At 43.4% G+C, this 57,671-nt stretch carries 53 protein-coding genes and 1 riboswitch (2 of these 54 only partly in view); of the genes, 13 read left to right on the top strand and 40 right to left on the bottom strand.

All coding sequences use genetic code 11. The features are described 5' to 3' along the window. A protein-coding gene (gene dbpA / locus AC13DA_RS06200; RefSeq protein WP_284451700.1) for an ATP-dependent RNA helicase DbpA crosses the window boundary here: on the top strand, window positions 1-1,144 show its 3' portion. Its footprint begins 239 nt before the window's first position; only the last 1,144 of its 1,383 coding nucleotides appear in the window; its start codon lies off the left edge, out of view; it ends in the stop codon at window positions 1,142-1,144. Window positions 1,145-1,155: 11 nt separating this feature from the next. Here the strand turns inward: dbpA and AC13DA_RS06195 are convergent, their stop codons facing one another. Next, window positions 1,156-1,830, bottom strand: a complete 675-nt coding sequence (locus AC13DA_RS06195; protein WP_284451701.1) for a class I SAM-dependent methyltransferase — start codon at window positions 1,828-1,830, stop codon at window positions 1,156-1,158. 105 nt (window positions 1,831-1,935) lie between these two features. Further along, the gene (locus AC13DA_RS06190; RefSeq protein ID WP_284451702.1) at window positions 1,936-3,687 is read right to left on the bottom strand and encodes a pyrroloquinoline quinone-dependent dehydrogenase; all 1,752 of its coding nucleotides are present in this window, start codon (window positions 3,685-3,687) and stop codon (window positions 1,936-1,938) included. Window positions 3,688-3,794: 107 nt separating this feature from the next. Here AC13DA_RS06190 and AC13DA_RS06185 point away from each other — a divergent pair, with 107 nt between their 5' ends. Beyond that, window positions 3,795-4,181 carry an acyl-CoA thioesterase gene (locus AC13DA_RS06185; RefSeq protein WP_007145660.1) on the top strand — a complete coding sequence of 129 codons (387 nt, stop codon included), beginning with the start codon at window positions 3,795-3,797 and terminating at the stop codon, window positions 4,179-4,181. 66 nt (window positions 4,182-4,247) lie between these two features. Here AC13DA_RS06185 and AC13DA_RS06180 read toward each other — a convergent pair whose 3' ends face one another. The 5 genes from AC13DA_RS06180 to AC13DA_RS06160 are packed head-to-tail and all read right to left on the bottom strand — an operon-like array spanning window position 4,248 to window position 10,265. Then, window positions 4,248-4,502 (bottom strand): formate dehydrogenase subunit delta, encoded by a 255-nt coding sequence (locus AC13DA_RS06180; protein ID WP_007145661.1) that lies wholly within the window; start codon window positions 4,500-4,502, stop codon window positions 4,248-4,250. 13 nt (window positions 4,503-4,515) lie between these two features. Next, a complete protein-coding gene (fdhD, locus tag AC13DA_RS06175) occupies window positions 4,516-5,346 on the bottom strand; it encodes a formate dehydrogenase accessory sulfurtransferase FdhD (protein WP_007145662.1) in 831 nt (276 codons plus the stop codon). Next, complete coding sequence (fdhF, locus tag AC13DA_RS06170) at window positions 5,346-8,222, bottom strand: formate dehydrogenase subunit alpha (RefSeq protein WP_284451703.1); 2,877 nt, start codon at window positions 8,220-8,222, stop codon at window positions 5,346-5,348. The genes fdhD and fdhF overlap by 1 nt, the downstream gene beginning before the upstream one ends. Window positions 8,223-8,232: 10 nt before the next feature. Then, window positions 8,233-9,774 (bottom strand): formate dehydrogenase beta subunit, encoded by a 1,542-nt coding sequence (locus AC13DA_RS06165; protein WP_284451704.1) that lies wholly within the window; start codon window positions 9,772-9,774, stop codon window positions 8,233-8,235. Further along, complete coding sequence (locus AC13DA_RS06160) at window positions 9,774-10,265, bottom strand: formate dehydrogenase subunit gamma (protein WP_284451705.1); 492 nt, start codon at window positions 10,263-10,265, stop codon at window positions 9,774-9,776. The genes AC13DA_RS06165 and AC13DA_RS06160 overlap by 1 nt, the downstream gene beginning before the upstream one ends. Window positions 10,266-10,761: 496 nt before the next feature. Between AC13DA_RS06160 and dmeF the strand changes: the two genes are divergently transcribed. The 5 genes from dmeF (at window position 10,762) to galU (ending at window position 17,488) form a co-directional block, all read left to right on the top strand. Then, complete coding sequence (dmeF, locus tag AC13DA_RS06155) at window positions 10,762-11,694, top strand: CDF family Co(II)/Ni(II) efflux transporter DmeF (protein WP_007145666.1); 933 nt, start codon at window positions 10,762-10,764, stop codon at window positions 11,692-11,694. Window positions 11,695-11,815: 121 nt separating this feature from the next. Beyond that, window positions 11,816-13,588, top strand: coding sequence for an HAD-IIB family hydrolase (locus AC13DA_RS06150; RefSeq protein ID WP_284451706.1), 1,773 nt, complete (start codon window positions 11,816-11,818; stop codon window positions 13,586-13,588). Continuing rightward, on the top strand, window positions 13,581-14,804 hold the full coding sequence (locus AC13DA_RS06145) for a glycosyltransferase family protein (RefSeq protein ID WP_284451707.1): 1,224 nt from the start codon (window positions 13,581-13,583) through the stop codon (window positions 14,802-14,804). The genes AC13DA_RS06150 and AC13DA_RS06145 overlap by 8 nt, the downstream gene beginning before the upstream one ends. Before the next feature lie 12 nt (window positions 14,805-14,816). Continuing rightward, complete coding sequence (locus AC13DA_RS06140; protein WP_284451708.1) at window positions 14,817-16,571, top strand: sugar phosphorylase; 1,755 nt, start codon at window positions 14,817-14,819, stop codon at window positions 16,569-16,571. A 62-nt stretch (window positions 16,572-16,633) separates the two neighbouring features. After that, a complete protein-coding gene (gene galU, locus AC13DA_RS06135) occupies window positions 16,634-17,488 on the top strand; it encodes a UTP--glucose-1-phosphate uridylyltransferase GalU (RefSeq protein WP_007145670.1) in 855 nt (284 codons plus the stop codon). A gap of 47 nt (window positions 17,489-17,535) precedes the next feature. On the opposite strand, the gene AC13DA_RS06130 is transcribed toward galU, so the two are convergent. Both AC13DA_RS06130 and lexA read right to left on the bottom strand, forming a co-directional pair. After that, window positions 17,536-18,768 carry a DNA polymerase Y family protein gene (locus AC13DA_RS06130; protein ID WP_007145671.1) on the bottom strand — a complete coding sequence of 411 codons (1,233 nt, stop codon included), beginning with the start codon at window positions 18,766-18,768 and terminating at the stop codon, window positions 17,536-17,538. 3 nt (window positions 18,769-18,771) lie between these two features. Beyond that, entirely contained in the window at window positions 18,772-19,380 is a 609-nt protein-coding gene (gene lexA / locus AC13DA_RS06125; protein ID WP_284451709.1) for a transcriptional repressor LexA, read from the bottom strand. A gap of 307 nt (window positions 19,381-19,687) precedes the next feature. Between lexA and AC13DA_RS06120 the strand changes: the two genes are divergently transcribed. After that, window positions 19,688-21,220: a SulP family inorganic anion transporter gene (locus AC13DA_RS06120; RefSeq protein ID WP_284451710.1), complete on the top strand. Its 1,533-nt coding sequence runs from the start codon at window positions 19,688-19,690 to the stop codon at window positions 21,218-21,220. 473 nt (window positions 21,221-21,693) lie between these two features. On the opposite strand, the gene AC13DA_RS06115 is transcribed toward AC13DA_RS06120, so the two are convergent. The 14 genes from AC13DA_RS06115 to lepA all read right to left on the bottom strand — a co-directional run bounded on the left by AC13DA_RS06115 (window position 21,694) and on the right by lepA (window position 35,186). Further along, window positions 21,694-22,803, bottom strand: a complete 1,110-nt coding sequence (locus AC13DA_RS06115) for a DNA alkylation repair protein (RefSeq protein ID WP_284451711.1) — start codon at window positions 22,801-22,803, stop codon at window positions 21,694-21,696. A gap of 53 nt (window positions 22,804-22,856) precedes the next feature. Then, complete coding sequence (locus tag AC13DA_RS06110) at window positions 22,857-23,462, bottom strand: VPLPA-CTERM sorting domain-containing protein (protein ID WP_284451712.1); 606 nt, start codon at window positions 23,460-23,462, stop codon at window positions 22,857-22,859. Window positions 23,463-23,479: 17 nt separating this feature from the next. Beyond that, window positions 23,480-23,557, bottom strand: a riboswitch (cyclic di-GMP riboswitch). 223 nt (window positions 23,558-23,780) lie between these two features. After that, the gene (rlmD, locus tag AC13DA_RS06105; protein ID WP_284451713.1) at window positions 23,781-25,115 is read right to left on the bottom strand and encodes a 23S rRNA (uracil(1939)-C(5))-methyltransferase RlmD; all 1,335 of its coding nucleotides are present in this window, start codon (window positions 25,113-25,115) and stop codon (window positions 23,781-23,783) included. Between the two features lie 85 nt (window positions 25,116-25,200). Next, window positions 25,201-25,809 (bottom strand): YdbL family probable chaperone protein, encoded by a 609-nt coding sequence (locus AC13DA_RS06100; protein WP_007145679.1) that lies wholly within the window; start codon window positions 25,807-25,809, stop codon window positions 25,201-25,203. A gap of 10 nt (window positions 25,810-25,819) precedes the next feature. Beyond that, on the bottom strand, window positions 25,820-27,886 hold the full coding sequence (locus AC13DA_RS06095) for a translocation/assembly module TamB domain-containing protein (RefSeq protein ID WP_284451714.1): 2,067 nt from the start codon (window positions 27,884-27,886) through the stop codon (window positions 25,820-25,822). Window positions 27,887-27,888: 2 nt separating this feature from the next. Further along, complete coding sequence (cysM, locus tag AC13DA_RS06090; RefSeq protein ID WP_273182160.1) at window positions 27,889-28,773, bottom strand: cysteine synthase CysM; 885 nt, start codon at window positions 28,771-28,773, stop codon at window positions 27,889-27,891. Beyond that, a complete protein-coding gene (gene acpS, locus AC13DA_RS06085) occupies window positions 28,773-29,156 on the bottom strand; it encodes a holo-ACP synthase (protein ID WP_007145683.1) in 384 nt (127 codons plus the stop codon). The genes cysM and acpS overlap by 1 nt, the downstream gene beginning before the upstream one ends. Continuing rightward, window positions 29,153-29,884 carry a pyridoxine 5'-phosphate synthase gene (gene pdxJ / locus AC13DA_RS06080; protein ID WP_284451715.1) on the bottom strand — a complete coding sequence of 244 codons (732 nt, stop codon included), beginning with the start codon at window positions 29,882-29,884 and terminating at the stop codon, window positions 29,153-29,155. Before pdxJ ends, acpS begins: the two co-directional genes overlap by 4 nt. A gap of 12 nt (window positions 29,885-29,896) precedes the next feature. Further along, window positions 29,897-30,610: a DNA repair protein RecO gene (gene recO, locus AC13DA_RS06075; RefSeq protein WP_284451716.1), complete on the bottom strand. Its 714-nt coding sequence runs from the start codon at window positions 30,608-30,610 to the stop codon at window positions 29,897-29,899. A 9-nt stretch (window positions 30,611-30,619) separates the two neighbouring features. Beyond that, a complete protein-coding gene (gene era, locus AC13DA_RS06070) occupies window positions 30,620-31,525 on the bottom strand; it encodes a GTPase Era (RefSeq protein WP_007145686.1) in 906 nt (301 codons plus the stop codon). Continuing rightward, on the bottom strand, window positions 31,522-32,205 hold the full coding sequence (gene rnc / locus AC13DA_RS06065) for a ribonuclease III (protein ID WP_007145687.1): 684 nt from the start codon (window positions 32,203-32,205) through the stop codon (window positions 31,522-31,524). The genes era and rnc overlap by 4 nt, the downstream gene beginning before the upstream one ends. After that, a complete protein-coding gene (locus tag AC13DA_RS06060) occupies window positions 32,205-32,582 on the bottom strand; it encodes a DUF4845 domain-containing protein (RefSeq protein WP_007145688.1) in 378 nt (125 codons plus the stop codon). The genes rnc and AC13DA_RS06060 overlap by 1 nt, the downstream gene beginning before the upstream one ends. 10 nt (window positions 32,583-32,592) lie before the next feature. Continuing rightward, entirely contained in the window at window positions 32,593-33,369 is a 777-nt protein-coding gene (gene lepB / locus AC13DA_RS06055) for a signal peptidase I (protein ID WP_007145689.1), read from the bottom strand. Window positions 33,370-33,389: 20 nt separating this feature from the next. Further along, a complete protein-coding gene (gene lepA / locus AC13DA_RS06050) occupies window positions 33,390-35,186 on the bottom strand; it encodes a translation elongation factor 4 (RefSeq protein WP_007145690.1) in 1,797 nt (598 codons plus the stop codon). 292 nt (window positions 35,187-35,478) lie between these two features. Here lepA and AC13DA_RS06045 point away from each other — a divergent pair, with 292 nt between their 5' ends. Then, window positions 35,479-36,807, top strand: coding sequence for an MATE family efflux transporter (locus AC13DA_RS06045; RefSeq protein ID WP_284451717.1), 1,329 nt, complete (start codon window positions 35,479-35,481; stop codon window positions 36,805-36,807). Between the two features lie 288 nt (window positions 36,808-37,095). Here the strand turns inward: AC13DA_RS06045 and AC13DA_RS06040 are convergent, their stop codons facing one another. From AC13DA_RS06040 to rpoE, 8 genes are all read right to left on the bottom strand, one after another. After that, window positions 37,096-39,099: a TonB-dependent receptor domain-containing protein gene (locus AC13DA_RS06040; protein WP_284451718.1), complete on the bottom strand. Its 2,004-nt coding sequence runs from the start codon at window positions 39,097-39,099 to the stop codon at window positions 37,096-37,098. Window positions 39,100-39,164: 65 nt separating this feature from the next. Then, a complete protein-coding gene (locus AC13DA_RS06035; protein ID WP_284451719.1) occupies window positions 39,165-40,403 on the bottom strand; it encodes a HAMP domain-containing sensor histidine kinase in 1,239 nt (412 codons plus the stop codon). A 98-nt stretch (window positions 40,404-40,501) separates the two neighbouring features. Next, window positions 40,502-41,188 carry a response regulator transcription factor gene (locus AC13DA_RS06030; protein WP_284451720.1) on the bottom strand — a complete coding sequence of 229 codons (687 nt, stop codon included), beginning with the start codon at window positions 41,186-41,188 and terminating at the stop codon, window positions 40,502-40,504. A gap of 154 nt (window positions 41,189-41,342) precedes the next feature. Continuing rightward, the gene (locus AC13DA_RS06025) at window positions 41,343-42,761 is read right to left on the bottom strand and encodes a DegQ family serine endoprotease (protein WP_007145696.1); all 1,419 of its coding nucleotides are present in this window, start codon (window positions 42,759-42,761) and stop codon (window positions 41,343-41,345) included. Continuing rightward, entirely contained in the window at window positions 42,758-43,183 is a 426-nt protein-coding gene (locus tag AC13DA_RS06020) for a SoxR reducing system RseC family protein (protein WP_284451721.1), read from the bottom strand. Before AC13DA_RS06020 ends, AC13DA_RS06025 begins: the two co-directional genes overlap by 4 nt. Then, window positions 43,180-44,166 carry a MucB/RseB C-terminal domain-containing protein gene (locus AC13DA_RS06015; RefSeq protein WP_007145698.1) on the bottom strand — a complete coding sequence of 329 codons (987 nt, stop codon included), beginning with the start codon at window positions 44,164-44,166 and terminating at the stop codon, window positions 43,180-43,182. Before AC13DA_RS06015 ends, AC13DA_RS06020 begins: the two co-directional genes overlap by 4 nt. A gap of 6 nt (window positions 44,167-44,172) precedes the next feature. After that, entirely contained in the window at window positions 44,173-44,733 is a 561-nt protein-coding gene (locus AC13DA_RS06010) for a sigma-E factor negative regulatory protein (RefSeq protein WP_284451722.1), read from the bottom strand. Next, entirely contained in the window at window positions 44,730-45,308 is a 579-nt protein-coding gene (rpoE, locus tag AC13DA_RS06005) for an RNA polymerase sigma factor RpoE (RefSeq protein ID WP_007145701.1), read from the bottom strand. The genes AC13DA_RS06010 and rpoE overlap by 4 nt, the downstream gene beginning before the upstream one ends. Before the next feature lie 127 nt (window positions 45,309-45,435). Here rpoE and nadB point away from each other — a divergent pair, with 127 nt between their 5' ends. Beyond that, window positions 45,436-47,055, top strand: a complete 1,620-nt coding sequence (gene nadB / locus AC13DA_RS06000; protein WP_482945856.1) for an L-aspartate oxidase — start codon at window positions 45,436-45,438, stop codon at window positions 47,053-47,055. Here nadB and AC13DA_RS05995 read toward each other — a convergent pair. Then, window positions 47,015-47,443 (bottom strand): protein YgfX, encoded by a 429-nt coding sequence (locus AC13DA_RS05995; protein ID WP_284451724.1) that lies wholly within the window; start codon window positions 47,441-47,443, stop codon window positions 47,015-47,017. The two genes, nadB and AC13DA_RS05995, sit on opposite strands and share 41 nt — an antisense overlap. Window positions 47,444-47,530: 87 nt before the next feature. On the opposite strand from AC13DA_RS05995, the gene ygfZ reads away from it, so the two are divergent. After that, a complete protein-coding gene (gene ygfZ / locus AC13DA_RS05990; RefSeq protein ID WP_284451725.1) occupies window positions 47,531-48,472 on the top strand; it encodes a CAF17-like 4Fe-4S cluster assembly/insertion protein YgfZ in 942 nt (313 codons plus the stop codon). Window positions 48,473-48,474: 2 nt separating this feature from the next. On the opposite strand, the gene AC13DA_RS05985 is transcribed toward ygfZ, so the two are convergent. From AC13DA_RS05985 to suhB, 5 genes are all read right to left on the bottom strand, one after another. Next, a complete protein-coding gene (locus AC13DA_RS05985; RefSeq protein ID WP_284451726.1) occupies window positions 48,475-49,827 on the bottom strand; it encodes a sigma-54-dependent transcriptional regulator in 1,353 nt (450 codons plus the stop codon). After that, a complete protein-coding gene (locus tag AC13DA_RS05980) occupies window positions 49,824-51,428 on the bottom strand; it encodes a sensor histidine kinase (protein ID WP_284451727.1) in 1,605 nt (534 codons plus the stop codon). Before AC13DA_RS05980 ends, AC13DA_RS05985 begins: the two co-directional genes overlap by 4 nt. Beyond that, the gene (locus tag AC13DA_RS05975) at window positions 51,425-51,643 is read right to left on the bottom strand and encodes a PP0621 family protein (RefSeq protein ID WP_007145707.1); all 219 of its coding nucleotides are present in this window, start codon (window positions 51,641-51,643) and stop codon (window positions 51,425-51,427) included. The genes AC13DA_RS05980 and AC13DA_RS05975 overlap by 4 nt, the downstream gene beginning before the upstream one ends. A 63-nt stretch (window positions 51,644-51,706) precedes the next feature. Continuing rightward, the gene (typA, locus tag AC13DA_RS05970; protein ID WP_007145708.1) at window positions 51,707-53,536 is read right to left on the bottom strand and encodes a translational GTPase TypA; all 1,830 of its coding nucleotides are present in this window, start codon (window positions 53,534-53,536) and stop codon (window positions 51,707-51,709) included. Window positions 53,537-53,584: 48 nt separating this feature from the next. Then, window positions 53,585-54,385 carry an inositol-1-monophosphatase gene (gene suhB, locus AC13DA_RS05965; RefSeq protein WP_007145709.1) on the bottom strand — a complete coding sequence of 267 codons (801 nt, stop codon included), beginning with the start codon at window positions 54,383-54,385 and terminating at the stop codon, window positions 53,585-53,587. 232 nt (window positions 54,386-54,617) lie between these two features. On the opposite strand from suhB, the gene AC13DA_RS05960 reads away from it, so the two are divergent. After that, the gene (locus AC13DA_RS05960; RefSeq protein WP_007145710.1) at window positions 54,618-54,917 is read left to right on the top strand and encodes an Lpp/OprI family alanine-zipper lipoprotein; all 300 of its coding nucleotides are present in this window, start codon (window positions 54,618-54,620) and stop codon (window positions 54,915-54,917) included. 74 nt (window positions 54,918-54,991) lie between these two features. On the opposite strand, the gene AC13DA_RS05955 is transcribed toward AC13DA_RS05960, so the two are convergent. Then, window positions 54,992-56,155, bottom strand: a complete 1,164-nt coding sequence (locus tag AC13DA_RS05955; protein ID WP_273182196.1) for a L,D-transpeptidase family protein — start codon at window positions 56,153-56,155, stop codon at window positions 54,992-54,994. Between the two features lie 145 nt (window positions 56,156-56,300). Between AC13DA_RS05955 and AC13DA_RS05950 the strand changes: the two genes are divergently transcribed. Beyond that, window positions 56,301-57,086 (top strand): outer membrane protein assembly factor BamD, encoded by a 786-nt coding sequence (locus tag AC13DA_RS05950; protein ID WP_007145712.1) that lies wholly within the window; start codon window positions 56,301-56,303, stop codon window positions 57,084-57,086. 65 nt (window positions 57,087-57,151) lie between these two features. On the opposite strand, the gene AC13DA_RS05945 is transcribed toward AC13DA_RS05950, so the two are convergent. Further along, window positions 57,152-57,490: a P-II family nitrogen regulator gene (locus tag AC13DA_RS05945; protein WP_284451728.1), complete on the bottom strand. Its 339-nt coding sequence runs from the start codon at window positions 57,488-57,490 to the stop codon at window positions 57,152-57,154. Between the two features lie 9 nt (window positions 57,491-57,499). Then, on the bottom strand, window positions 57,500-57,671 hold the 3' end of the coding sequence (locus tag AC13DA_RS05940) for an NAD+ synthase (RefSeq protein ID WP_284451729.1). 1,469 nt of this gene lie beyond the right edge of the window; 172 of the gene's 1,641 nt are visible here — the last part of the coding sequence; its start codon lies beyond the right edge, outside the window — the gene reads right to left on this strand; the stop codon is at window positions 57,500-57,502.

The following is a 57,671-nucleotide window of genomic DNA, read 5'->3' as shown; positions in this document are numbered from 1 at the left end:
GACCCGCGAGCTGGCAGAACAAATCACCAGTGAATTACGCAAGCTCGCGCGTTTAATGCCGAATATTAAAGTCACCACCTTATGCGGTGGCAAACCCATCGGCCCACAAATTGCGTCACTAGAACATGGCACACATATCGTCGTCGGCACGCCGGGCCGGGTAAATGACTTACATAGCAAAAACTGTTTAAAGTTAGATCAACTGAAAGTGCTGGTTCTCGATGAAGCGGATCGTATGTTGGATATGGGCTTTGCTGAAGTGATTCACCACATCATTGATCAAACACCAGAATCGCGTCAGACCGCCCTGTTCTCTGCCACCTATCCTGATACGATTCAGCAGATGAGTGAATCCATCCAAAAGTCACCCGTATCAGTTAAGGTTATCTCTGAACATAAGCAAGATGTTATCGAGCAACTGTTTTTTGATATCAATAAAAATGAACGTGATCAGGCGTTAATCAAGCTGATTCAGCACTATAAACCGGCTAATGCTGTCATCTTCTGTCATACCAAAAAGCAGTGTGATGAAGTGGCTCAGTGGTTGTCCAGTCAACAAATACAAGCGGCCGCTATTCATGGCGATCTTGAACAACGGGATCGTGATCAGGCACTGATTCGTTTTGCCAATAACAGTTGCCCAGTATTGGTAGCAACCGATGTTGCTGCCAGAGGGCTGGATATCGCCGCTCTGGAAATGGTCATTAACTATGAATTACCACGCGATCCGGAAGTGTATGTGCATCGTATCGGCCGTACCGGTCGTGCCGGTGAAAAAGGCATGGCGATCAGTATCGTCACACCAGCCGACGCGCCTCGGGTTGTTGCCATTGAAAACTATGTCTCCGAGCCAGTTCATTATGGCAATTTATCCAAGCTAAAGACCGATTCAGGTTTCACGCTGCAAGGCAAGATGACCACCATCCAGCTGGATAGTGGTCGTAAAAATAAAATACGCCCTGGTGATATTTTAGGTGCCTTAACTGGCGATGCGGGTTTAAACGGTCAGCAAATAGGCAAGATTGATATTCGTGATATGTCCAGCTACGTGGCCGTTGAACACAATGCCCTTAGGCAAGCAATGAATTACTTAGCCAAAGGCAAAGTGAAAGGCCGATCTGTTCGGGCCAGACAAATTCGTTAACTGATTGCTTCTTATCGCTTTTCGAGCACGTAAGTACGCCACATCGCATATTTGGGTAAAAAGTCGATGGCGGCTTTTACTTCAAAACCACTTTGGCGAAACTCATTTTCAATGGTGTGCTGATTAATCACAAAGCGGTTTTGGTACTCTCTTGCGTGGCGTTTTTTCTCCAGCTTTTTACGACGCCAGGCTTTAAAGTTACCATCCACCCATAACGAAATAATCACGGTTTTTTGCGTTACCCGGTGAAACTCTTTCAGCAGTGTTAAGCGATCTTGTGCATCACCAATATGGTGAATAAGACGGATACAGAAAATATTTTCTACAAAATTATCTGGCACATCCAGGCTGAACGCCGACGCCTGAAATGCTTCTACCCGTTGTGTTATTGCCTTGTCACGATACCGCATGCCAGTGTTTATCATGTCCTGGCTATAATCACTGGCAAAGATCTGGCGCTGTGCATCTTCACATAATAAAGACCAGAATCGGCCTGTACCACATGGCACATCTAATACCGTTTTTGGGTCACCTGCGAGCTTAAGTGCTTGTCTGGCCACTTGATGATCACGCCAGTTAGATAATTGACGCCATAATCCATCCTGATGTTTTTCAAAATAAGCTTTCGCATGTGTATCATCATATTTACCTGAAAACTCAAGCGTTGTTTTAATATCTGTGGTCATCTCATCACCTGCTTTTTTAAACTGAGGCTGAGTATGGTTAACAAATATTAAAAAAGACTTAACCGGTTTTTAATATTGCAACGTGGCGTTAACTTAAGTGAGACATTAATCCTTTAATGCCCATACTTTCATATAATCACCTGTTTTATAGCCGAATAATTTATTGCCACCACTGGCAACAGCAATATACTGCTTTCCTTCAATCTCATAACTGATTGGTGGCGCATTCACACCGGCTTCTGAGTGACCTTGCCATAACAGCTCACCTGAGGCCTCATCAAAGGCTAATAATCGACCATCCCCTTCACCTGTAAAGACAAGACCGCCAGCCGTGCTAAGCACGCCGCCTAATAATGGATTTGGGGTTTTATATTGCCAAACAATTTGGCCAGTATTGATATCGATCGCCGTTAATAGACCATAGTGCTCAACATCATTCATGGGTGACATAGAAGAATATTTCACCCCTGACTCGCCATCGCCGGTCCCCATTTGATGCAGGCGATAATTAATTGGCCAGTGAATACCCGCGATGAAAGCGAGTCCACGTTGTTGATCAACAGAAATAGGTGACCAGTTCGAGCCGCCAAGTACCCCCGGGTAGATAACGGTACCCTCTTCACTAGGCAGTTTGAACATATTCTGTTGCGGCACATAGGCTTCGCTTCTAAATAACAGTTTGCCCGTGTTACGGTTTAACACATAAAACCAGCCCGTTTTTCCCGCCTGACCCAGCGCATTGATCTTTTTGCCATCAATATCCACAGTGAATAATGCCGGAGGGCTGGCCACATCATATCCCCATAGATCATGGGGGACTTGCTGGAAATACCACTTTACTTTGCCACTCATGGCATCTAATGCGACGATAGAAGATGTGTAGAGATTATCACCAGGTCGTGACGAGTCTTCCATCTGTGGCGATGGATTCCCGGTGCCAAAAAATAGTGTATCGGTATCCTCATCTATTGCAGGCGTACTCCAGGCTGAGCCACCGCCATAACGCCAAGCATCAGGATATTCTGCTAACACCGCTTTTTCTTTTTCGATATCTCTGGGTAAGGCTTCACCACCCGGTGTAGTTGTGACGAACTGACCTTCCCAATTGTGTTCTGGAATGGTATCGAACTGCCATAAGGGTTTTCCGGTTTCAGCATCATAGGCAGCAAGAAAGCCTCTCCGTCCATACTCACCAGCGATACCCACCACAGCACCCAAAGGTGCATTAACGTCAGGAGAGTCGATATGTAAGCCATAACCAACACCTGTAATGCCAATAATGACCTGGCCTTTGTACACCATGGGTGCCATGTTGATACCGGCGCCTGATTTACCCGATACTTTTCCTTTAGCCTCATCCCCCAGCGTAGCGATATCCTCCTGAATACCACTCTCACCCAGAGTGACATCTCTATCCCAGGCTAGCTTGCCTGTTTGTCGATCCAAAGCAATCAACCGACCGTCTACTGTGCCCATATACACATGATAATCATCAACAGCGACACCCCGATTCGCCGGACCACAACACATCTCACGGGATGTGATTCGCTCATGATGATAACGCCATATTTGTTGCCCCGTTTTGGCATCTAATGCCACCACGTCATTAAAGGGTAAAGACAAGTACATCACCTTATCTTTGACAATGGGCGTTGCTTGAAAAGTGGCTTTAATACCGCTTTGATATTGCCACGCAGGCTGTAAATTCTGGATGGTATCTTGATTAATTTGTGTCAGCGGTGAATGTCTTTGATGCCATTGGTTACCACCAAATAAAGGCCATTGATTTTCATCAGCATTGGCCTGCACATTTAATATACTGAAAACAACGACGATACAAAGCTGTCTTAATTTCATCATCCGCACCATTTATTCTGCTTGATAAAATCACTATACATGAGAAGTCTCTGTATTTTTTGTTATAACAAAGACACGATAAATCTATTTTCAGTTAAGGATTCGTAATGGAGTTACCACAAGATAAACATGCCGTTTTACGGATTATGGCCAGACCGAGTGATGTGAATATCGCTGGTGATATTTTTGGTGGTTGGTTAATGTCGCAATGTGATATTGCCGGTGGTATTTATGCCAGTCGTCTTGCCGGCGGCCGGGTTGTCACTGTCGCCGTCAATAATTTTCAGTTTATTGCGCCCGTGTTGGTGGCTGATATTGTCAGTATTTATGTGGATACAATACGGATTGGCACAACCTCTATCACCGTGAAAGTAACGGTATTAATTGAACGCCGTGATGGAAAAAATGAAACGACAATGAAGGTAGCAGAAGCTGACATTGTCTATGTTCATATTGATGAAAACCGCCAACCAGCCGCTATTACACAAGAATAATATCGACACATAAAATATAAGGCCTTAACGGCCTTATATTTGTTGCTTATGTTGAGAAGAAGTGCGTTAAACAGCTTGCTTCGTCGCAGCGGCTTCTTCCATGCCACTTTTAACTTGCTCTGCTGCTTCTTTCGCAATCGGATCAAGCTCAGCACCACCAGCATCAAGATATTCCACTAAATCTTCTTTCATCTTTCTGGCCCAGAAGCGCTTGATATGACTGGCAACACGTTCAGCTGCCTCTTTATCTTCGTAAGCGCGATTATTGGCCGCGATTTGGTTAATCATTTTGATCAAAGTTTCAACCGGACTATGACTCATTTTGTTACTTTCCTTACATTGCCCTGTGGGCTTTTTCGTGATCATATTGAGTAAACGGATCGTGATAAATGACGTGACGACCAGAACGGGCAAAGCCAACCAGCTTCAGACCCACATGCTGTGCTTGTTCAATCGCTAAAGATGTGGGGGCAGATACTGCCACAAGACAGCCAAAACCAGCGCTGGCTGTTTTCTGTACCATTTCATAGCTGGCACGACTGGTGACTAAAACAAAACCGTCGTGTGGCGATAATCCGGCTTTAACGTGAGCACCGATGAGTTTATCCAGTGCATTATGTCTGCCGACATCTTCCCTCGTTAGCACAATATTACCCTCAAGATCACACCAAGCTGCGGCATGGGTCGCCCCTGTCAGTTGCTGAAGCTGTTGGTATTGCTTGATATTATTCAAGGCTGTCTGGATAACATCATCCGCAACTTGCACCGACTGAACGGGTTTAATCGGGCGAATAGCCTGTTTAAGTGATTCAACACCACATAAACCACAGCCAGTTCGGCCAACTAAACTGCGTCGACGCTCACGTAATGCATCAAACTTTTCATCAGCAATCATCAATCGGACACTGATGCCATTACTATTCGACTGCACATGAATATGGCTAACCTGTTCGGCATTATCCACAATATCTTCAGTCAAACTAAACCCCAGAGCAAAGTCAGCTAAATCTGCCGGTGTCGCCATCATCACCGCATGAGAAATCGTGTTGTAAACCAGTGCAACAGGTATTTCAACAGCAATGTCGTCATGCTGATATTGGGTAGCCGATTCATTGTGATGAACGGCTACCTCAACATCAACTGTCGTTTTATCAACGCTTGTCATTACTCAGCTTCTACCTCTGAGTGAGCCGTGTCTGCTGCCCCTTTCAGTAGTTTCATCTGCAACGCTTCAAATGATTTGAAGTTTTGCTGCCACTCTGAAGGTTGGCTGACTCGTTCAACCTGAACGGCTGTGACTTTATACTCAGGACAGTTGGTCGCCCAGTCAGAGTTATCAGTCGTAATAACGTTGGCACCGCTACCAGGATGATGGAATGTGGTGTAAACCACGCCCGGCAGGACTTTATCGGTAATGCGAGCACGCAATACCGTTTGTCCGGCTCGACTGGTAATACCTAACCAGTCATTCTCTTTAATACCCCGTACTTCAGCATCAGATGGATGAATATCCAATACGTCCTCATTATGCCAGGCCTGATTCTCAGTACGACGTGTTTGAGCACCGACGTTGTATTGAGACAGGATACGTCCGGTTGTGAGTAATAATGGGAAACGACTATTAGTACGTTCATCCGTCGCCACGTATTCAGTGACACTGAAACGACCCTTACCAATCGGGAAATCATCCACATGCATGGTAGGCATACCCACTGGATTTTCATCATTACATGGCCATTGAATACTGCCCAGCTCGTCAAGACGATCATAGTTAACACCGGTAAAGGTAGGTGTCAGCGAGGCAATTTCATCCATAATTTCTGATGGATGGTTGTAATGCATGGGATAACCAAGGGCATTCGACAAGTCCACTGTGATTTCCCAGTCTTCCTTACCTGCTATTGGTGGCATCACTTTACGTACGCGGTTGATACGGCGTTCCGCGTTAGTGAATGTACCGTTCTTCTCAAGGAATGAAGACCCCGGTAATAACACGTGTGCAAATTTGGCTGTTTCATTCAGGAACAGATCCTGAACAATCAAACACTCTAAAGAACGCAGTGCTTTTTCCACATGCTGTGTGCCTGGATCAGACTGAGCAATATCCTCACCCTGAACATATAAGGCTTTAAATTCACCAGCAATCGCTGAATCAAACATATTAGGGATACGCAGACCTGGTTCATTATCCAGTTTCACACCCCAGACTGATTCAAAGTGTGCACGCGCAGTATCATCTGAAACGTGTTGATAGCCTGGCAATTCATGTGGGAATGAGCCCATATCGCATGAACCCTGCACATTATTCTGACCACGAAGTGGGTTCACGCCCACACCTTCGCGACCGATATTACCGGTTGCCATCGCCAGGTTAGCAATACCCATGACCATGGTTGAACCTTGACTATGTTCGGTCACACCCAGACCGTAGTAAATCGCGCCGTTCTTCGCTGTCGCATAAGTTCTGGCCGCTTGACGTACTTTGTCGGCGGCGACACCGGTTGTGGCTTCAACGGCTTCTGGTGAATGACGTTCATCACGAATGAACTCACGCCATTTTTCATAACTTTCCATATCACAGCGTTTTTCCACAAAGGCTCTGTCTTCCAGGCCTTCTGTCACTACGACGTGTGCAATAGCATTAACCAGCGCCACATTAGAACCTGGGCGTAAAGCTAAATGTTGTGCTTTTTTCAAATGCGGAGTTTTCAACAGATCAATATGACGTGGATCCGCCACAATCAAGTCGGCTCCTTCACGCAGACGACGACGCATCATTGAACCAAATACCGGATGCGCATCCGTTGGGTTAGCACCGATAACCATGATGACATCAGATTTCATTACAGAATCGAAGTTCTGCGTACCCGCTGATTCACCCATGGTCACTTTCAGACCATAACCCGTTGGTGAGTGACAAACGCGTGCACAGGTATCTGTGTTGTTATTACCAAATGCCGCACGGACTAATTTTTGAACCAAATAACTTTCTTCGTTAGTACAGCGTGATGAGGTGATACCACCGACACTTTCACGACCGTATTTAGCTTGAATACCTTTCAGACGTGTTGCTGCAAAATTAATCGCCTCTTCCCAGCTAACTTCTTGCCAAGGATCGGTAATCGACTCACGAATCATCGGTGCTTTGATACGATCTTTATGCGTGGCATAACCAAAGGCAAAACGACCTTTCACACAAGAATGACCGTGGTTTGCGTCGCCGCCTTTATAAGGCACCATACGCACCACTTTGTCGCCTTTCATTTCAGCTTTAAATGAACAACCAACACCACAATAGGCACATGTGGTAACAACACTGTGCTCAGGTTGGCCCATTTCAATGATGCTTTTTTCCATTAGGGTGGAAGTTGGGCACGCTTGCACACACGCACCACAAGACACACACTCTGAATCCATAAAGTCTTCATTTTGACCAGCAGCGACTTTGGAATCAAAACCACGTCCATCTATCGTCAGAGCGAAGGTACCCTGCACTTCTTCACAGGCACGTACACAACGAGAGCAGACAATACATTTGCTTGGATCAAAACTGAAATATGGGTTGGAATTATCTTTTTCACTATCCAGATGGTTTTCACCTTGATAGCCATAACGTACTTCACGCAGGCCCACATCACCAGCCATATCCTGTAACTCACAGTTACCATTGGCAGGACAGGTCAGACAATCCAGAGGGTGATCTGAAATGTACAGTTCCATCACATTTCTGCGTAATTTGGCTAACTTGCTGTTTTGCGTGGTGACTTTCATGCCTTCATCAACAGTTGTTGTACATGAAGCCGGATAGCCACGTCGTCCTTCAATCTGTACAGCACATAAACGACAAGAACCAAAGGATTCCAGATTGTCGGTTGCACATAATTTTGGAATATTGATATTCGCTAACGATGCAGCACGCATTACTGACGTGCCTTCAGGCACTGTGATTTCCACACCGTCAATTTCTACAGTCACTAACTTCTCAGATACACGAGCTGGTGTACCGTAGTCTTTATTTGGATTAAATGTTTCAATTCTCATGTCGTCACTCCTAGCGCGTTGCGCTGAGTTCTTCTGGGAAATATTTCATTACGCTCTGCACAGGGAATGGCGTCATGCCACCCATCGCACAAAGCGAGCCGTCTATCATGGTTTCGCATAAGTCTTCGAGTAAGACCCAGTTCGCATTGGCATTTTCACCGTTGCGAATACGATCAATGACCTCAACACCCCGTGTGGAGCCAATTCGGCATGGCGTACATTTGCCACAAGACTCGACTTTACAAAATTCCATTGAGAAACGGGCCTGCTGTCCCATATCCACGGTTTCGTCAAACATAACGACCCCGCCATGGCCTAATACGGCGCCAACAGCAGCGAACTCTTCATAGTCAATGAGGGTATCCCATTGGCTTGCGGGTAGATAAGCACCCAGCGGACCACCTACTTGTACAGCTTTCAGAGGTTTACCCGTCAACGTGCCGCCACCAAAGTCTTCCATTAACTCTCGTAAACTAATACCAAAAGCTAATTCGACTAAGCCGCCTTGTTTTACATTACCCGCCAATTGCAAAGGTAATGTGCCGCGCGAACGCCCCATGCCATAGTCAGCATACGACTGACCGCCTTTATCCAGGATATAAGGCACAGCAGCAAACGAAAGCACGTTATTAACAACGGTCGGTTGCCCAAATAATCCGACAATCGCTGGTAACGGTGGCTTGGCTCTGACTAAACCACGTTTACCTTCCAGACTATCTAATAAAGATGTCTCTTCACCACAGATATAAGCACCTGCACCGAGACGCACTTCTAAATCAAAGTGTTTACCCGACCCCAGAATATTTTCCCCCAGATACCCGGCTTTATAGGCACGTTCAATCGCTTCATTCAGAAGTTTATGGGCGACAGGATATTCAGAACGGAGATAGATATAACCTTGTGTTGCATGAACGGCCAATCCAGCGATAGTCATGCCTTCTATCAGCATAAATGGATCGCATTCCATCACCAGGCGATCGGCAAAGGTACCGGAGTCACCTTCATCAGCATTACAGACAATATATTTTTGTTCTGCTGGGGTATCTAAAACGGTTTGCCACTTAATCCCTGTTGGGAAGGCGGCACCACCACGACCACGCAGGCCAGATGTTTTGACTTCATCAACAATATTCTGGGCTTGCATTGCGATGGCATTTTTCAGGCCGTTAAAACCATCCAAAGCAATATAATCTTCAATTGAAACAGGATCAGTAATACCAGAACGGGCAAATGTCAGTCTTTGTTGTTTTTTGAGGAAGGGATGTTCTTCAACCAGACCAATGCAACTCTCGTGTTGTTGATTACCATCCAGCATGCCAGCATCAAATAGCGCCGGTACTTGCTGAGCACTGATAGCACCATAACCAACGCGACCTTGTGCCGTCTCGACTTCAACAAGGGGTTCAAGCCAGAGCATGCCACGACTACCGTTACGAACAATAGTCGCATCCAGGCCGCGTTGTTCAATTTCTTGCTGAACGGCTTCTGCTAGCTGATCTGCTCCCAAAGAAAGTGCCGTGGTATCGCAGGGAATGTAAATACGTTGACTCATTAGCCGACCTCCTTCATATCTTGCTGATGGGAAGCCACTAACTCATCAAAACGCTCAAGACTGACCCGTCCATGAATATCATCATCGATTCTAATAGAAGGGCCTGTAGCACAGTTACCCAGACAATAAACGGGTTCTAAAGAAAACTGTCTGTTCGCGGTGGTTTGGTGGTAATCAATACCGAGTGCTTGTTTTGCGTGTGCTTCTAACGATCGGCAACCGACAGCCTGACAGGCTTCTGCACGACATATTTCAATCGTGTGTTTTCCTGGCGGTGTGGTTCTAAAATGATGATAGAAACTGATTACTCCGTGAACTTCTGCTCGCGTTTGCAACAAAGACTCAGCAATCTGTGCAACCGCTTTTTCAGGGATGTAACCAATTTCGTTCTGAATTGCATGTAAGATGGGTAACATCGCGCCAGGCTTGTGTTTTAGCCCATCTATAATTAATTGAATAGACTGCTCAGTCCATTCTTTACCAACTGTCATTATATCTCTCTCCGTTATCTGAAATATGCACAATTAGACATATTTAATTTATCTTATTTTTATTATTGACAAGACATTAGCATAGAGATTGCACGATAAAAATATGCATTTTTAATCATATTTAAAAACTGTGAATCACTATCCATTTTTTATAAAAGTATGACCTTAACAAGCTCATAAAATTTCCTACTCTGGTTCCCAGGCCGAATTAAGTGCAAAGCCATTTATATTCGCACCATCGCTGTGCATAAAATTTATTAACAACTTTCACACCCAACATAAAGCTTTGTTTTAAATGATAAATAAAAACTGGCATAGTTACTGCTAAATATAAATTACAAACAACTTTTCAGCTGCATTTTGTTTGTATTTCTCTCTTGTCTACGTGCTGAGCCTTGGGGTGAACATAAGTTCACCCCTTTTTTTTGTGTCAAATTGTCCCATCAGTTCTGTTAGCATAGCAGTATCATTCATCGGCAATTACTCTCTGAATTCTATGCATCAGCGCACTATTGAAAACCTTCAACAAGATCATGATTTTGTCACGGTAAATCCCCATGCTGAGAAGCGTACCCGATATGTGCTTTTCCTTACTGTGATTACCATGGTTGCAGAAATTATCGCCGGTACGCTATTCGGCTCAATGGCATTGCTTGCTGATGGCTGGCATATGGCTACCCATGTCGTCGCTTTTCTGATTACTCTATTTGCTTATTCTTACGCGGCGAAAAATAAAGCAAATGCAGCCTTTGCTTTTGGTACAGGAAAAGTGAGTGTTCTGGGCGGCTTTGCCAGTGCAATTGCTCTGGGAGTGGTGGCTTTAATGATGCTGCTTGAATCTGTTGAGCGACTGGTTAATCCACATCAAATTGAATTCAGTGCCGCAATTCTTGTTGCTGTGATTGGTCTCGTTGTTAATCTGATCAGTGCTCTATTATTAAAAGATAACCACGCACACAGTCATGATCATGGACATGCTCATTCGCATCACGATCACAATCTGAAAGCCGCCTATATGCATGTATTGGCAGATGCCTTAACCTCAATTCTCGCCATCATTGCCCTTATTGGTGCGATGTATCTTGGCTGGTTATGGTTAGATGCCACAATGGGTATTATCGGCGCAGCCATTATTAGTATCTGGGCCATTGGCCTAATTCGGGAAACAAGTCCAGTCTTACTCGACGGCAGTATTGATAAAAGCTATAGCCAAGCCATCCAGAACTGTATTGAAAGTGATGCTGATAATCGTATCGTTGATTTTCATATTTGGCATGTGAGTGCTAATCATTTTGCTGCCATCATTTCCATTGTGACATCTGAGCCTAAAGCCACGCATCATTACAAGTCACTACTCACTGAATTTGATCGTCTTTCTCACATCACGATTGAAGTCAATCAATGTCACGATAAGTCATGTCGCCATTAAAAATTGATTTATAACGAGTTTTTCAAAGAAAACTCGACCTTCGTTCAATATCTTAAATAGGCGGTACGAATACTGCATTAAGCTACCCATAATCAATTAAAGCCACCTGAGAGATATGGATATGCTGAATATCGACATCAGCGACTTTCTTCAAAAGCATCAATTACCTGATAGTTATCAAACGCTTGCGCGAGACTGGTATCTACCCATAATAGAAGAAATCGCTACGCACCAGAACAGTGCAAAAAGGACGATCACGATTGGTATTAATGGTGCACAAGGTTCAGGAAAAAGTACGCTAGCGCAGTTGGCTGTTTATGTCCTCACTCAGCATTATTCGCTGAGTGTTGTCTCTCTTTCATTAGATGATTTCTATTTTACACGTCAGGAAAGAACACAACTGGGTCAGGGTATCCATCCTCTTTTAGCCACACGCGGTGTGCCAGGAACACACGATATAACACTTGCCAGAAGAACCATTACTCAGCTTATTCATCAGCAATTTCCAGTGAGTATTCCGCGTTTCAATAAAGCAGAAGATGATCGCTTCCCTGTTGAATCTGCAGAAATTATTACTCATCCTGTCGATGTCATCGTGCTTGAGGGTTGGTGTTTAGGTGCAGAAGCCCAACATGAATCATCACTCATCCAGCCAGTTAATGATTTGGAAGAAACTGAAGATAAAGATCTGGCATGGCGCCGTTATGTTAATGAGCAGCTAGCACGGTTTTATCCCAAACTGTTTGAGCTGATTGATATCTGGATCATGCTCAAAGCCCCATCATTTGATTGTGTTTTTCAATGGCGGTTGGAACAGGAAAACAAATTAAAACGAAGTTTGTCAGAGTCTGATAAACAAACACAGATCATGGATGAAAAAGCGGTCGGACGCTTTATTAAATTTTATCAACGTATTACCGAAAATACCCTCAACACGCTGCCTAAGAAAGTGAACTATCTATTTGAACTCGATGAAAACCGTCAGATAACAAAATTAACCAGACCGACTCAATCCACTTTGAATACAGACTTGCCTTGCCAGTGGTTAGTCTTCACCGACATGGATGGGAGCCTACTGGATCATCATAACTACCATTTTGATGAAGCCATTCCGACCTTAACAGCACTTGAACAGAACCATATTCCTGTCATCCCCGTCACCAGCAAAACTGCTGCTGAAGTGGAATTAATCAGAGACAGCTTAGCTAATCACCACCCTTTTATTATTGAAAATGGTGCTGCAGTCTATATCCCTCAAGACTATTTTGAAAAGCAACCAGAAGGCACTGAAAAACGAGGCAAATACTGGGTGAAAAGTTTTGTCCAGCCGCGTAGCTATTGGCAATCACTCATTAATCAGCTTCGTCCCAAATATCAGAATGACTTTGTTACCTTTGCTGATGCAGGCATCGACGGCATTATTGCCATGACAGGTCTGAATGTTCATGCGGCCGCTTGTGCAGCAAGAAGAGAGTTTGGCGAACCCGTGTCCTGGCATGGCAATGGTAATCTGAAACAACAATTTATTGCTGAACTCAATGCGCTGGGAGCCAATATTCTTGAAGGCGGCCGTTTTCTTCATGTATCTGGGCAATGTGACAAGGGACGGGCCTTAAAATGGTTGACAGATATGTATCAGAACACGATGCCCGAACAAGTTATACAAACCTTAGCGATAGGCGATAGCCAAAATGACAAAGCCATGCTTGAACAGGCTGATCATGCCTTAGTCATCCGCTCACCGGTACATGGTCTACCTGATATCGACAGAACACATAATTTAACGGTGTCCACATTTTTTGGCCCTAAAGGTTGGGCTGAAGGCGTCACTCAAATCATCGATGCAAAGCTGCATTCCGATTCATTTAACTTACCCCGAGGCAATCATGGCTGATTTTCACCAGAATGGGATTATTACCACACTTCATAATCTAACCAATCGTCACCTAGCTGATTTAGAAAGTGATCTTGTACAGTTCAGCAAACAAAGACCAATGGGATTACTTCTACCCTCTCTTTTCTCAGAGCTTGAAGGCGAGGCCTTACCGCAAATAATTCAACAGCTAAAAACGGTACCCTATTTATCTGAAATTGTGATTGGCCTGGATCGCGCTGATGCCGATCAATATCGCCATGCACTGACCTTCTTTTCTGCCTTGCCACAACACCATCGTATTTTATGGAATGATGGCCCCAGGCTCACCGCAATAGATGAAGAGTTACAATCATTAGGACTGGCACCAAAAGAAAAAGGCAAAGGTCGTAACGTGTGGTATTGCATGGGTTACATCATTGCTTCAGGCAAGACAGAATCTATTGCTCTCCATGATTGTGACATCGTGACTTACACCAGTGATTTACTGGCACGATTGATCTATCCGGTTGCTAACCCAATGTTTAACTATGAATTTTGTAAAGGCTATTACGCCCGCGTTGCCAGTGGCAAACTCAATGGTCGTGTGAATCGTTTATTAGTGACGCCACTTATCCGTGCATTAAAAATGGTGGTAGGCAACCAACCCTATCTTGAGTACATGGATAGCTTCCGCTACCCGTTAGCTGGCGAGTTCTCTTTCAGACGCGATGTATTATCCGATATTCGTATTCCCAGTGACTGGGGTCTGGAAATTGGTGTGTTATCAGAAATGCATCGTAACTATGCCAATAACAGACTGTGTCAGGTCGACGTTGCCCAAGTTTATGATCACAAACATCAGGAATTATCGCCGGATGATCAACAAGCCGGCTTATCAAAAATGTCGATTGATATTGCTAAATCCCTGTTCAGAAAATTAGCAACGAAAGGCACTGTTTTTACGCCTGAATCATTCCGTACCCTAAAAGCTACCTATTATCGAATCGCACTCGACTTTGTTGAAACCTACCACAATGATGCTGTGATGAATGGGCTGCATTTTGATATTCATCAGGAAGAAGAATCAGTGGAAATGTTCGCTAAAAATATTATGGATGCAGGACAGATGTTCCTGGAAAATCCGATGGAAGTCCCTTTTACTCCGAGTTGGAGCCGCGTTCAGAGCGCTCTTCCAGATATTTTTGAAAGACTGTATGAGGCTGTTGAAGCTGATTATCAGGAATTTTCTGCATAAGGGACACCGAACATGACACCTAATGATGAGCAACTACAGCAATTAAAACAGACAGTTCTCCATCATCTCACCGCAATTTATGCTGATACCTCACCTGAGCTTTCACTCCCAGCTTTATGTGAAGACATCATCAACATTATGCGGTTGAATCAGGACTACAAAGAAAGCGTTTCACACAGAAATAATTGGGATCAAAATGACGTTATCCTGATTACCTACGGCAATAGTGTCAAAAAGGAAGGTGAAGCCCCTTTAAAAACGTTACACCGTTTCTTGAATAGAGAAATCAGTGGCTATATCAATGGTGTGCATATTTTGCCATTTTTCCCCTACTGTTCTGATGATGGCTTTGCGGTAATGGATTATTACGAAGTCAATAAAGCGCTGGGAGACTGGGAGGACATCGAAGCTATCGCCAATGATTATCGTCTCATGGCAGATCTTGTTATCAATCATGGTTCCAGCAGTGGTACGTGGTTTAAGAATTTCATTAAAGGCGATGGACCTGGCCATGACTATTTCTTTACCACATCACCTTCAACCCCCATCAGTCAGGTTGTGCGGCCACGCACCAGCCCGTTATTACGCGAAACTGAAACACATGACGGGACTCAATATGTCTGGTGTACCTTCAGCCATACTCAAGTCGATTTTGATTTCCGTAATCCTGAAGTTCTGAAGGAATTTATTAATATCGTTCGTTTTTATCTGGATAAAGGCGTTCATATTTTCCGGCTGGATGCTGTCGCTTTTTTATGGAAAAAAATTGGCACCAACTGTCTTAATCTGCCGGAAACCCATGAAGTTGTCCGTCTAATGCGAAGCTTGATCCAGCATGCCGATCCCGATGCTGTGATCATTACTGAAACCAATATTCCTAATCGGGAAAACCTGAGTTATTTTGGTAATGCCAACGAAGCACACTGTATCTATAATTTTTCATTACCGCCGTTACTGGTAAACACTCTCGTCACGGGCGATTGTTTTTATTTAAAACAATGGTTGATGAGCATGCCGCCAGCACAACATGGCACGGCCTACTTTAATTTTATTGCTTCACATGATGGTATTGGCCTCAGACCAGCTGAAGGATTACTCAGCGAAGCAGAAATTGCCTCATTAATCAGTACTATGCAGCAATTCGGTGGTCGCATATCCTGGCGTGAGGGTGAGAATGGCGTTAAAAAACCTTATGAAATCAATATTTCATTATTTGACGCGCTGCAAGGAACGACTTCAGGCAAAGATGAGTGGAATATAGACCGTTTTATTTGCGCACATGCCATCATGTTGGCCTTAGAAGGAATTCCCGGCATTTATATTCATAGTTTACTTGCCACCAGCAATGATGTTCACAAGTTAGAACAAACCGAACAAAACCGTTCTATCAATCGCCATGAATGGGATGAAGAGGCCTTGACGGCAGAACTGAGTACACCAACATCGCAACATGCTCAGGTATCGGGTTTACTCAAAAAGCTCATTCATTTAAGAAAACAACAACGGGCTTTTCATCCTAATGCCACTCAGTTTACACTGCACCTTGGTGAAAAACTGTTCGGTTTCTGGCGACAAAGTATGGACAGAAGACAAAGCATCTTCTGCATATATAACATTACAGATACCGAACAACCACTGCGTATCGCAAACTTAAACTTAGTTGTCACGGATCGATGGTGGGACCTGATTAGCGGTGTTATTCTAGATGGTTCATCTGACGTTATTACAGTTGCGCCATACCAAGTATTATGGATTACCAACGGCTAAGGTATTGTCATCAGACTTTCATACCTATCAGCTAAGCTATATAAAAAAATAAGGAACAATGAATGCAACCAGTTAAAAAAATTCGTAAATGTCTATTCCCTGTAGCAGGTTATGGCACACGATTCCTGCCGGCGACTAAAGCCATGCCCAAAGAAATGCTTCCTGTTGTTAACAAACCCTTAATTCAATATGGTGTTGAAGAAGCCATTGAAGCAGGTATCAATCAAGTTGGGTTTATTACAGGCCGGGGCAAACGCGCCATTGCTGATCACTTCGATACCAGTTATGAATTAGAGCATCAGATTCGCGGTACTAGTAAAGAAAAGCATCTCGAAGATATCCGTGCGGTCATGGATACCTGTGACTTTATCTTCATGAGACAACGCGAAATGTTAGGTCTTGGTCACGCCATCCTGACAGGACAACCTATTATTGGTGATGAACCATTTGCTGTTATTTTAGCGGATGACCTTTGCGCACGAACTGATGAAAACGTATCCAAACGCGCCCTAGGTCAGCTGGTTGAACTCTATGAAAAATATAACTGCAGTGTTATCGCCATTGAAGAAGTCCCCGGCGACAATATTAGTAGTTATGGTGTGATATCTGGTCGTGAAATCGAAGACGGTGTTTATGAAGTCGATGACATGGTGGAAAAACCAAAACCAGAAGATGCGCCAAGTCAGCTGGGTATTATTGGTCGTTATGTGTTAACACCAGATATTTTCGAATACATTGAAAAAACGCCGCCGGGTGCTAACGGTGAAGTCCAAATCACCGATGCTATACGCACACTAGCCAAAGAAAAGCGTGTCTTGGCACTGAAATTTAAAGGTCATCGTTTCGACTGCGGTAGTATTGACGGCTTTGTTGAGGCCACCAATTATTACTATCAGCGTGATCATGTGAAAAAATAAGTCGTATTATTAAGTTTGAAAAAAAGCCGGCCCTGTTGCCGGCTTTTTTATATGGTCTTTCGGTGACCTTTGGGTTTCCATGCCGGGGCAATCACGTTGGGCATGGTGGATTTTTGTAATAATCTGGCCGGTGCCAGAGTCAGCTCGCCATAACGATAATTCACTTTATCTACCGTCTGATTAAGATGTTCTCTTTGCAGATCGGGCTGTGCAAATAAGTCCAGTTGCTTACCTTGCCGAGGCGATAATGCTGTCACCTGTACTTGCCACACACCTTGCCCCGCCCAGTAAAAATCAACAAAGGCTTTACATAGCTGGTAAATCACTTGTCCATCATCAGTGTAGACACCGGCATGTGCTTTTGTTTTAAGCCAGCCTCTCTCCGTTTTTAAACCAATAAAAAAGCACTCCGCCTGATAACAAAAACAACGCATCCTAGCCGCGACTTTTTCAGCCATATGTTGTAAATAGGTCAATATGATATTTTTTTGAGCCGTTTTAGGTGGCAAAACCTTTCCATGACCGATGCTCTTAGGTGCTTTAACATTAAAATGTAAAGGTTCTGGATCCAGCCCTTGCGCCATTAGCCATATTCGCCGGCCTAAATGCCCAAAGCGTTTCGCCAGTAAACTCATTGGTATTTTTTTCATATCACCACAGCGCTCTACACCGTAATGTCTCAGAAAGCGGCCAATGCCTTTATTAATACCACTCAGAGCTGTCACCATTTCTGATGCCAACACTTCAGCAGCTAAGTCTGGGTGAATCACCTTTAGTCCGTCAGGTTTAGCTTTTTTAGCAGCGAATTTCGCTGTGGTTTTATCCCCACTGATCCCTATCGAACAACGTAAACCAGACACTTGCCAGACTCTTTTTTTTATCAAATATCCAATATCTGTCGCCCCCTTATATAAGCTTTGGCAACGACTTAAATCGAGAAACGCTTCATCCACACTAAACACTTCCACATCAGGGGTAATGTCGATGAGCCCTTCCATAATTCGGGTTGATAACTCAGCATAGCGATAAGGACGTGAAGGAGCATGAATGAGGCCAGGACATAACTGCCTGGCCTGTTTCAGACGCATACCGGTATGCACACCAAACGCTCTGGCTTCGTATGAACAAGTGATGATGGTGGTTCCCTGTGTACCATTAGTGACAGCAACAGGTTTCTTAAACCAGTTACGGTTATCCATTTGCTCAATTTGAGCAAAGAAACAATCCATATCAATTAAGACGATCATCCTTGACCACGGTGCAGATGAATCAAAGGCCATTAATTAAGGGTAGGTCCGTAGCTGTCCAACCACGACACCTTGTACCCTGACTCGACTGGCTGGCAAAGTAACAGGTTCATAGTTCACATTGGCAGGCATTAATGTCACGGTACCATCGTTATTGATCAATAAGGTTTTCAAAGTCGCATCAAACCCATCCACCAATGCCACAACAATATCGCCATGACGTGCAGTCGGCTGTGATTGCACCACCACATAGTCGCCCGACATAATGGCCTTATCTATCATCGAGTCACCGTTGACCTTCAGAACAAAGCGACCTTTGCCAGTAAACATATCGCTCAAATCAATTTCGGACTCATCTGCGACAGCTTCAATTAAACGACCGGCTGCAATTTTGCCTTTGACTGGCAAAGTGACCGCTATCTGGGGAGCGGTATCAGGCTGATCCGTTAAATGCAGGCCACGTGTTCTTCCAACATGCCTTTCCAGCAGCCCGGCATCCACTAATGCCTGAATATAGCGGTGAGTGGTACCTTGAGACTTAATCCCTAAGCCTTTGGCAATCTCAGAAACTAACGGTGAACGTCCCTGTTCATCAATATAATGACGAATAAAATCCAAAGTATCTTGTTCACGTTCAGTCAGCATCATCTCTTCCTTTTAGAGAAAATATTGAGAAGAGAAAATATAGAGAATTTATTCCGTTTGAGCAAGTATTATTTTTAATAATTTCCCCAACAAAAATATGCGCTTAGCTCTTTGTTATTAAAGGAGTAAATTTAGTCAAAAACTAGACTTAACCGGGTGTTTCAGCGATAATTACTGCCTTTTCAAGCCTTTCCTCATCGAAGGCTTACCTCTCATGACTCAGTCAAAATCAAAATAAATAACGTCTAACACCTGCCATGCATGGTGTGTATGAGTCATAGCTCAGTTTGGTTTATAAAGGGATTCTATGTTTAATCTGTTACTAAAACGTCCACAGAACATAAAAAATGATGTGCTGTCCGGGCTCACTGTTGCTTTAGCCCTGGTGCCAGAAGCCGTTGCTTTTGCTTTTGTCGCAGGTGTTGAACCGTTAGTCGGATTATATGCCGCGTTTCTTGTGGGTTTAATTACAGCCGCTATCGGTGGCCGTCCAGGTATGATTTCAGGCGCGACAGGGGCTTTAGCTGTTGTCATGGTGGCGTTGGTTGCACAGCACGGTGTTGAATATTTGTTTGCTACCGTGATTTTAATGGGCGTTTTACAAATCCTGGCAGGCATATTCCGGCTGGGGAAATTTATTCGTATCGTACCATTACCGGTCATGCTCGGATTTGTAAACGGACTGGCCATGGTGATTTTCCTTGCCCAGCTCAAATCATTCAAAGTCACAGGCGAAAATGGTGAAGAACAATGGTTGTCTGGTGAGCCGCTATGGTGGATGTTAGGTCTGGTCGCTTTAACGATGGCTATCAGCTATTTCTTACCCAAACTGACCAAAGCCTTCCCCTCATCTTTAGCCGCTATTATTGTTGTCACGTTAGTGGCAATTGGTCTGCATCTTGATATTCGTAATGTAGGTGATATAGCTTCTATTGCCGGCGGCCTTCCAGAGTTCAGTATTCCGATGGTCCCCTTCAACTTGGAAACATTACTGATTATTGCCCCCTACTCCTTTATCTTAGCGTTTATTGGTTTAACAGAGTCCTTACTAACCCTCACTCTCATTGATGAAATCACAGAAACCACTGGCCGCCCCAATAAAGAATGTATTGGCCAAGGTGTGGCGAATACAGTCACAGGATTTTTTGGTGGTATGGGCGGTTGTGCGATGATTGGTCAAAGTATGATCAATATTAACTCCGGCGGCCGTGGTCGATTATCCGGTATCTCTGCCGCGCTGTTTTTGTTGTGCTTTATTCTGTTTGCATCGCCACTTATCGAAATCATTCCGATTGCGGCTTTGACAGGCGTCATGTTTATGGTGGTATTAGGTACGTTTGAATGGGCCAGTTTCCGTTTGCTTGGACGTATCCCATTACCTGATGCCATTATCGGTATTTCCGTCGCCGTTATTACCGTCTTTACTGATCTGGCTATCGCGGTAATTACTGGCATTATCATGTCGGCGCTGGTATTTGCATGGCAACACGCCAAACACATTTATCTGAAAAGTTATAAAAATGAACAAGGTTCTATCGTTCATGAATTGAACGGGCCATTATTCTTTAGCTCAGTCCGTAACTTCAATGACTTATTTGATCCGAAAAATGATGATGCTGACGACATCATTCTTGATTTCAAAAACTCGCGCGTTTACGACCATTCAGCCATTGAAGCGATTGACTCACTGGCAGAACGTTACATCAAAGCTGGAAAAACGCTGCATTTAAGGCATTTAAGTGAAGAGTGTAAACAATTACTCAACAATGCAGCTGATCTGATTGAAGTGAATGTGATGGAAGATCCGCACTATCATATTGCTGATGATAAGCTGGCATAAAAGTGAAATAACTGCTATCTTAAGCCCATAATAATAAGCTAAAAATTGTATAACCTATTGAACTACGAGAAAAAAACATGTTAAAAAAAATTGATAAACTGCTGATAGAAAAATTTCCACATATTATTCTTGGCTTTACTGTTTTTTGGTTGTCACTGATTGCTTTCGGCCTATATAACAACTAAGCCGATCAGCGGTATCGTTAAAAAGCCAGTCATCGACTGGCTTTTTTTATGTCCAAATTTATTTTCATTCGACAAGTTATTCATTTTTGATCTAGGTCAATGCCTAATATCTGTGCCAGGCGAATAATAACCTCACGCTGTTTTAAAACAGCACAATATTCTCAGTGAGGAGACGATGATGGAAAAAATTGAACACTATATTCATGATAACTTTGCCGCATTAATTTGTGTGATGTCAGTTGCTTGGCTTGCCTTGGTTGCCTATGGCCTTATCATGTCTTAATGCCTTTAGGGCATAAGCAACTCAAAACTCGCCCGGGCAATACACTGGCCATTCAATAGGCACTCAACCTCGTGTATGCCCGGGTAATATTTTCTGGTCGATATCTTCTGTAAAGTATGTCGTTTTTGCATGTGGAGATATTCGCCTTCTGCTAAACGTATATTTTTCCATTTAAAGACTTTTTCTCTCGTCATTTTTCCAGCAGCCCCAACAAAACGTATCCGGTAGTCTAGTACTACATACTGCGCCTGCTTGCTTCGTAAACGAAAATCCAGCACCAGCGTCTGCCCTAATAATAATCGGCTATGGGAAAGACGAAGTAATGGCTGTTCAATATCCACCGACTGACTAAAACCTAACAGCGGATAAACATCAGCATTTCCCTGTTTCACCAAACTCCGTAAACCATGGCGAATCACCCAGTTTATGTTTTGTGAAGCTGCTTGTTTCCACTCTGAACAAATATCAATCACCATTTGAGGATGATCCTTACTAATATCATTGATGTTATTAGCAACAGAACGCCTGACATAGAGGCTGTGATCACCTTTTAACTTCTCAAGAATCGGCCATATTGGTGTTGGGTCATCACGTAAATCAGTTAATTGTGGTGCCCAAGGTAAACGTGGTCGAATGCCTTCAGAGGCTAATCGCCTGATATGTTCATTCTCATGTTCAGCCCACTGCAGCATTTGCAAATAGGTTTCTTCAAAATGCGCCAACAGAAAAAACCGAATGGCAAACTCGCTGGTAAATAATGGGGTTAATTTTTCTAATGCAGCAAAAGAAACATGGAGGTGGTTGATGCCATATATAGCGACATAGTCAATTAATGGCCAGGCTAAATAATGTGCCCAACCAGAAAACTGTTCTTCTCTAAGGTATTCAGCAGCCTGTAACAGAATAGCTATCGCATCGACATAATCATCAGGCAGGTAGACATGCAAACTCTTAGCAAGATAGTCTGCACGTGCTTTGAGTTCCAGCTCATCCAGTTTGAGTGAGGCCGTCTGAATAAAATCTGTCACAGCAAAGTCTGGCCACACTGAATGAATCAGTGAACCTAGCTCATGAACTGCTGCAGTATTGAGTTTATTTTTGAGTTGTTCAGCCATAAAAAAAGCCGCGATGGAATCGCGGCTTTTATCATACGGTATTCTGTCTTAGCTTAGGCAGTTTTTTTACGTCTGCGCATCGCTGTAAAGCCCATCAAACCAGAACCAAATAACCATAATGCTGCTGGAACAGGTACTTCACTTACAGGTGGGCAGTATGTACCATCCACTGTTAATTCAGCCCAGAAAACATCTTCTTTTATTTTATCAAAAATAGCTTTGAAGGTGATACCAGCAAGCACTTCGTCAAATAAGTTTGAACTTAGTTGAAATACATCAACGCCACCATCTAATTTACCAACGTATGTCAGGTATGGGAAATAATTATCTAATGTCCATAAACCATCAGAGAACCATGAACCGTTGGCATTTGATTTAACTGATAAAGTAGCCGAAGTAATTTCTAAAGTAGGCTCATTGATGGCTTCAAAGCTCATATACGCCTCTGAAGAGTCCCAGAAAGTTCCCCAGTAATCATGATCTTCGTTAGTTACTTTAGCGTTTAATGTCGTTGAATAAGCTTGAGGGTTATCACATGTTGAACCATCATTACCACAACCTCCATGATGATGCCCACCATGATAAAACGTTGCTGAAGCAACACTTGAAAAACCTAGCAACATAGCAGCTACTAACATAGCCGATTTGTAAAATTTCATAGAATTATCCTTATTTACTATGCAACCCGGCCATCTTTAAAAAAGATCCGTGGCTTTCCGTCACATGGCTCACACCAAGGTTGGCTTAACTGTTCAATATGCAATCACTACCTGCAGAATACATATTAGTGATTCGTCATTAGCTGAACAATTGTACTTTGGTACTAAAACGTAAAATTAATCAGCCATCTACAGACTTTTTTATCAAATACCACCCTTAATATTTGATAAAAACATGGGAATAACTCCCAGTGCGATGCATTGTATTACCTTAGTTTTGATCAGGACAATTGTACCTTGGTACTAGTTATAAAATTTTTAACGTTTTTTTGTAAAAACGGCTATCGACTCAACGTGTGTTGTGTGAGGAAACATATCCATAATGCCTGCTGCTTCCATAATATAGCCATGCTGATTCACCAGCTCACCCGCATCACGTGCCAATGTCGCCGGATTACAAGACACATACACCAGGCGCTCAGCACCTAATGCAGCGAGTTGATGTAAAACTTCAAACGCCCCACTTCTGGGCGGATCGAGCAGAATTTTATTAAAGCCTTTTTCCGCCCAAGGATAATCTTTGAGCTCGGTTTGTGTCAGATCGGCCAGTTCAAACTCAGCATTCTTTAAGCCATTAAGTTGTGCATTATTTTTAGCGTGTTGCACCAGAGCCGCATCACCTTCGACACCAACCACTTCATTAACGCGTCTAGCTAAAGGTAAAGTGAAGTTACCTAAGCCACAGAATAGATCCAGAATACGATCATCAGCTTGTACGTCCAGTAAGTTCATGGCTCGCTGGATCATTTTTTCATTAATACCGGCATTCACCTGAGTAAAATCGCTCGGATCAAACTGTAAGTTCAACCCTGCTTCCGGCGCATAACTGAGCTGAGCTGACTCAGGCCATAATAAGGAGACCGTATCCGGACCACCCGGTTGCTGATAGATCCATAAATTATTGCTTTGACCAAAGCGAATCAATGCATTTTTATCCGTCTCAGATAATGCATCAAGATTGCGAAAAACTAACGCCACATGCTCATCATCCATCGCCACTTCAATCTGAGCGATACGATTATAGGCTTCAAGCCCAGCAATTAATGACGCTAAATCCGTTAAACGATGACCCACGCGAGGATCTAAGACCTCACATTGCTCTAGCATGGCAATATAAGGTGAAGACTTTTCTCTGAAACCGACCAGAACCTGTTCTTTTTTCGCGACATACTTCACGCCTAAACGTGCTTTACGACGATATCCCCATAATGGACCGGTTAAAGGCGCTAACCATTGTTCAGGATTTAAGTTACCAAAGTGAGTGAAGTGTTCAGCCAATGTGGCTTGTTTATGAGCCAACTGTGCTTCAGGTGACATATGCATCAAACTGCAGCCACCACAAATACTAAAATGCTGACATTTTGCTGCTACGCGATCATCCGCGCCAGACAATACTTCTACCGTGCGTGCCTCATCATATTTTTTGTGAACCCGGCTATATTGAAAGTTCACTTTTTCTCCGGCTAAGGCGCCATCCACAAAAACGGTTTTACCTTCAATTCGAGCGATGCCTCTACCATCGTGTGATAACGACTCAATCTCTGCTGTAACGGGTTCTTGCGGTATTCTTTGTCTGCGGCTACGTCTTGCCATCTTTTATCTCTTATCTCTGAAAAATAAAAAGTCCAGTGACGCTTTCACGCCACTGGACGTCATTATTATAATCAATCTGCTGTATTTATTTTTGTTTCCAGCTACCACCTTGCTGATACCACCAGCCTTTTGCTGCATTACTAATCCAGCGCTGTGCGAAGGTTTGTTGGATATCATCTTGCCATTCCGGATGCCCGTTTGCTCTGGCGATTTCAGCATAGAGCGCTTTACGATCATTATTTTCGGCGGCAATCAGACTATTTAACTGGTTACGGTCTTTTAACGGTACAGACTTGGCATCACGTAGAGTAATAAAACCATCATCAGTTAACCCTATCGCACCACTATTATAGAAAGGCTTCAAACTTTCATGGCGTGTTTTCATATTCGACTGTAATGCATTGATAGCGGGTGAATTGATATTAATATCCGCACCTGCCGCTTCAGCCTGCGGTACCATCCAGTTCAACACAGACATAGCCAGTGGCAGCCTGGAGTCTGATGTTGACGATTGTTTATCCTGCTTGTCAGGTTCAGCCGTATCTGCAGGTTGTGTTTCTGGGCCCCACACATCTTCAATAATTCTGTCTGCTGCTTTTTCAGCCGCTGCCGCTGGGAAATAGATATTAATGGTGACACATGAAACCAACATTAATCCCGACACCGTGCCCGTTAACCACTTCATTAAATGCATAAACCTCTCCTTACTCAATAATGGGTCCAGAACTATTTTGTACCGCTTTGATACGTTCTAATAAATCAGCCCAGTCCACTCTACGCGTATAGCCAATCACATCAATCCACGGTGGTAAACCGCCCCCACCTTTGACAATATAGTACCCCTGATCAGCATCTTCGATGCCAGCCATTTCACAAACATCATTCCGTAAATGACATGACAGTCCTAAACGTTTATAAGAAAAGTCATCAAAAAAACGTAAAAAACTTCTCGAAATCATCCCTGTCGCGCCACCACCGACCTGCGTTAAATTATCCACGGCACGCTGACTGATAATGCGTTTTCCCGGATTATCTTTAGAGGTCGCCAACTTGGCATCAAACTGCACAGGTTGCCAGTTAGACAAACGCAAGTTATAGATTTCTCCAGTAACACGTCCGGTAATCTTGCCGACATCAAAGGTCTTGGTTAACAGGGCTAAATCCAAATCGTTCATATCAATATTGGCATACAGTTGTGGCAATACACCTAAAGGATCGGTTAAACGTAAATCACGAATAACTGTTGTGCCATCAAAGACTTTGACCTGTAACGCACCATCAATGGTGAGTTTATGTGATTGATAACGCACATGAGGAATCACGCCGGATAACTTACCGTGCATTGTTGGCCACTCCAGTGCCTCAGTTAAACTTTCCATGGATATCGGTAACAATAAACCATCAAATGACCAGGTTATCTGCTTATCTTCTTGCTGCTGCAAACTCAATTGATTAATTTGCAGTTCACCATCCAAAACAGGAATGCTGGTTTCCTCAACTAATTTAAAGCCATTTTTAACGGTTTGTGCATGCAACTGACCCGCACCAATGTCAATGGCATAAAGCTTGGCTTGCTGCCAGGATAAATGACCATCCAAAGGTGTTTCTTTATTGGTCCAGACCAGCTCGCCATTTAAATTCTCAGCATTGTAGCGTTGCTGGCTATCCGTAACATTTACCTTATCCAGTGTAGCTGTGAGCTGATACTGCTTATCAGACCAACTGAGCGATGATGAGACCTGACCTGATACCTGTAAATTAGCAGCCGCTGTACCCACCATAAATGGTTTTACCCATGTTGGATAAAATGACGATAGCGTGCTTATGGTGACATCCGCTTCCACTTTCGTCGGCACGTTATCTGTGACCTCAGCGAGAGCCTCTAAGCTGAACTCTTCTGACTGACTTAACTTAATATCCGCCAAAGTCCAGTGATTTTTCTGGGTTTCAAATTTGCCTTGTACACTCAGTGTGATAGGAGAAACAGATAAATCAACAAACACGGGATCGCTGTATGCCTGACCTGCAGTCAACGAAGATGAAACAACAAAGTCCCAAGTATCATCCGAATTATCTAAGGACACTTCTCCCTGCATCGCGATATTTTCAGCCACCTGGCTTGCTGTCGCATTACTAAAACCCAAGTCAGTGAATTGCCATTTTGCGATGCCAGACACAATTCCCAGTGTGTTTCCATCAAGGCGTGCTTGAACAGATACTTGCCCTTGTGGCTGCCAGTCATTGACAGCATCAAGGTAATGTTTATCCAGGAATTGGGGTAGCCATTTCTGTAATGCTGATAACGAGATATTCTGAGCATCAATATCCGCATCCCAATGCTGCTCAGCAAGGTTAACAGCAAGATTTATCGTACCACCATCTAATTTCAGATTTTGTAGCTGCAGATCATAGTGTTCGTCTTCTGTATTAGCATCAATACTAAATTGAACGCGTTGCTGACCTAACTCAGCTTGTGAAAACTGTAAGTTGCCTGACTGACAGCTAAAGCCCTCTGTTAGCCAGGCCGCTTTAACACACTCAAATGTGACATTGTGTAATTGATTCAGCGGGGCCGGAAAAGTGATTTGGGCAGCCTGCCCTGAAAGTTTCAGGCCTTCAGAGGTGAACCGGACAGCAGTTTTCAGATCTTTTGCATCAAATTTTTCTGCCCAGCTATGACCAATATAAATTTGAATCGTATTAATGGCCAATACGGGCAACGACCATATACATAGCCAGAGGAATACTGACTTTAGCGTCAGATATTTCATTATCAGGCAGGGAAAACGCCTGTTGAGATATAACGGTCGCCGCGATCACAGACAATGCTGACAATCACCGCATTTTCTACCTGCTCAGAGACTTTCATGGCAGCAGCTAATGCTCCACCTGATGATACGCCAGCAAAAATCCCTTCTTCAGCGGCCAGACGACGCATCATGGTTTCAGCTTCATCTTGAGTGACATCTAATGTCATATCAACACGTTCTGGTTCAAAAATCTCAGGTAAATAAGCCTGAGGCCAACGACGAATACCGGGAATATTAGCGCCCTCAGCGGGCTGCACGCCAACCACCTGAATCGCTGGATTTTGCTCTTTTAAATATCGCGATGTGCCCATGATGGTACCCGTGGTTCCCATTGAACTAACAAAGTGGGTAATTTCACCATGTGTATCAGCCCAGATTTCTGGACCCGTTGTTTCATAATGGGCCAGCGGATTATCAAAGTTACCAAACTGATTTAGCACCTTGCCTTTGCCTTCTTTTTGCATCTGTAGCGCTAAATCTCTGGCGGATTCCATCCCATCGGTCAGAATCAGTTCAGCACCATAGGCTTTCATGGAAGCACGACGCTCAGCGCTACTGTTTTCCGGCATAATCAGAATCATCCGGTAACCCAAAATGGCCGTGACCATCGCTAATGCAATACCGGTATTACCGCTGGTTGCTTCAATTAAAGTATCACCCGGCGTGATATCACCACGGAGCTGAGCTTGCTGAATCATACTGACCACAGGTCGGTCTTTGACTGAACCGGCGGGATTATTGCCTTCCAGCTTGACCAGAATGGTATTGCTGGTATGACCAGGAATACGTTGTAATCTGACTAAAGGTGTGTGGCCGATAAAGGCTTCAATGGTCGGGTAAGATTTCATCAATTGGATTCCATTAAAACGACATAAGCAATCGCGTATTCATGATCATCACTCAGGCTTAACATGGCCTTATCAATATGCATTTTCTGTTTCAGCTCAAGTCCTACTCTCTCAAACTGTAATTCTGGTTTGCCAAGGGGGTCATTTCTGACACTGATATGACGTAGACTCAAACCATCCCGAAAACCTGTTCCCATAGCTTTAGCTGCCGCTTCTTTTGCTGCAAAACGTTTCGCTAAAAAATTAGCTGGTTTGAGCTGTAATTTGAACTCACTGAACTCAGCATCACTGAGTATTCTCTCAGCAAATTTATCACCATGTTTATCGAGTAAGGCCTGCATTCGGGGAATATGAACCAGATCCGTACCAATGCCGATAATCATCTGCGGCGTGCATCCTGCATCAATTGTTTCATCTCACGCACGGCTGCCTGAAACCCAGTAAAAACTGAGCGAGCTACGATAGCATGACCGATGTTTAATTCCACCAGTTCAGGTATTGCCGCGATTTTCTGTGTATTGTGGTAATGCAGACCATGTCCGGCATTCACCTGTAATCCTCTTTCATGGGCTTGCTTTGCCGCTTGTGCAATAATCGCCAGCTCATGCTCGGCTTCTGCATCCGTTTCTGCATCAGCATAACGGCCTGTATGTAATTCCACCACAGGCACACCACAGGCAACAGCGGCGTCGATTTGAGCCAGATCAGGATCAATAAATAACGAAACACGCACATTTGCCTCTGCCAGACGCTGACAAGCCTGCTGCATGCGGGATAATTGCCCCGCTACATCCAACCCACCCTCGGTAGTCAGTTCTTCACGTTTTTCGGGTACCAGACAGCAATCTGCCGGACGATATTTTTCGGCCATCGCCAGCATATCTTCCGTTACCGCCATTTCCAGATTCATTTTTGTCTGCAGGATATCGCTTAACATCGCCACATCGCGTTCCTGAATATGTCGACGATCTTCACGTAAATGCAGAGTAATACTGTCAGCCCCTGCTTGTTCCGCTTCAATCGCTGCCTGAATAGGATCTGGATAGCGCGTACCACGGGCCTGACGTAATGTGGCGATATGATCGATATTGACACCTAGATAAATAGACATGAATCTCCAAACTCAGTTTGTTTTTGTATTAAATTGATTAAGACCAGCAAATAACTGACGGCTATGTAAAGGCCGGCCGCCCAGATAATAATTTATCACTGACCGCATCATATGTTTGATTTCTTTCAGGCTAAGCTCGTCAAACCCGGCTTCTTGTTCGAGGTGACGCAGACTTCGTCCTGATACCGTATTTTGCAGACGCTGACCGAATACACGTCGAGGACCGCTGTCAGGGTGGTAGATATAAATACCATCCTCTTCAATCGCTTCTCCCGACTCGGCATCCACCGTTAAGGCCAAGCCATAACCCAGATGACTCAGTAAGGCTTTTTCAAATAAACGCAGTGTAATCTGCTCATTATTCTTTTGCTGGAGCGAAGAGAGAGCCTGGCGATAGGCATCAAAAATGTCTGGTTCAGCTTCATGAACAGGGAGTAATTTCACCAATAACTCATTCATATAAAGCCCGCACAAACTGGCATTTCCGAGCAAACGATAACCGGGCTCATCTTTTTCTATCTGACTTAAGGTCACTAAGTCACCACGGCCATACCAGCTTAACCATACTGGCTGGAATATCTGTATCGGTGATGACCGTTTTTTTGTCTGCCTGAGCCCCCGGGCCACCAGACTTACACGACCATGATCACGGGTTAACACATCGACCAGTGAACTGGTTTCCCGATACGGTCTGTGATGTAGGATAAAGGCTGATGTCAGCTCCACAAGCGACCACTACAAATCGTCGTTATAACCCAGATTTCTTAACATACGTTCGTTGTCAGACCAGCCTTCACGCACCTTAACCCAGATTTGTAAAAAGACTTTACAGCCGAATAACTGTTCCATTTCCAGTCGTGCATCCTGGCCTATAAGTTTGAGCTGTTCACCCTTTTTACCAATCACGATGGATTTCTGACCGCTACGCTCAACATAAACAACAGCGCCGATCCGGTACATGCCTTCTTCTTCCTCAAACTGCTCAATTTCTACAGTGAGTGAGTAAGGCAGTTCCTGCCCAAGATAACGGAATAATTTTTCACGAACGATTTCACCGGCCAGAAATCGAGAACTGCGATCGGTTAACTGATCTTCATCAAAGATCATCTCGCCTTCCGGCATTAACTTGGCTATTTCCTGTTCCAGTACGTCGGTATTCATGCCTTTTCGTGCAGAAATAGGCACAACCGCAGCAAAATCATACTGTGGTGCAAGCTCTTGTATTTGTGGTAATAAATCAGATTTATCTGATAATTTATCTGCTTTGTTTAACACTAAAATAACCGGCGAACGTGCATCTTGTTGAATGCGTTTTAAAACTCGCTGATCATCTTCTGTCCACTTCAGACCTTCCACCACAAACAACACCACATCCACATCATCAATCGAGGCAGCCGCAGCACGATTCATATAACGGTTCATCGCTTTTTTGCCATCACTGTGCATACCGGGTGTATCCACATAGATGAACTGCCCCTCATCGGTGGTTTTAATGCCCAGAATACGATGGCGAGTAGTTTGTGGCCGACGTGAAGTAATACACAGTTTTTGGCCAAGAATACGATTAATTAATGTCGATTTGCCGACATTAGGACGACCGATAATAGCGATATAACCGGAACGAAATGGTGTTGAGTTCATTGTTTACCTTCAATTAAAGTTAAGGCACGTTCAGCGGCTTTCTTTTCAGCTTTTCGGTGACTGCTACCTTGAGCAACCACCACCTTATCCAGCAAGGTAATCTGACAGGAAGCTTCAAATACCGGTTGTTTTTTATCGGTTTTTAATTCTTTCACGCTATACAAAGGTAGGGGCTGCTTACGGCTCTGTAATAATTCTTGTAAGCGTGTTTTGGGATCTTTGACCGTTTCTGTGACATCGATCGCATCTAATCTTTCAGCAAATAATCTTAAAATAAGATCTTTAACCGGGGTCAGGCCACTATCCAGATAAAGTGCGCCCAGGATAGCTTCGACAGCATCAGCCAGAATAGACTCACGCCGAAAGCCACCGCTCTTTAACTCGCCGGGCCCCAGTATCAACACATCACCTAACTTTAGCTCTCGGCCAAGTTCAGCGAGTGTTTCACCTTTCACTAAAGACGCTCTTAACCGGCTTAACTTTCCTTCCTTAACCTGAGGAAACCGGTTAAATAACTCTTCAGCTATCACAAAGCTCAGGATAGCATCACCCAAGTATTCCAGACGTTCGTTATTTTTTGGATCTGCGCTACGGTGCGTTAATGCCTGTTGTAAGAAGGCGATATCTTTAAATTCTACTTTTAACTGTTTGCACAGGGCTTTTTGCCGCTGGGTTATCATTATAGCTGTGGCTCTACATCAATTTCTTTGTGGAAATGCCCCACAAGATCAATCTGGGCAAAAAACGGTTTTCTGACTTCATAATCAATGACAATCTTGGTCACATATGCCGTATTCTTACCACGAAATACTTCAACATCATCACGCTTTACACTGCTGATATAGCCAATATTAAAACGCTTGGAAAGCAAGGTTTGCACTTCATTTTTGGATAAGTTGTTATTACGCAGTTCGGTTTTCATATCTTCCATAATCTGAACCACACCATAATATTCCTGATACATCGGCACCAAACGAATCGCTAATGTGACAAAGAAAGCGATCAAGGCCATGACAATGACCCAGCCAATTAATGTCATACCACGCTGGTGTTTCATCACAATCTCCTTATTCAATGGACTTACCTAAACGATTCCAGACAATTCCGCCTTCATTCCAGTCCCAACTCATCCAGACAAGGAACGCTTTACCCACAAGGTTTTCTTCAGGGACAGTGCCCCAGTAACGACTGTCGTTGCTGTTATCACGGTTATCACCCATTACGAAATAGTGTCCTTCAGGTACTACCGTTTCGCCTTCCACCCGTTTAATGCCAGGTTCAACCAGTATTAAATGGTTATGTTCACCTAATTGCTCAGCGCGTAATTCTGAACCAGGCGCAGCAATATTGATCATGCTTTCCGGCTTTTCGCGCGGATCTTGTGCAACAGGTTTACCATTAATATAAATCGTTTTATTGAAATAACCGACTTTGTCGCCAGGCAGCCCTACAACACGTTTGATGTAATCAATATCCGGATCGTCTTTATGTTTTTTCACCGGATAACGAAACACCACGACATCTCCACGTTGTGGCTCACCTGTATCGAAAATTTTTGTATTAAGAACGGGTAAACGAATGCCATATGAGAATTTATTCACCAGAATGAAATCACCAATGTGCAAGGTTGGCACCATCGATGATGAGGGAATTCGGAAAGGTTCAGCAATAAATGAACGAATCACCAGCACCAGGAGAATAATCGGAAAAAATGAACGTGCGTATTCCACCACCACAGGTTCTTTTGCATCATTATCACGACGTGGGGCCCAGAACAGCTTGTCGATTAACCAAATCAAGCCAGTAATGGCTACCAGTAAAACCATGATTGCGGGAAAACTCACTGTTTAACGCTCCTACCTTTTTATGAATTCTTTGACAGTTGTAAAACGGCGAGGAAAGCTTCTTGTGGAACGTCCACCTTGCCGACTGATTTCATCCGTTTTTTACCTGCTTTTTGTTTTTCCAGCAATTTACGTTTACGAGAAACGTCACCACCGTAACATTTTGCTAATACATTCTTACGCATCGCTTTGACTGTCGAACGCGCGATAATATGACCTCCAATCGCCGCCTGAATCGCAATATCAAACATTTGACGAGGAATAAGCTCTTTCATTTTTTCTACTAATAGCCTACCGCGACTGACACTGGTGTCTTTATGCACAATCAGTGACAACGCATCAACACGTTCACCATTAATCATGATATCCAGCTTAACCAGATTGGCGGGTTCAAATCTGACGAAGTGGTAATCAAGCGAAGCATAACCACGGCTGACAGACTTCACACGGTCGAAGAAATCAATGACCACTTCATTCATTGGAAGTTCATAGGTCAAGGCCACTTGTTTACCCATGTATTGCATATTCTTCTGTACACCACGCTTTTCGACACACAAGGTAATGACCGCACCTAGATGATCTTGTGGTACCAGAATGTCAGCTCTGACGATTGGCTCACGAATTTCTTCGATCGTGCCTATATCCGGTAGTGATGATGGGTTTTCAACGCGAACGACTTCACCATTTTTCTTCAGCACTTCAAACACAACGGTTGGCGCTGTAGTAATCAAGTCAAGATCGTATTCCCGCTCCAGACGCTCCTGAATGATTTCCATATGCAAAAGGCCGAGGAAACCACAACGGAAGCCGAAGCCTAAGGCTTGTGAACTTTCTGGTTCGAAAAATAATGAGGCATCATTTAAACGCAGTTTAGATAAAGCTTCGCGGAAATTCTCATAGTCATCACTGCTGACAGGGAAAATACCGGCATAAACCTGTGGCGTTACCTCTTTGAAGCCTGGCAACATCTTATCGGCACCATGATGTGCATGGGTCAATGTGTCACCTACCGGCGCGCCATCAATTTCTTTCACACCTGAAATAACATAGCCTACGTCACCACAGTCCAGCACATCACAGGGTGTGCGTTTAGGTGTAAAGGTACCAACCTGATCCACCTGATATTCATGTCCGGTCGACATGACTTTGATTTTATCTTTGGTTTTGAGCGAGCCATCAACGATACGGACTAAGGAAATAACACCTACATAACTATCAAACCAGGAATCAATAATCAGCGCTTTTAATGGGCCATCAGGATTACCTTTAGGTGCAGGAACTTTAGCTACCAGTTCTTCCAACACATCTTCGATACCAATACCGGTTTTGGCACTGCAACGAACCGCATCCATGGCATCAACACCGATGATATCTTCAATTTCCTGAGCAACACGCTCTGGTTCAGCCGAAGGTAAATCGATTTTATTCAGTACGGGTAAGACTTCTAAGCCCAGTTCAATCGCCGTGTAACAGTTAGCCACACTTTGTGCTTCAACCCCTTGAGCGGCATCAACAACCAATAAGGCCCCTTCACAGGCCGCCAGAGAACGCGATACTTCATAAGAAAAGTCAACGTGTCCAGGGGTGTCGATAAAATTCAGTTGGTAGGTTTCACCATCACGGGCTTTATATTCCAGTGAGACGCTTTGTGCTTTAATGGTAATCCCACGCTCGCGCTCGATATCCATAGAGTCGAGTACTTGTTGTGACATTTCCCGCGCAGTCAGACCTCCACAAATTTGAATAAAGCGATCAGCAATAGTGGATTTACCGTGGTCAATATGGGCGATGATAGAAAAGTTACGTATATTCTTCATTTAGTTACATTTTCATTAGTGACGTCGGTGGCCATCCCGAACAGTTAACATAGATTTTGCATGACATGCATTGTTCCCGCTGGCAGATGATGTTGGCCTTTGAGTCACGCGCTCAGCAAATGACTGGATATTATACGCATTTCACTATCACAAAACGATAATCTAGCGAGTCTGTAGATAAAAACGTGACATACGACAAACTGTCTGACACTCTGTCACCGGTTTTATATAAGCATTAATTTGACCAAAACTTTCTGAATAGAAAAAAGCGTTTTTCTGGATAACAAATATCATGGATAAAGCCGTCCTGTCTGGCCCTATCATTCCCACCTTTTTACGGTTTGCCATTCCCTCCATTTTAGGCCTTTTAGCCATTACCACCGCGAGCATTGTCGATGGTATTTTTGTGGGTCAATTTGTTAGCGCTGAAGGTTTGGCAGCCATTAATTTACTGATCCCTTATCTGTCATTGATATTTGGTCTGGCCCTGATGTTATCGATAGGTGGAGCCGTTCGCGCCGGTTATTACCTTGGACAAAAACGATTTGCTGCTGCGTCAGATGTATTTAGCCAATGTCTTATCGCCATTGTTGTGATTGGCTTGAGCTTTATGCTGCTTTCCTGGTTCTTTGCAGATAGTATTTTAGGATTTCTCGGCACTCCAGAATCCATACTGACTTTAATACTGCCTTACTTTTACATCATCAATGCGGTGCTAGTCGTTCAAATATCCACCATGGTGATGTATTACTTTATTCGCCAGGATAATGCTCAAACCCTGGCTTCTTCAGCATTAATAAGCGGCGCGCTGATCAATATTGTTCTGGATGCACTATTTATCATCGTATTTGATTGGGGTCTTAAAGGTGCAGCGGCAGCCACGGCTATTGCCCAAGTTATCCAGTTAATAATGTTAAGTCGTTATTTTTTACGTGCTAAAAAAACACTTTCTTTTTCATTAACGCAACAGCATTGGTCTGAAATTAAACCGGCCATGTTTAATGGTGGATCCGAGTTTATTAACGAAATCTCTGGGGGTCTGGTTATTTTAGTGCTGAACTGGCTTTTAGTGAGTCGGCTCGGTGTCGAAGGCATTGCCGCATTTGCGGTTATCAATTATCTGATTTTTATCAGTTTGATGCTGTATTACGGCATTTCAGATGCATTGCATCTGGTTGTCAGCCAAAATCATGGTGCTCAGAATGTGCAGCGTATCCGCCAGTTTCTATTAACTGCGTTGAGCTGTATTTTACTGATTAGTATCAGCCTGACGCTTTGTTTAGTCTTTTTCCCTGAACAAATCAGCAGACTGTTTTTAGATGAAACGGCAGAACAGACCTTGCTGTTATCCCAACAATTTATTGCTTTGTTATGGCCATTATTTTTGATTAATGGCGTTAACGTCATTATGTCTATCTACCTGACAGCCATTCAAAAACCCATTCCATCCATGGTTATTGCATTATCAAGAGGTTTATTTTTGCCGGTTCTGCTTTTGCTGCTTTTCTCATGGTTATTACCCGAGCCCGAATTTCTGATCGCTTTACCGCTTTCAGAGTGGCTGACCTTTATTATTGCCATTGTCCTGTTCAGCTGGTATCGACCCAGCAAACAGACTTAGGATGATGTTCGATAAAACACATGATCTTTAAAATTATCGGAGTTGTCTGTAAAGCAGATTCTTACTGGCACCTCATAACAGCCTATTAATAGAACAGTCGTATAGCCCTTTTGTTATCAATGGTTTTTATATTGGCATTTATCGATAACATTCTTGTTACATACTCTGACAACCATGAAGCAAATATACAGTCTTTGAATAGAGGTATTATCCAGCACAAAAAATAAGCCAGATATAATTATCTGGCTCAATAAAAAGTCTGAGAGAGTATTCAGACACTTGGGGAAATTAAAATTGCCATGCGACGCTCAGGCGGACATCACGGCCCGGTTCGTTATATCCTCGAACAATTTCATAACCTGAGATACTTGTGTAGTCTGCTACGCTGGCCTGATCGATATAGTTTTTATCAAAAACATTTCTAACGGTCATTGTAATTCGAACGTCATGAAGCTCTGAAGGTATCCATTGGGCATATAAGTCATGAACACCATAACCAGGCTTATCTACTTCACCATCAGAAAACTTGACATTGTCACGCCCTTTCACAAACTGGGCATTCCACCCGAAACTCCATTGTGCATCTAACTGGTAGTCAAGTTGGGTAAGTAATGTATCTCGAACGGTATTAGCAATTCCGTTATGGTCGTAGGCATTAGCCTCAATGCCATCAACATCAGCTTCATTATGGTGATAACTTACTTTTCCTAGAATATTATCCCAACGATAACCCAGCTCAACTATGACACCATCCGATTTTAAATCACCAATATTTTCAAATAACCTTGGGCCTCCAGCCGGATCAGCGACAACGTCTTCTATTCTGCTTCGATAAACTTTTGCTGAACCAAACCACGATTGAGAATCATAAGCTACGCCGAACTCAACATTTTTTGCTTTTTCAGGTTTTAAATCTGGACTGTTTGCAACAAAATCAATTTTAAATGCATCTTGTGCTTGTGGTCCCTTGAATGCTTCGGCATAAGATGCAAATGCACTAAAACTATCAGTGAAGTGATAATTAACTCCGATATTGCGACTGATATCATCTTCATCAAAGTTATTGTTACCTATTTGATCATCTAGTTCATAGTCGTCATATCGCAGACCCGCACTAAGTAACAAGGCATCCGTAATCTGCATATCATCCTGAATATAAACGCCCCTAACTTCTGATTTATCCTCAAAAGCAGAGTTATCTGAATATGCTTCACCACCCGCAGTAGTAGTATCTTCACGATAATCCAAACCATACGTAAGCTTATGCATCCCTAAGATAGAGGTGTTACGCAAATCGAAACCTTTACTCTTACCATCACCATAGTAAGGACCAAATGCGCCATCCTGAAATAACTCTGTTTCTGTATGGTATAGCGTTAATGTCATATCAACATATGCGTTATCTATAGGATTTAATTCATAATTTAATGTAAGTGTTTTCCGTTCAATATCAATTGGAAATAATGGATTTCCTTCACTAACTAGCCACTGTGGACGTCTTGCACGCTCACCTTCATCTTGGCGCTTTTCGTAGCTAAGGCGAAGAGTCTGACTTTCAGTCATATGGCCAACAATCTTCGCGAAGACATAATCTTGGTCAAACCCCGTTCCTAAGACTTCATTACCATCACCATCTTCGTAATTATCAGTGTCATTACGTGTATATGAAACCATAGCACTCCAATCATCCGTCATACGCCCGAAGAGACTGGTGTTAGTTTTAAAACTATCGGTATTACTGGAAAAGCTGCCTTTGACAAGTCCACCAAATTTTTGCCCAGGTTTCAACATATCTTCTGGGTCTTTTGTTATAAATTTCATCGAGCCACCTAATGCTCCTGGTCCCGAAAGGGCATTACCTGCACCAGCATTAACTTCAACACGCTTGAGTAATTCTGGCTCAATGCTGATACGTCCTGCGTGATGATATTGACGAGTCGACTGCTGAGCACCATCAATTGTAATATTTAATAACTGATCTTCTATACCTCTAATATAGAGTTTCTGTGCTGCATCAGGCCCTCCACCTACCGTCACTTCTGGCGACTGACTGAACAAGTCTTGCAAATCGTTAGCTTGCATCTTTTCTATCTGTTCAGCGTCAACGCTGTTTGTTTCTGGTGTAACGGTATTTCCAACAACATTTAATGTGTCTAACTCAAGTGTTTCTGCTGATACAGGTTGTGTTGATAAACCTGCTAAAACAGCGAGTGTTAGCATCGTTGGTTGACTTATTTTATTTAAATAAATTCTCACATCCACCCCTAAATAATAATCATTATCAAATAACACGTAATCGCATTCTAATGATTGATGAAGGTAATGAATATGAAATTTACAATTGTTACATTCCGCTACTATCTTGTTGGTAGGGTGATAGTCATTCTTAAACCACCTTTGACTAAATTTTCTGCCACTAGCTGACCACCACACACTTCAATATGACGTTTGGCCAGGCTTAATCCCACCCCAAATCCTCGATGATTCTCTCGACTCGCCTGAGCTAACCTAAAAAACGGTTTGAAAATATCACTTAAGTATTGCTCTGCTACACCCGGTCCAACATCATCAACTTCGACCAGGTAGCTCTGCATAACTGTTTTCACGTTAATCTTAACGGGCTCTTGTTTCGGAGTATGGCTTAGAGCATTTCTGAGGATGTTTTCAAAGGCATGCCCTACTGCCCGGGCACTGCTATTTTCAATAATTGCCTGTTCAGGCATGGTGATAATGAGTTGCCGATCAGGAAACTCAAATCGTGCATCATCGAGAATGCTGTCTATCAAATCGATTAAGTCGAGCGTTTCCTGACGTAAATCCGGTCGTTCATTATCAAGCCATGCCAGAGTGAGAGTATCTTCAACCATGGCACGCATTTGCAGACATTCATAACGAATTCGTTCTATCAGTTGTGGATCGAGATTTTGGTTTTCAGCCCAACTCAAGGCTAACTCAACCCGTGCTAATGGCGTTCTCAACTCATGTGATAAATCAGAAATAAGATGGCGCTGTGTCTGAATCAGTTGACCAATACGCTCAGCCATACCATCAAATGTTTCGCCTAAGGCCGTGATTTCATCTTGACGTTTTGCCAGGCTTTTTCCAACACGAACACTAAAATTGCCATCACTAAATTGTCTGGTGGCTTTTTCTAACTGACTCAATGGTGACATAACATGGCGATAGATAATCACGCTAATTAATGTCATCAGCAATAAAGGCAGTGCGATTTGTAATAATAAACTGGTCTGAAACCAATAGGCACCGGGACGCATTCGATCCGGTAGGGTAATTAAAAAATGTGCTCTTCCATTTGCAATAGGCAAATCCATAATGGGATTTTCTTTGAAGTACAAATGTATTTTCCAGCTAATATCTCGCCCGAGACCAAAGCTTTCCTGAAACGCTTCTGATAAATAACTATTACCTATTGGAGTAACCTGGGAAGTCACCACCGCAGCCCAGGTATGTTCTTTTTCTTCGATCTGTTTTATCCACTGGTCTAATGACTGGATATCATCCGCCAAGTAATACTTCTCAGCTTTTTTTGCATACTCTTTTAATAAGCCCTGATCACGTTCAGCAATAAAACTCATATGCTGTTCTGTGTGTCACATCAATAGGTGTATCAGCCAAAACAGTAATACGGTTCCGATAACTATGGTCGCCACTAACTTCCATAGCAAACGATGCTTCATAATAAAATATATCCTGTCCCGTGAACAGTTTGCAGGTGATCTGCAGGCAGCCCCGCCATGACTAATTTACGTCTGACACGACTCATATGCATATCCAGACTTCTGTCATAACGACTGAATTCTTTTTCTAACACTAAGCGATAAAGCTGTGACTTACTGAGTGTCTGGTTTGGGTTCTGCATCAAGGTCCAAAGCAGCTTGAACTGGATGGGCGTAAACGGAATAGGCTGGTCAGCAAAAAACACCGTCTGTTTAGATTTATCTAGCTTAATACCATGCCGTGTTAGCTGTTTCTGCTCATCATCAGGACTGGTCTGCGGCAATGATCGTCTCAGAATCGCTTCTATTCTTAATAATAATTCGGTGAAATTAAAAGGCTTAGATAAATAATCATCTGCGCCACTTTTTAATCCCAGAATACGTTCTTCTTCTGCACCATGTGCGGTTAGCATAATGACAGGCGTAACACGGGTTTGCCTCAATGTTCTTAAAACGCTGTAGCCGTCTTTTTCAGGCAGTGAGACATCCAATAAGATCAAATCCAATGGAAGGCTAATTGCCTTTGTCAGCCCCTCATTACCATCGTATGCAGTAATAGTAGAAAAGCCTGCATTTTCAAGTAATTGATTTAGTTGTTTGTTTAAGGTGGGGTCATCTTCAACAATAAGGACTTTTGCTGACATGGTGAGTTTGTTCATCCTTGCACATATTATAAATACTAATGATTCGCATTTATAATATTACCAGATAACAATATATAAAAATCAAATATCCTGATAAAAAAAGAGCCGTTGATTTTCATCAACGGCTCTTTTTAACTTCAGTTATGTGAGAAGGTTACTCTTTAATTTCTATCGCCAGAAATTGAGCAGAACCTCCACGCTGTACCAATACAGGGATAGGTTTATTGGCAGGAAGCTTTTTCGCCACCTCAATAAACTGATGAGGATCTTCAATCTCAGTATTGTTAAGGCTCAGAATAATATCTCCAGGTCTGATACCCGCCTTAATGGCTGGACCTTGCTCAACTTTCATGACCATAACACCACCTTTTTCAACTTCGAACTGCTTACGCTGTTCTGGAGTGATATCCGCCACTTCCATTGATAAACGGTCATCAACAAATCGGCCAGGTTTAGTGCTGTTGCTTGTCAATGCTTCATCTTTTGGTAACTCTTCAATCGTCACTTTAAGCGTTGTATGCTTGTTATTCCGCATGACTTCAACATCAACTTCTTTGCCTACTTTTGTTCTACCTACGATAGGAGGTAAATCAGAAGATGTTTCCACTTCTTTACCATCAAATTTCAAAATAACATCACCCGTTTTAAATCCTGCACGAGCTGCCGGGCTGTCATCAACAACACGAGAAATCAGCGCACCACTTGGTTTTGATAAACCAAATGACTCGGCTAGTTCACGCGTCACATCTTGAATAACTACACCTAACCAGCCACGACTGACATAACCCTGTGATTTAATTTGTTCTACGACGTTCATGACAGTATCAATTGGGATTGCAAACGATACGCCCATAAATCCACCTGTACGGCTGTAAATCTGTGAGTTTATGCCAATAACTTCACCATCAAGATTAAACAATGGGCCACCTGAGTTACCCGGGTTGATCGCGACATCTGTTTGAATGAACGGCACATAACTGTCGCTTGGCAAACTTCTGCCCAGCGCACTGATAATGCCAGCAGTAGCAGAGTAATCAAAGCCAAAAGGTGAACCAATGGCTAATACCCATTCACCTACTTTGAGATTGTCTGAATCCCCAAGTTTGACTGTTTTAAGGTTCTTCGCATCCACTTTCAATAACGCGACATCACTGCGTTCGTCACTACCCAATACTTTAGCTTCTAACTCAGTACGATCACTGAAACGAACGATAATTTCATCAGCATCTTTAATCACATGGTGATTAGTCAGAATGTAACCATCGGATGAGATAACAAAACCTGAGCCTAAAGACTCACTTTCACGGGGAATAGGAGCGCCACCACCTTGACCCTCAAAAAACTTTTTAAAGAAATCATCAATTCCCGAACCTTCCGGCAAATCCAGGCCACGAGGCAACATCGATGTTGGTGTTTCTTCCGTTTTATTGTGAGTTCGGATATTGACAACAGCATCACCATTATCGGCGACGAGTTCAGTAAAATCAGGTAATGAACGGGCTTGGACACTAAAACTCAGCATTAGCCAAGCAAACAGCATTGTTAAAGCCGCCCAATTTTTGTTTACTCTCATTTGAAGTCCTCATTTGGTTTGACATTGATACCAGCATCATGATGACTCATACGATGTTTGACCCACACAAAACCGGTAATCAGACCTAATAGACCAGACACAATTTGTAGCAGTTCCCCACCACCAGCTAAACGCACGATAATTGATGTAAAAAAAAGTAAAATAAGCGGCAGCATGTACATAAGAAAAGCACCTGAAAGTAATGCTTCTTCAGGAATAGACACGGTGACTTCCTGCCCAACTTCCAGATTACCTTCATCTTTTACAGCAATGCGTGAGAATTTTTTTCCTACATGTTTAGCAAGCAAGCCAGTGCCACAGCCTTTACGAGCCGCACATTGACCACAAGTGGACTGTCTTTCAGCTTCGACCCAGACTAAATGGTCGTGACGACTGATAACTGTCGCTTTCTGCTCAATCATTCCTGATCAACCGGCGTGAAAGCGATTGCACTGCCAATTTTCTCAACGGTGACTGCTGGTACTTCGCCAACCACTGTCACAAAGTGAGCATTCATAATCGTACCGAAAGCATTGATTCCACCCACATGAGATGCACCATGCAAATGGTTATGTTTGGCCCGGATTTTTTCAATAAACACAGATACAGAGCTTAGACCATCGCTATACACTCTCTGTTCGACATCGGCACCGTTATTGGCTCTCAAGCGTGTTTGTAATGCAACTAATGCAAAGCCATCTGGCAACCAATTAACTTGCCATTCGAATTCATGACTATGTTTATCTATATCAATGGGATTCTCTGGTTCTGTTTTGTGCCAGACCATATCATCGTCAGCCAGCAACGATTTAAACTTGTAGTCAGGAATCGGCTCGCCTGTACTCACCGATGAAAATGAAAATGTTTCCAATACATCGCCATCCTGACCGATAAGTTCAGACTTTAAAAGAAGGTATGTCTCAGCATCGACCCACAAGTGATAGCCATAGCGATAATTATCGATAGGCGTAATCAGTAATTGATAAGCTTCTTTGCCGGCGATACGACTTTTACCACCCATTTCAACTTCATAATAAGGTGCAGCTGAGCTGAATCGACGAGGCAAGTCACTTGGGAACCCTCTTCCCAAGGGACGTCGGCTAATATTGACCTGCTTACCATCGGGGTTAATACAGGTCACCATATCATTATTGCGAATGACTTCCCTGGCAGCACCATTTAGAGAAATCATTCTTTCCAGTTCACCATTCTCATCTGCGCGATGAAAAATGCGTATCGACTGTAAATTTCTACCAGACTGATAATTAAACACGCCTTCATAGGTTAATGTTTTTGCCGCTGAAGTCATTTTCTCAAGAATTTGCATTGCTTCAGGATCATCAGCATGTGCAGTTGCTGAGAATGATACAAATGTGACGACTAACAGGTGGAGCAAAAAACGCATTAGCGACTACTCCTCACCGTATGAAACAACTCTGGCGTAAGAGAATAAACCTGAAGCACCGGCATATTCGTTATGATCAACTAAGTAATCATTCAGACGATCTTCAACTTCTGACTCACCCACTGTCCAGCGGTTTGAATCAGCAACCGTAGTTTGCTGCTGCATAGGTTCAGATTGCGCCATATTCGTCGTTGGCATAACCGTCTGTGGTTGTGACATCAAGCCGACTACAGCCAGTGCGCCAATAGAAGCAGCGGCAGTTAAACCAGCCGTTTGCTTCCAGAACCAGTCAGGTAATGCAAACACTTTTGCTGTGTGTCTGTCTTCTGTTGGTTTAACATCTAAACCCGGCTCGTTAGATAAGGCCTGCTGTATTCTTTCTGTTAAATCAATTTGTTTATGTTCGGTCACATAACCATGTAATAAATCGCTTGAGAATTGATATCTCATATAATCTTGTTTGGCACTGTCGTCTGATTTCATCAATGCCAGTAACTCATCAAGCTCTTGCTCATTAAGTTCGCCATCAACAAACGCTGACAATAATTCTTGTTGCTTGATTGTCATAGTTCCTCTCCACCCATAACTGCTTTGACCTGTTTATCTATTGCCTCTCTGGCGCGAAATATACGCGACCTGACGGTCCCAATTGGACAATCCATTGCCTGTGCAATTTCCTCATAGCTCAGACCTTCAAACTCCCGCAGTTTGATTGCCGTTGCCGTATCTTCTGGCAATTCCTGAATAGCGTCATGAATTGCCTGCTGTAAGTCGTCGCTCATTAGACTACTTTCAGGTGTCTCAAATTCCTTCAATTCCGGCGCATCGTAATAAATTGTTGCATCCATAGCATCAACATCACTGACAGGTGGTCTTCTGGACGCCGCTGTCAGATAGTTTTTTGATGTATTAATCGCAATACGATACAGCCATGTATAGAAAGCACTATCACCCCTAAAGCCTGGCAAAGCGCGGTAGGCTTTAATAAACGCTTCTTGCGCTACATCCATCGCTTCAACAGGATCATGAACAAACCCTGTAATGACGTGAATGATTCTTTGCTGATATTTCATAATCAGCAAATCAAACGCCTTTTTATCACCTGCTTGTACGCGCCGTACTAGCTCTTGATCCACATTCATCCTATCATCCGGCTTGAGTCGACACGTCTATCACTTCTTTAAATTTAGCTTGATTGACCATGTCGATTTAACTTTGTTCCACATTAAGTGCAAAATAAACATTCCTATTGTACCTGTATAGAGCCTTATGACCACAACGCATCATTACGATATTTTAATTATTGGCAGTGGCACCGCCGGACTCACTCTCGCTTTACACATGGCCGATGATGTCAAAGTCGCTGTAATTTCCAAGGGTCAACTTGAAGAAGGCGCATCTTTATACGCTCAGGGAGGCATCTCCGTAGTCCTTGATAAAACAGACTCCATTCAATCCCATATCGACGATACTCTGAGAGCCGGTGCGGGATTATGTAGCGAAAAAGCTGTTCGATTTACCGTCGAACACGCCCGGGAAAATATTGAATGGTTAATCAAACAGGGTGTGACATTTACGCGGGACGGAATAACATCAGAAACCTATCATTTAACGCAAGAAGGCGGTCACAGTCACCGACGAATTATTCACTCTGCAGATGCCACAGGTAGAGAAGTAGAAACTACGTTACTCGATAAAGCCAAAGCGCATCCAAATATAGAACTACTTCCTTATCATATTGGTATTGACCTCATCAGCAGTAGCAAGCAGTTAGGTGAAAAAGAAAACCGTATCCTGGGTTGTTATGTACTCGATATCAAAAAAGATGAAGCCAAAACACTGTTAGCCCCCATAACAGTTTTGGCCACTGGCGGTGCAGGAAAAGTCTATCTTTACACCAGTAATCCAGACGTATCGACAGGTGATGGTATTGCCATGGGATGGCGCGCAGGTTGTCGCATTGCGAATATGGAATTTATTCAATTCCATCCCACTTGCCTGTTTCATCCACAGGCGAAATCGTTTCTAATCAGTGAAGCACTGCGCGGAGAAGGGGCCAAACTGGTGTTAGCCAATGGTGAACGTTTTATGGAGCGTTTTCATCCCCAGGCTGAATTAGCCCCAAGAGATGTCGTCGCGCGCGCGATTGACCATGAAATGAAACGTACCGGACATGACTGTGTCTATCTTGATATTTCACACAAACCCGCGGCGTTTATAAAAGAACATTTCCCCACCATTTATCGACGCTGTTTACAGTTTGGCATTGATATCACCAAACAAGCTATCCCTGTTGTTCCTGCAGCGCACTATACCTGTGGTGGCATCATGACTGATTTAAATGGTAAAACCGATGTACCAGGTTTGTATGCCATTGGTGAGACAGCCCATACTGGACTGCACGGCGCCAACCGCATGGCCAGTAATTCATTATTGGAATGTCTGGTGTTTGCCAAATCAGCAGCGGCCGATATCAAAAAACAATTACCACTAACGACTTCGGCAATAGTCCCGCAGTGGGATGCCAGCCAGGTTTATCCTGCCAAAGAAGCCGTAGCAATCAGTCACAACTGGGATGAGTTACGGCGTGTTATGTGGAACTATGTCGGTATCGTTCGGAAAACAGATCGTCTGCTCCGAGCCCGACAACGGTTGCAAGTACTCCAGGCTGAAATTCGTGACTATTACAGCAAACATCATATTAGTGCTGACTTGCTTGAGTTACGAAATCTGGCGGATGTGGCCGAACTGATTATTGAATCTGCATTAAGACGGAAAGAAAGTCGCGGACTGCACTATATTCTGGATTATCCTGAAACAGATAATAGTCAGCCAGCCACTGAAACGATCATTCTGCCCAAACATCAGGATCACGAAGCTGTGCCCTGAGCCTTCGCCAGTCTTGTTTATCAACGGCATCTATCGGGATCATTAAACTGTGACTTTGCCACCAATGTCGTGTTCTGAAATAGATGAACATGACATACGGGAATTGGATGCTTGATTTCAATTTAAAAGGGCCGGATACAGCCCCTGTTTCGTCTCTTAAGAACCAATTTTTTTCCCGATTCATACTGACTTCTATTAATGAATTCTTGGCATCACTGGCAGTATATCGGCGATACCACTGTATAAATCCTGCACAAACCAAAACAGTCAAGAACAGTACCAGCAGCCTATTGTTGTCCATGCTCCATAACAACAAAATGATAGCTAAGATATGCAGCGAAACCATATACACAAATAAACCACGTGACTTAGTGATCGTGACTTTCATTCTTGAATGTCCTTTGTTTTCATCCCTGTTTTAGCACCGCTTATACAGTTAGAATAAAACCTGTTAATAATAAATCGCAATACAACTATGAATGTTCAAACGCTTTTACAAAGCCCCCCTACAGTAAACTATCTTAATGAGATAAATGACACGACCTCCCCTGTGGCTATCGCTCTGCCCAGTTTCAGCGTGATTGAGGTTGCAGGCGAGGAAGCAGAAAGTTTTTTACAAAACTTACTCACTAATGATATCCGCACCTTGACGGCTAATACTGCTCAGCTAAGTGGTTTTTGTAACCCTAAAGGACGTTTATTAAGTCTGTTTTATGTCATCAAACGAGAACAGGACTTTTTATTAGTGCTTGCTGCAGATTTAGCTGAAAGCATTGCTCAACGTTTAAATATGTTCAAACTACGAAGCAAAGTCGATATTACTGTTAGCCCTGAACTCAAGGTCATGGGCTATCTTAGCCAAGCGCCGTTGACCAATCAGGCGACAGATTTCTGGTCAGGTGTTTCACTGAATCGCGAATTAACGATTTATCTGCCAGGTCATCTACATCGTTATTTAGTTATTAGCGCTGGCGAAACAACTATCAAGGAAGAAAGCCAGGTTGGTGCAGAAAATCTCTGGGCCAGTGCGGATATAGAGGCCGGATTGCCCATGGTTTATTTGCAAAGCAAAGAGCAGTTCACACCACAGCAGTTAAATCTCGATATCGTGGGTGGCGTTAGTTTCAAAAAAGGCTGCTATCCAGGACAGGAAGTGGTCGCCAGGCTGCATTATCTTGGCAAACCGAGTCGTCGTTTATTCCTTGCTCAGTTGAAAACGGTAGACATACCTGAGCAGAACTTTGAAGTAGCTGATGAATCAGGTGAAGTGGCCGGCCATGTCGTACGGGCAGCCATGCTCGACTCAGGCACGCTTATTTGCCAATTAAGTTTAAAATTAGCTGCCAAGGATAAAAAATTATTTATTAATAATAACGAACTATCTGGACTAACCGCTTTAGTTGAAGACGAGGAATAAATCTAATCCAATGCCAGTTTTTTTAGTTTATAGCGTAAAGAACGGAAACTAATGCCAAGCTTTTTTGCAGCGGCCGTCTTATTCCAACGCGTTGACTCCAGCGCATCAACAATAAGCTGCCGCTCCTGATCTTCCAGTTGTGATTCTAGGTCAACTTTATCTGCTGTTAGACTAAAGCCGGGCTCATCGGCTGATAGACTATTTAGAGGTGCTTCAGGCAACATTAAATCTGCTTCGTGAATAACCGAGCCATCAGACCATGTCATCGCCCTTTCCAGGATATTTTCAAGTTCGCGTACATTGCCAGGGAAGGCATATTCACGTAAGGCACTAATGGCATCCTCACCAATCACTGGTTTTAGTTCACCACTTTTAGCCGCAAGCTGCACAAGAATATGCTCGACTAACAGAGGAATATCCGCTTTACGTTGTCTGAGCGGTGGCACTGAAAGTTCAATAACGTTCAAACGGTAAAACAAGTCTTCACGGAAACTACCTTGCTTTACACATTCCGCCAGATTTTTATGGGTTGCCGACAATATTCGAACGTCAACGCTAATTTCTTCATTGCCACCAACAGGTCTAATGGCTTTTTCCTGAATCGCTCTTAGTAACTTCACCTGCATCATTAATGGCAAATCCGCGACTTCATCCAGAAACAACGTACCGCCGTTAGCCGCCTGAAATAAACCCTGTTTATCAGCAACAGCGCCCGTAAAAGCGCCTTTTTTATGTCCAAAAAACTCACTTTCCACTAATTCTGCCGGTATAGCACCGCAATTAATCGGCACAAAAGCCTCATCAGAACGACTGCCTAACTCATGAATTAAACGTGCGACAAGCTCTTTGCCTGTACCAGACTCCCCCGTGATATAAACAGGTGCCTGACTGCGAGCTAATTTACTGATTTTATTTCTCAAAGAGCGAATAACATCGGTATCGCCGAGTAATTTATCCCTCGAACGTCGCTCTTTTAGATCTGACTTTGACGGAGATAAATTTAATGCTGAGTTCACTAAATCACGTAAGACTTTAAGCTTAAGTGGTTTTGATACAAAATCGAAGGCGCCTGATTTAAGCGCTTCAACAGCCAAATCAATATTACCGTGCGCAGTGATAACCGCCACGGGACAATTTGGATAAGTTTTTTGAATAGTGCGGACAATATCCAAACCGTTACCATCAGGTAATCGCATATCAGTAAAACAAAGATCAAAAGATTGTTGTTTTAATGCCTGATTGGCTTGGGCAACACTCTCCGCCGTCACACAATCAATCGACATACCTGACAATGTCATTGTTAACAGTTCAAGGATATCGGGTTCATCATCTATGACTAACGCTTGTCTGTTCATTGCTTAACTATTTCCTGCCATTCGCTTGGAAAGCTTATACGGAAAAACCCCTTATTCAACTCATCGTGAATATAATTCAAACGCGCTCCGTTTGCCTGACACAATTCTCGAGCCAGATACAAGCCCAGTCCAGTGCCTCCCTGTCTGGCTGAATGGAATGGCTCAAATAAATGTGTCTGCACATCCTCAGGCACACCTGGACCATTATCTACAATATCCAGGCAGACTTGCTTATTTTGCTGCTCAACGATGACCTTGATACACGGTTTTATCTTCTGGTTTGCATGAAACCAGGCATTATCCATCAGATTCCAGATAACTTGATGTAATTGCTCAGGATCCATTGCGATATGGATATCAGAAGTACTTATCTCCAATGAAATATCTTCCTCATCCGCTTGTTTTATATCAGAAAACTCACGAATAAACTTCGACAACCACACATTTAAAACCAGCATCGATGGTTCCGCTGTTTTTCTACGACTCATTTGCAAGATGGTCTCGATAATATTATTCACTCGTTGTGTGTGCTTCAAAATAATTGAAGTCAGCTTAGTCATCATATGGTCCGCGGCATATTGCTCTGCAAGCAGCTCACCTGCATGACTGATCGCGCCCAGAGGATTGCGGATTTCGTGTGCAATGCTTGCGGTTAAACGCCCCAGTGAAGCTAATTTAAGTTGTTGCGCCTGTTGTGCCAAAGCAGATGTGTTTTCAATGTAAATAAGGATTTCACCACTATCAAGCTGAGTCGCGGATGCTTGCACTTCAGGCAGGTCAGCGCGTGCCTGAAAAGGTAGGAAAGCATTTGGACTATGCTGTTGCCATAACCACACCTGTTCTCCCAACTCAGGGACGTTTTCACGTAAATTAAACCCTGAATTATTATCTGGAATACCCAATAATTGCCTGGCAGAAGCATTAAGCATCGTCACATTACCCTGACTATCTAAAGCCAATACACCAGTATGCATTTGGCTAATAATGTGCTGATTTAAGACCGCCAGGTTTTCTACATCTCTGGCTCGCTCTTCCGCAAGCACCTGTGATGTTTGTAATTTTTTGGATAACCACTGTGCCAGCCAGGCTGTCACAAAAAAGGTCGCCCCCAAGATCCCAGCCTGACTGTATTTTGTCACCCCATCGCCAGCTATTTGTGAATAACTGACTTCCAGCAGCACCGCTAAAGTTGCCAGAGCAGCAATAAAGGCAGCCAGACGTCCTGGCATCAGCGCACCACCAGCCACTACCACAACTAACATCAGTGAGCCTAATCCCGTATGCAAACCGCCACTGGCATGAATAATAACGATGAGGGCAATGATATCTATCACTGCCTGCAGCCTTATCTGCGTCTGAACCTCTCTCCAGTGCCTTAACGTTAAAATGAGCAATACAAATGCAGACAGAAAATAAGCAAGGCTAACAAAGCTATATAAGCGAGGATCCGCTTCCCCCAAAAACTCGGGTGGAAGCCTCAAATAAAAAACCAGGAAGAGAACGGTAGCGAGAAATAAACGGTAGCTGGCAAAAACGGTTAACGCACGCCAGGTAGCAGGATCCTGATAATACGACTTATAAGAATCGGGCAGTGAACTCATTTCGACTCGTTAAAAGCCTCTAGATGTTGCGTAGAGCAAAAATAATGGTGGTTTTGTTGTATTGCTTCATGCTCAGAGACATGTAAACCACACTGTTCACAACGTACCATTTTTTCCATTCTGGCTTGTTCATCTTCTATTTTTGCCTTGCGCAGCAAATGAGTGATGATGATATAAAGCAATAAACCAATGGCAATTAAAATAAGAATTCGCATTTTTCACCTCAAAAAAAAGGGTATCGACATAGGATACCCTTTTTCTTTTATTTTTAGTGACGTCTAGCCACGAGAAGCACGTTTACGCTCATGCTCCAGCAAGAATTTCTTACGAACACGGATAGCTTTTGGTGTGACTTCAAGTAACTCATCATCGCCAATAAACTCCAGCGCCTGTTCCAGACTCATTCGGATAGGTGGTACTAAAGTGACCGCTTCATCAGAGCCTGATGCACGCATATTGGTTAATTGTTTACCTTTAAGCGGGTTAACAACCAAGTCATTATCACGTGAATGAATACCGATGACCATGCCTTCGTAGACTTCGTCACCATGGCCGATAAACATACGTCCACGGTCTTGTAAGTTGAAGATAGCAAATGCCACTGCTTTACCCACACCGTTTGCTATCAACACACCATTAATACGCTTACCAAAGCTACCGGCTTTCATTGGAGCATAATGATCAAAGACACTGTAAATCAAGCCAGTACCCTGTGTAGCTGTCAGGAACTCGGTACGGAAGCCAATCAAGCCACGTGAAGGAATAATAAAATCAAGTCGAACACGGCCTTTACCATCTGGCACCATGTTTTTCAGGTCAGCACCACGCTCACCCATTTTTTCCATCACTGTACCCTGATGCTCTTCTTCGATATCAATGGTTACAGATTCGAACGGTTCTTCTTTCACACCATCGACTTCGCGGATAATCACTTCCGGACGTGATACACCCAGCTCAAACCCTTCACGACGCATGTTTTCAATCAGAACTGACAGATGTAACTCACCACGGCCAGAAACTTTGAACTTATCAGGATCGGTAGGTACTTGTTCTACACGTAATGCCACGTTATGAATCAATTCACGATCAAGACGTTCTTTGATTTGACGAGTGGTAATAAACTTACCGTCTTTACCCGCAAACGGAGAGTTATTGACCTGGAATGTCATCGTGACTGTTGGTTCATCAACAGAAAGCGGTGGCAAGGCTTCTACAGCACTTGGATCACATAATGTGTCAGAAATATTTAATGGGTCTAAACCAGTAAATGCAATAATATCGCCCGCTTGCGCTTCAGCAACTTCTTCACGTTGTAGGCCTAAAAAGCCCATGACCTGCTGTACACGACCGTTACGTTTTTTACCTTCACGATCAACAACTGTGACAGGTGTATTGGTTTTAACGCGACCACGCTCGATACGGCCAACACCGATAACACCGACGTAGCTGTTATAGTCCAGTGACGACACCTGCATACGGAAAGGACCATCCGCGTCCACATCCGGATGACTCACTCTATCCACGATCAATTCGAAAAGTGGTGTCATATCACCACCACGAACGGTATCTTCCATACCAGCAAAACCATTTAAGCCTGACGCATAAATGACATCAAAATCGAGCTGTGCATCTGTGGCATCCAGATTAACGAACAAATCAAAGGTTTGATCCAAGACCCAATCCGGACGAGCAGAAGGTTTATCAATTTTGTTGATAACCACAATCGGTTTTAAACCTAGTGCTAATGCTTTTTGTGTAACGAAACGCGTTTGTGGCATCGGACCTTCTGAAGAGTCAACCAGCAGCAATACTGAGTCAACCATCGACAGAACACGTTCCACTTCACCACCGAAGTCAGCATGGCCTGGGGTATCGACGATGTTGATATGATAGTCGTTCCAACGAATCGCCGTGTTTTTCGACAGGATAGTAATACCGCGCTCACGTTCCAGATCATTAGAGTCCATTACGCGCTCGGTTAATTCTTCGTGTTCACCGAAAGTGCCAGACTGACGAAGAAGTTGATCCACCAAGGTTGTTTTACCGTGGTCAACGTGGGCAATAATGGCTATATTGCGGAGCTTAGAAATATCTCGTTTGTTTGTCATTGTTTGAATTCTGTAAAAGCATGCTAGGCATGCGGAAAAAATATGCCCTTAGGCGCTTATTTGGTTTTTCGATAGATGTGGTTGCAGTGTTGTTAACATTAGCTTGTGCATACCAAGCCCGGCTGCAATGACATTACCTTTGTTGAACAAATTATCGGTACCATCAAAGTCGGTGACAATTCCCCCAGCCTCTTCGACCAGAAGTAATCCAGCCGCCATATCCCAGTTTTCTAATCCCATTTCCCAGTAGCCGTCAACACGACCTGCTGCAACATAAGCAAGATCAAGTGCTGCTGAGCCCGTACGGCGAATATCAGCTACCTGAGGAAATAGAGCTTTAAAACTATTGAAATAGGCATCATGAAATGATGGATATTTGAAAGGGAAACCCGTCGCAATCAATGCACCATTAAGTTCTCTGCGTTTGGTAACACGCAGTCGACGGTCATTTAATTTGGCGCCTTCGCCCCGGCTAGCTGTGAATAATTCATCGCGTTGCGGATCATAAACAACAGCGTGCTCAACACGACCTTTGACTCTAACGGCAATGGATACGCAGTAATGCGGGAAACCATGCAGAAAATTTGTTGTACCATCCAGTGGGTCAATAATCCACACTGTTTCATTATCACCTGAGCGACCAGACTCTTCAGCCATAATAGCGTGGTCAGGATACGCTTTTTTTATTACATTGATGACTTCTTGCTCTGCCAGGCGGTCGACATCTGACACGTAATCATTTCGACCTTTTGTAGTCACTTCAAGATGCTGAACATGCTGTAGTGAGCGCATGATCAGAGAGCCAGCATTACGCGCAGCCCTGATTGCTATATTGAGCATTGGATGCATAAACAAATTTTTCCAGAACGATAGGTACTTCAAGAGTACATTGAAGATCAATGACTCATATAAAGGACGCTATTATACCAACTATTTCTTTATGAATCTGTTGTAATATTAAAAACGGTTTTTTATTAATGTGAATGGACAGCAAAAATATTTCTTGCTAGCGTATGTTTTATGTTGCGAATTAGCAATATAATATCCACGCCAATTTAACTGGTACTTTAAGGAGATAAAAATGAAATCATTAGCAAAACTGAGTGCTGTAATCCTGCCTTTAGCTATGTTGACTGCATGTGCCAACACTGCCGAAATGGAAGCGCTGAAAGCCTCTGTAGAATCAGCTCAATCAACAGCTGATTCAGCTCTGGTCGCAGCCCGCAATGCTCAAAGCACTGCCGACACAGCGCAACGTACTGCAACTGACGCAGAACTGGCTGCTATGAACGCCCAGAAAGCTGCTGATGAAGCTCAATCAACTGTCGAAGAATGCTGTGCAAAAATCGATCGTATGTTTGAAAAAGCGATGAGCAAATAATCTAAAATTTAGATTACCTCATACAAAAAAGCCGGAACAAATGTTCCGGCTTTTTTTTATCTTCAATATTTATCCTAAAGCGCGTCACTGGAAACTTGCGCAACCCACACAGATATTCCCGCAGCTTCACTAATTTTATTCGCCATATCTGCCGCTTCTTGTTGAGAATTGAAGGGACCAATCATCATTTCACCAACCGCGCCAGATTTGGCTGGCCAGAACAGATCATTCAACTGTAATGAGTTAATAGCCTGACGCGTTTTTTGTATCGCTTTCTGGCTCAGACCTGCATGAACAAACCAGACATCGTCAACAATATCGAGAGGCTCCTCACCCACTCGCTTTACAATACTGTCTTGCGCTTCAACTAATTTTTCAGTGAATGCCCAGTCATTGTCCGCAGGTAATTTATCTTGCGCATCTAAAATGGCTGCTACCATCGGTGTCATATTTAAACCCTGACGTTTATCAATGTCACTATGCGGTTTATTCACTTCAAGATATAACTTACCGTCACGCACGCCCGCTTTATCAGGCTGATAAATAATTTCTACCGGTGTATTAACAGCGGCAATATTAAACAAATGTTGGATATCCTCCGGGAACAGTCGGATACAACCATGACTCACTCGCATTCCTACACCGTAGGGTTTATTTGTGCCATGCAGCAAATAGCCCGGCATAGACAAACGCATTGCATAAGCACCTAGTGGATTATTGGGACCAGCTGCCACCACTTTTGGCAGAGGATCGCCTTTTTCCAGATGTTCTTTTCTGATGGATTCTGGTGGTGTCCAGGTTGGATCTTTTCGCTTCTGAGTAATTTTAGCTTTGCCCAGTGGTGTGCCCCAGCCTTCACGCCCAATCCCGATAGGATGGGTAATGACTGTTTTCGTTTGTCCCGCTTTGGTTTCCGGATAATAATAAAGACGTAACTCGGCAATATTGATGACAATGCCTTTCTGACCGGCCTTGGGCAGAATAAAACGGCTTGGGATAATCACCCGGGTATTTTCGCCGGGAAGCCATGGATCAACATTTGGATTGGCTTCAACGATATCGTTATAACCTAAGTCAAATTGACGGCCAATATCCAGTAATGTGTCTTTTGCTCTGCTATAGACCACCATGTTGTGACCCACAACGGTTGAGTCAGCAGAATTAAGCGCAAAAGTAGTTGCCATAGAAGGTGCTGATACCGCAAGCCCTACAGCAAGAGCCAACAACCGTTTCAACATTGATGATTCCTGTTTATCAAAGAATAAAGCTGCATATTGTACTTGATTAAATATAATCTTCACATTCGGTAAAACGTGCTTTGAATCAGAAAAAGGGCTAAGATCAGCCTTTACCTTAAACAGCAAGCTAGCGTACTCTACTTCAATGAAAAAATATTATTTGCCATTACTTATCGGTTTGACCTGTTTGTCACTGTCTGGTTGCTCTTTTTTTAAAAAAGAAGAAGTTAAAGCGGATGAAAGCTGGAGTGTAGATCGTATATACAGCGAGGCAAAAGCCGCACTCGACATCGCAGACTACAGCAAAGCGATTACCTACTACGAACAACTCGAAGCTCGTTTTCCTTTTGGTGAATATGCTCAACAAGCGCTGCTTGAGTCCGCATATGCTCACTACAAATCAGATGATCCTGAAACAGCTATCGCTACCATTGACCGCTTTATGCGTGTTTATCCACTTAATCCAAATATTGATTACGCTATTTATTTACGTGGCCTGGTCAATTTTCATCGTGATATTGGTTTATTAGAAAAATATATCCCCCGTGATGAATCTCAACGTGACCCGGGCGCTGCTGAGGATGCCTTGCGTGATTTCAACACATTAATTAATCGCTTCCCGACCAGTCGTTATGCCGAAGATGCTGCGCAGCGTATTGTTTATCTTCGTAACCGACTGGCACAGCATGAGGTGAATGTCGCTAATTACTATATGCGTAGAGGATCATTCCTGGCTGCATTAAACCGTGGTAAGTATGTGATAGAAAACTACGACCGTACACCGGCTATGCCTGATGCATTAGTCGTTATGGCAAAAGCATACAAAATTCTTGGCATGACCGATCTTTCAGATGATGCTTTACGAGTATTGAAAATCAATTACCCTGGTCACCCGGGTATTGCTGAAGTTGCTCAGACTGAAGTGCAATAATTAAGCAATAAAAAAAGCCCGCCTCTGAATATTCAGAGGCGGGCTTTTTTTATGCCTAGAACAGCTTAAATAGCGTCTTGGTTCTGCTCACCAGTACGAATTCTAATCGCTTGCTCCAGCGGTGTAACAAAAATCTTACCATCGCCGATACGGCCTGTATTGGCCGCTTTAATCACTGCTTCGATAACACTATCGACTTTATCATCTGTTACGGCAATTTCTAATTTCACTTTCGGTAAAAAGTCGACCACATATTCAGCACCACGATAGAACTCGGTATGTCCTTTCTGACGACCAAATCCTTTGACTTCAGTGACAGTCATCCCGGTCACACCAATATCAGAAAGTGACTGGCGAACATCATCCAGCTTAAAAGGTTTAATTATCGCTTCAATTTTTTTCATCGTAGTTCCTTACTCTATAGTTGAAGTGACGGTGTAGCCTGACGTAATAGGATACCGGCGGTCTCGGCCAAACGCCCGGCTACTGATACGGATACCTGGAGGCGCCTGCCGCCTTTTGTATTCATTACGATCTACCATTTTAATAACTCTTGCAACCATTTCGGCGTCGTAGCCCTCGTCG

It is taken from the genome of Methylophaga sp. F-2 (genome assembly GCF_056859315.1).
The sequence above is the reverse complement of the archived record's forward strand: the minus strand, read 5'-3'. Positions and strand labels throughout refer to the sequence as shown.

Excerpts from the sequence above, each read along its gene's own strand:
- AC13DA_RS06195 (WP_284451701.1), bottom strand. The coding sequence starts at position 1,830 with ATGACCACAGATATTAAAACAACGCTTGAGTTTTCAGGTAAATATGAT.
- AC13DA_RS06190 (WP_284451702.1), bottom strand. The coding sequence starts at position 3,687 with ATGAAATTAAGACAGCTTTGTATCGTCGTTGTTTTCAGTATATTAAAT.
- AC13DA_RS06185 (WP_007145660.1), top strand. The coding sequence starts at position 3,795 with ATGGAGTTACCACAAGATAAACATGCCGTTTTACGGATTATGGCCAGA.
- AC13DA_RS06180 (WP_007145661.1), bottom strand. The coding sequence starts at position 4,502 with ATGAGTCATAGTCCGGTTGAAACTTTGATCAAAATGATTAACCAAATC.
- fdhD (WP_007145662.1), bottom strand. The coding sequence starts at position 5,346 with ATGACAAGCGTTGATAAAACGACAGTTGATGTTGAGGTAGCCGTTCAT.
- fdhF (WP_284451703.1), bottom strand. The coding sequence starts at position 8,222 with ATGAGAATTGAAACATTTAATCCAAATAAAGACTACGGTACACCAGCT.
- AC13DA_RS06165 (WP_284451704.1), bottom strand. The coding sequence starts at position 9,774 with ATGAGTCAACGTATTTACATTCCCTGCGATACCACGGCACTTTCTTTG.
- AC13DA_RS06160 (WP_284451705.1), bottom strand. The coding sequence starts at position 10,265 with ATGACAGTTGGTAAAGAATGGACTGAGCAGTCTATTCAATTAATTATA.
- dmeF (WP_007145666.1), top strand. The coding sequence starts at position 10,762 with ATGCATCAGCGCACTATTGAAAACCTTCAACAAGATCATGATTTTGTC.
- AC13DA_RS06150 (WP_284451706.1), top strand. The coding sequence starts at position 11,816 with ATGCTGAATATCGACATCAGCGACTTTCTTCAAAAGCATCAATTACCT.
- AC13DA_RS06145 (WP_284451707.1), top strand. The coding sequence starts at position 13,581 with ATGGCTGATTTTCACCAGAATGGGATTATTACCACACTTCATAATCTA.
- AC13DA_RS06140 (WP_284451708.1), top strand. The coding sequence starts at position 14,817 with ATGACACCTAATGATGAGCAACTACAGCAATTAAAACAGACAGTTCTC.
- galU (WP_007145670.1), top strand. The coding sequence starts at position 16,634 with ATGCAACCAGTTAAAAAAATTCGTAAATGTCTATTCCCTGTAGCAGGT.
- AC13DA_RS06130 (WP_007145671.1), bottom strand. The coding sequence starts at position 18,768 with ATGGCCTTTGATTCATCTGCACCGTGGTCAAGGATGATCGTCTTAATT.
- lexA (WP_284451709.1), bottom strand. The coding sequence starts at position 19,380 with ATGCTGACTGAACGTGAACAAGATACTTTGGATTTTATTCGTCATTAT.
- AC13DA_RS06120 (WP_284451710.1), top strand. The coding sequence starts at position 19,688 with ATGTTTAATCTGTTACTAAAACGTCCACAGAACATAAAAAATGATGTG.
- AC13DA_RS06115 (WP_284451711.1), bottom strand. The coding sequence starts at position 22,803 with ATGGCTGAACAACTCAAAAATAAACTCAATACTGCAGCAGTTCATGAG.
- AC13DA_RS06110 (WP_284451712.1), bottom strand. The coding sequence starts at position 23,462 with ATGAAATTTTACAAATCGGCTATGTTAGTAGCTGCTATGTTGCTAGGT.
- rlmD (WP_284451713.1), bottom strand. The coding sequence starts at position 25,115 with ATGGCAAGACGTAGCCGCAGACAAAGAATACCGCAAGAACCCGTTACA.
- AC13DA_RS06100 (WP_007145679.1), bottom strand. The coding sequence starts at position 25,809 with ATGCATTTAATGAAGTGGTTAACGGGCACGGTGTCGGGATTAATGTTG.
- AC13DA_RS06095 (WP_284451714.1), bottom strand. The coding sequence starts at position 27,886 with ATGAAATATCTGACGCTAAAGTCAGTATTCCTCTGGCTATGTATATGG.
- cysM (WP_273182160.1), bottom strand. The coding sequence starts at position 28,773 with ATGAAATCTTACCCGACCATTGAAGCCTTTATCGGCCACACACCTTTA.
- acpS (WP_007145683.1), bottom strand. The coding sequence starts at position 29,156 with ATGATTATCGGCATTGGTACGGATCTGGTTCATATTCCCCGAATGCAG.
- pdxJ (WP_284451715.1), bottom strand. The coding sequence starts at position 29,884 with ATGTCTATTTATCTAGGTGTCAATATCGATCATATCGCCACATTACGT.
- era (WP_007145686.1), bottom strand. The coding sequence starts at position 31,525 with ATGAACTCAACACCATTTCGTTCCGGTTATATCGCTATTATCGGTCGT.
- rnc (WP_007145687.1), bottom strand. The coding sequence starts at position 32,205 with ATGATAACCCAGCGGCAAAAAGCCCTGTGCAAACAGTTAAAAGTAGAA.
- AC13DA_RS06060 (WP_007145688.1), bottom strand. The coding sequence starts at position 32,582 with ATGAAACACCAGCGTGGTATGACATTAATTGGCTGGGTCATTGTCATG.
- lepA (WP_007145690.1), bottom strand. The coding sequence starts at position 35,186 with ATGAAGAATATACGTAACTTTTCTATCATCGCCCATATTGACCACGGT.
- AC13DA_RS06045 (WP_284451717.1), top strand. The coding sequence starts at position 35,479 with ATGGATAAAGCCGTCCTGTCTGGCCCTATCATTCCCACCTTTTTACGG.
- AC13DA_RS06035 (WP_284451719.1), bottom strand. The coding sequence starts at position 40,403 with ATGAGTTTTATTGCTGAACGTGATCAGGGCTTATTAAAAGAGTATGCA.
- AC13DA_RS06030 (WP_284451720.1), bottom strand. The coding sequence starts at position 41,188 with ATGTCAGCAAAAGTCCTTATTGTTGAAGATGACCCCACCTTAAACAAA.
- AC13DA_RS06025 (WP_007145696.1), bottom strand. The coding sequence starts at position 42,761 with ATGAGAGTAAACAAAAATTGGGCGGCTTTAACAATGCTGTTTGCTTGG.
- AC13DA_RS06020 (WP_284451721.1), bottom strand. The coding sequence starts at position 43,183 with ATGATTGAGCAGAAAGCGACAGTTATCAGTCGTCACGACCATTTAGTC.
- AC13DA_RS06015 (WP_007145698.1), bottom strand. The coding sequence starts at position 44,166 with ATGCGTTTTTTGCTCCACCTGTTAGTCGTCACATTTGTATCATTCTCA.
- AC13DA_RS06010 (WP_284451722.1), bottom strand. The coding sequence starts at position 44,733 with ATGACAATCAAGCAACAAGAATTATTGTCAGCGTTTGTTGATGGCGAA.
- rpoE (WP_007145701.1), bottom strand. The coding sequence starts at position 45,308 with ATGAATGTGGATCAAGAGCTAGTACGGCGCGTACAAGCAGGTGATAAA.
- nadB (WP_482945856.1), top strand. The coding sequence starts at position 45,436 with ATGACCACAACGCATCATTACGATATTTTAATTATTGGCAGTGGCACC.
- AC13DA_RS05995 (WP_284451724.1), bottom strand. The coding sequence starts at position 47,443 with ATGAAAGTCACGATCACTAAGTCACGTGGTTTATTTGTGTATATGGTT.
- ygfZ (WP_284451725.1), top strand. The coding sequence starts at position 47,531 with ATGAATGTTCAAACGCTTTTACAAAGCCCCCCTACAGTAAACTATCTT.
- AC13DA_RS05985 (WP_284451726.1), bottom strand. The coding sequence starts at position 49,827 with ATGAACAGACAAGCGTTAGTCATAGATGATGAACCCGATATCCTTGAA.
- AC13DA_RS05980 (WP_284451727.1), bottom strand. The coding sequence starts at position 51,428 with ATGAGTTCACTGCCCGATTCTTATAAGTCGTATTATCAGGATCCTGCT.
- AC13DA_RS05975 (WP_007145707.1), bottom strand. The coding sequence starts at position 51,643 with ATGCGAATTCTTATTTTAATTGCCATTGGTTTATTGCTTTATATCATC.
- typA (WP_007145708.1), bottom strand. The coding sequence starts at position 53,536 with ATGACAAACAAACGAGATATTTCTAAGCTCCGCAATATAGCCATTATT.
- suhB (WP_007145709.1), bottom strand. The coding sequence starts at position 54,385 with ATGCATCCAATGCTCAATATAGCAATCAGGGCTGCGCGTAATGCTGGC.
- AC13DA_RS05960 (WP_007145710.1), top strand. The coding sequence starts at position 54,618 with ATGAAATCATTAGCAAAACTGAGTGCTGTAATCCTGCCTTTAGCTATG.
- AC13DA_RS05955 (WP_273182196.1), bottom strand. The coding sequence starts at position 56,155 with ATGTTGAAACGGTTGTTGGCTCTTGCTGTAGGGCTTGCGGTATCAGCA.
- AC13DA_RS05950 (WP_007145712.1), top strand. The coding sequence starts at position 56,301 with ATGAAAAAATATTATTTGCCATTACTTATCGGTTTGACCTGTTTGTCA.
- AC13DA_RS05945 (WP_284451728.1), bottom strand. The coding sequence starts at position 57,490 with ATGAAAAAAATTGAAGCGATAATTAAACCTTTTAAGCTGGATGATGTT.